Here is a 57671-nt window from a genome sequence, read left to right on the forward strand (position 1 = left end):
CCTGACATTAACACAAGCATATTTTTTAGTAGACGAGTTACAAGTTACGAGTGACGAGTAGGGGCAAAGCCGTACAGCAGTTCGCAAGTTATCTCTTGTAACTCGTAACTGTGCGAAGCACGAAGTAACTGCCCGTAGGGCGAAGTAACTTTTCTTTGAAAAAACTACCCTGAAACCTTGGATTATTCCGAAATATTGACTATATTTCGTGTGTGTGTGTGTGTGTGTGGATATCCAATTTTCCAAATTATCATATTGATAAAACGGAAGTTAGATAAAAATATGGTCGAATTATACCGCATTGTTCCTGTAATTGTATTTTGCAAAGGAACGAAAAAAAAGACAAATAATACAATTTCATTTATATTTTTCAGCCTCAAGCTGATATATTACTGAAAAAAAGACTAAAAATGCTTTTTTCTCCAATACGTTGACCTAAGTCGGGTTATTTTATTAATTTTGCCGATTAAGAAATCTTGCTTAAATCGGCTATGCCTTTATAAGCTATTCTTATCAACGAGCGGATGAGTAATTGGGTAAAAAAAACAGTCAGAACCATCAATAGCAAAAACGGATTTTTTACGTTTTTACGCGCTCAATTCTCTTCGCAGGTATCGAGCCAGGTTGACTTCTTGACCAGTATTCTGTGTGTCAATGTATTCGGGATTTACTATGGTTTGTCTACCTTGCTCGGGAATGTTGCAGGAGGTTTGCTCAATTGCTTTATCAATTATAAGTGGACGTTTAAAGCAAAAGGGTTGTATGTCCCGCATGTGTTGATTAAGTTCATCCTTGTCTGGTTTGGGAGTATTTTTCTCAATACGCAGGGAACGATATTATTCACAGAATTCGTGATGAAGTGGATTCCGCTCGAGAGTATGCCGAATCTCTTTATCGAAAATGTATTTTTAATACCTAAAATTGTAGTTTCTATCATCGTGGGGCTTGTCTGGAATTATAATATGCAGCGAATATTTGTCTATAAAGACATCAATTTCAGGAAATACTTAGCTAAGGTAGGCGTGCATTGGTTCGATAAAGCCGATGGATACCGGAAGTCTGACGACGATGATAATCAAAAAAATATGCAATAAAGTTTAACTGATTGACTATGAGTGATACAAAAAGCAAAAATGAGGAAGCGTTATCAAAGATAACGAAAGACCGTAGCCGGACAAATATCCTTCGGAATTCAGAGCAAAAGACATTGGCCTTTCTTGTTCAGCGCGTTCCCTCGTGGATAAGTTCGGATATGCTTACAGGCATTGGCTTCTTCGGGAGCATTCTCACCTTTGCCAGCTTTGTCTTGGCTGCATATGTTCATCCATACTGTTTGTTGCTTGGGGTTGTGGGATTTGCTGTTAACTGGTTTGGCGATTCGCTCGACGGGCGTGTAGCCTATTACCGCAATACCCCCCGCAAATGGTACGGCTTTTCGCTGGATATCACAGTCGATTGGCTGACGGATATACTGATAGGCCTCGGATTTCTGCTTTATGCCGAAGGCTACTGGCAGTTGGTAGGCTTTGCTTTTGTTACGCTCTACGGGTGGGCGATGATAATTGCTTTGTTACGCTATAAGATTGTAAACAAATATACCATCGATTCCAACCTGTTCGGGCCGACCGAAGTGCGCATATTACTATGCCTGTTTTTGATTGCCGAAGTGCTGTTCAGGGGCAGTTTGATGTATGTCGGTGCAGCCGCCTGTGTTGTATTGCTTATCATTAATATTATAGACTTTACTAAATTGCTGAAGATGGCCGATCAGCGCGACAAGGATGAGCGTGCAGGCAAAGAATCTTTGTGAAGTATCGCTCGCGATGCTATTATTTGACTGTTATTTATGAAAGAAAAATTAGTAAGCAAAGATATGATACGGGGTATACATCCCGTATTCAGAGGCCGTTTCGGCGAGACGCTGATAAAAATGGTCTCCAGTATTTCCGGCATTAACAAAGCCAATAAGATATACGACGATTCGAAGCATCTGACGGGATTACCTTTTGTGACCGATATGCTCGATAGATTAGAGATTGAGCGCAGATATGAAAATATAGAAGTCCTCGACCAGTTCGAAGGCAAACCATTTATCACCACATCCAATCACCCTTACGGGCACATCGACGGAATCATCGAGATAGAAACAATCGCTTCCAAATTCAAGGATTTCAAAGTGATGGTCAACTGGATATTGAGCCAGATAGATACCATGGATGAATTCTTTATCGGGGTGAATCCTTTCCCCAAAGGCAACAAAATGTCAGCAGTCAAATCCAGTGTGGCAGGCGTAAAGCAATGTCTGGATCACTTGTCGCAAGGGCATCCGTTGGGGTTGTTCCCTGCGGGAGGAATTTCGCTTCCGAGCCTTACTGGAAAGGTTGTCGATCGCGAGTGGCAAGCTTCTACGGTGAAGCTTATCAAACGGGCACGTGTTCCTGTTGTTCCTGTCTTCATATCGGGCTGCAATTCGTTGTTGTACCAGATATTGGGATATATCAGCTGGCAGGTGCGCACGGTGCGTCTGGTGCACGAGATAAACAACAAAAAAGGCAAGGTTGTTACCGTTCACTTCGGCGAGCCTATCTCTGTGGAGGAACAGGACCAATACGACGATATAAAGGCATTCGGAGAATTCCTGAAATCGAAGACTTACGCTTTGAGGAAATAAGCTAATATTTCAGATTCTTGAACAAAATGCGGCATTCGCGTGCCTCTTTCAGGTAGTTGATAAGCGAATTGCGGTCTAACGATTCACCTGCTTCATTTTCGTAAATCAGCCGGAAAAGGGATTCCAGTTCGTAGTCGCTCATGCTGTCTAATAATTCGTTGAATTCGGCAGCATTGTCCAGTTCGAAGTAGAGGAGTACCAACCGTTGTTTCGCCGGCAGGCTGTGCGGTTCCATGTCTAACAGTTCCTTGCTGTATTCCAATGCTTTCTCGAAGTCCTCTTTCTTGATGTTGATAATTGCCAGCCGATCGACCGTTTCGGGGTTGTCGGGATTCAATTCATAAGCTTTCAACAGGAATTGTTCGGCCTCGTCGTAGCTTTCCAACCGGTATTTTATCTCGCCCAGCATCAGGTTTACTTCTGCCGAACCGGGATGTTCTTTGTAGGCTTCTTCCATGATGGACAGCGCCTCTTCGTATTGATCCAGTTCGAGGTAGATAGTTGCCTTTTTGGTCAAGGCTTCGAGCATATTGCTGCCTTCGCGCTCCTGAAAATCGTCTAAGTATTTCAACGCTTCGTCGTACATGTCGAGCGTGAAATAGCACTCGGCGAGCAGGAAGTAGAGCGTGGTATCGTCAGGCTCTTTTTCGAGCAACTGCTTAAATATGGGGACAGCTTCTTCGGCTTGCCCGTTCAGCGTGAGGCAATGTGCTTTCAGTTTCCAAACGGTTGTGTCTTCGTCGTTTATCGTCAGTGCGAAGTCGAAGGCATCTATGGCTTTGGCATAGTCCGAATTCATCGAATAGAGGCGCCCCAGATTGATCCATGCGTTGTACGAATACGAGTCTATATCGAGGATGCGGTTGTTGGTCGTTATTGCTTTTTCGAAATTGTCGGTCATTTCGTAAGCATAAGCGAGGTCGCTCAAAACTTCTAAATTCTCGGGCGTGTATTCGAGGCTCCTCTCGAAGTAGAGGATGGCGGCCTCGTAGTTGTCGGTGTCTAAATAGACGAATCCTATTTCGGCGAGCGCATTGTCTAAGAAATCGCTTTCGGATTCTAATATCTCTTTCACCTGTTCGTATGCTTCGGCCGGCAGGTCGAGTTGCAGGAACGATTCCATTTTGAGCAGGTTGGTTTCGAGGTTGTATTCGGTTGCTATCTTGCCCAGCAGTTCCAGCGCTTGTTTGTATTCGCCGTCGTAGACAAAATAGCGTGCCTGTCGGAGCAGTAGCGAATCATTCTCGGGGTGGATACGCAACCCGTCGCTGATTACCTGCTTGACACGTTCGAAGTTTTCGCTCTGGTCGTAGTAATCGGCCAGATCCTCGAACTGGTCGGCATCGAAGTAAATACTTTTCCCCGATGCCAACTGTTCTTCATATTTTTTTACTAAATCTGTAATGTCTTTTTCCAATGCTTAAGAGTGGCTTATTGCTTTTTCTGCTCTTTGCTCCACGAGTCTTTTAGTGCAACGGTGCGGTTGAAAATAAGCTTGTCTGCAGTCGAATCCGTATCGACACAGAAATAGCCTAAACGTTGGAATTGGAATTTGTCCATCGGTTTGGCCTCTTTCAGGTAAGATTCGAGCTTACAGTTTTTCAGCACTTTCAACGAATCGGGGTTCAACAGCTCGCGGAAATCCTTGTCTTTTTCTTCCGACGGGTTTTCTACCGCGAACAGGCGATCGTATACGCGTACTTCGGCATCGATACAATCTTCGGTCGATACCCAGTGTATAGTCCCTTTCACCTTGCGGTTGCTGTCGGGCATTCCGCTGCGGGTGTTGGCATCGTACTCGGCATATACCTCGACAATGTTGCCGTTCTCGTCCTTTTTGCAGCCGGTGCATTTTACGATGTAAGCGTTTTTGAGGCGCACCTCGTTGCCCGGTGTGAGACGGAAGTATTTCTTCGGCGCATCTTCCATGAAATCGTCGCGTTCGATATACAGTTCGCGCGAGAACAGGATATTGTGGCTTCCGGCGTTTTCGTCTTCCGGATTGTTTTGAGCTTCCATTTGTTCGGTCTGCCCTTCGGGATAATTGGTCAGTACCAGCTTTACGGGATCGAGTACGGCCGAGACGCGTGTGACGCGCTTGTTCAGGTCTTCGCGCACGGCAAATTCCAGTAAGCCTATATCGTTTACGCCGTCGTATTTGGTATAGCCGATGCGGTCGATAAAGTTATGAATCGATTCGGGTGTGTAGCCTCTGCGGCGCAATCCGCAAATGGTAGGCATACGCGGATCGTCCCATCCCGACACAAGCCCTTCCTGAACTAATTGCAGTAGCTTACGCTTGCTCATCACGGTATAAGTGAGGTTCAGGCGGTTGAATTCGTACTGATGCGGTCGGTAAGCGTTGGTAGCCAACTGGTCGATAAACCAGTCGTAGAGCGGGCGATGCACCACAAATTCGAGCGTACAAAGCGAGTGTGTAACTCCTTCGAAATAATCGGACTGCCCATGTGCAAAGTCATACATCGGGTAAGCCTTCCACGTGGTGCCTGTGCGGTGGTGAGGATGGTCGATGATACGGTAAATAATCGGGTCGCGCATGTGCATATTCGACGAGGCCATGTCTATCTTTGCCCGCAACACCATCGAGCCTTCGGGGAATGCTCCTTCGTTCATTTTCTTGAACAGGTCGAGGTTTTCTTCCATCGGGCGGTTGCGGAACGGGCTGTCTGTCCCGGCTTGCGTAGGCGTTCCTTTCTGCTGGGCGATGACTTCTGCCGATTGCTCGTCTACATAGGCTTTCCCTTCTTTTATCAATTGCACGGCAAAATCGTACAGCTGAGGGAAGTAGTCGGATGCATAAAACACATTCTCCCATTGATAACCGAGCCATTGGATGTCCTCCATGATGGCGTCTACGTATTCTACATCTTCTTTCGACGGGTTGGTGTCATCGAAACGCAGATTACATAAGCCTCCGTATTGCTGTGCTATGCCGAAGTCCATACAGATAGCTTTGGCATGCCCGATGTGGAGGTAGCCGTTCGGTTCGGGTGGGAAACGCGTCTGTATGCGTCCGTCGTTCAAGCCTTCTTTTATATCGTTTTCTACGATAGCCTCGATAAAATTGAGGCTTCGTTTATTTTCTTCGTTTACAGTATTTTCGTTCATGACAAATTATTGTTGCAGATATAGGGTTATTCTTTAGCTGAAATATATTGTTGATATGCTTCGCGGAAGGGGATGTATTCATCGGTTCCCTGATAGCGGGCATCGATGTTTTTGTATATTTTGTAGTATTCTTCCGCCTTGTCTAATTTGCCTTCGGCAGTGTACGCTATTGATTTCTGCACTGCTTCGGCTGCCTCTTTAGCGTCGCTGTCGACCCGAGAGCATGAAAGCAATAGTGTGGAGCATATAAAAATGATGCATAACGTTATTTTCTTCATGAGAATTAATTAGCAGACAAAGGTATAAAATTTAGTAATAGGGTGAATGGATAGTGTAATATATAATTATAAGTTTATCAATGATGAAATACTTGACGAGTAAACAAGTGTACAAGTTGACGAGTTTGTCATGCCGGCAGCAGGAGGCGTCCCGTTCCGATTATACGAGGAAGAAAGGGTTACACTGAGCTCCACAGAGGAGGCATTGAGGTACACTGAGAAAAAGTAACCTCAACAAAAAACACTCGAAAAAGAGTAGAGAAATGTTACTTTTTTTGTCGCTTCGAACGAAAGTGAGAAGTCTCTTTCCGATAAAGTGACGAGATGCTTCATTTCACTCAGCATGACAAGTTAGAGAGGGTAGGAGTTACCTCCATTTCCATTGCGGATTGTAGATGAACGGGACGTCGTATCTGGCAGCATAGTGCCTTAGCTTGTCCTCTACATAGTCGGGGTCGCTCAATGTTGCTTTGGGAATGATGATGTAGGACGTATTGCCGAGTTTGAGGTATATATACTCTTTCACGTCGCTTATCTCCTCTAAGTCGGCTATCCTGACCTGCTGTCCCAGTCCGCGCTCGTGATAGTCTATCGTCTCTTCGTTTATTATCCTTAAAGAAACGTCGCGGGGAGTACTTTTCCGATAGAGCGCTGCGACGTGGTTTCGCAGGGAGAATTTGTATAGTAGCTTGGCATAGAAAGCGCAAAGGAAGTATGACGGAACTGCACACAACAGCAGGACTATGCCGGAGAATGTATTTCCTCTTATCAGGAAAAATGCCCCCATCACGGCAGCTACTACAGCCACAATGATTTGGGTGTTGCGGCGCTGCTTCCTTACGGCTTTATCCATAGAGGTATGATAGAGCTGAAAGTTGAGATAGTCTTTTTCTGTCAGTTGATAATGTAATTCCATAATGGGCGGTGGGCTTGATATTCCAAATCCACTATGAAGATAGTGATTTTTACCGGATAAGTTCCTCTATATCGATTTTTTCCCAGAAGACGTCTAAGTAATTTTCGTTCTCGATGCCATCGTAATAGCCGAATTCTTCTGCATCATAGACAGGATCTTCCTGATACCATTCGAGGGATATGCCTTCTGCGGCATCGTTGCTGAATACGCGTATGAGGGTGACTAACCCGTCGGGATAGATGCCGAATCCGAATGCTTCGAGGGCAAGTGCCAGTATTTTGGCAACCTTTGTCACGAGAGGTTTTGTCGGGAATCCATTGCTGTTGGCAAGGTAATAGTCGCCTATCTGTTGCTGCAGGGCAAAGAACAATTCCGCCCGTAGGCTATGGTTTTTTGCCAGTTTCTCTTTGATAGCCAGTTTATGTGTTAATTTCTGCAATTCTTTCTTGCTGTCACGGCGAGGGATGCTGCATATCAGGGCTAACAATTCTACGGTGCCGTTTTGGGTTGATAAAGGCCATCTTTCGAGTACTTTTCCGGCTTCTTCCCACAGTTTAGGATATTTCTCGGCTTCTGCCCTGTGCTGCCGTATGCTGTCTATGTAATCGGTGATTTTGTTCTTGTTTTCCACGGCAGCCCGGTAAATACCTCTTTCTTCCTCCACTTTGAGGGCATGAAGGCCGCGCAGGATCTGGGCGATGTATTTCAGCAGTTTCTTGTATTCCTTCAGGTTGTCGACGTCGAGGTGAGCTGTCATATAACCGTCGGCAGATGGGGCATTCACCCCGAAGGAGTAGGAATTGTACAGGGCTTCGTCTATTTGTCCTATCCGTTTTGAGAGGTAGTGTGCCCACCAGAAGTTCTTTTTCCGTTTGGTATATCCGTCTTCGGCTATGCTGTCCTCGATGTATTTCTCCAGCTCCCCGAAAAAGTTGTCATTGGCATGTATCATTACCTCATATTTGAGGTATTTCTCGCCTTTCTTGTTCTCGGTAGGGGCGATGCTTAACACTATCCCCTCGTCGGAAGGCATCCGCCAGTAGTTGTGGTGGTGACCTCTGGTAAAGCCTTGCAGCTTTTGTTCGTTTGTTAGCTTTTCTCTGTTTTCGCTAAGGATAACTTCTTCATAATCTTTGGGGATTATTACTTTTTCGATTTGCAGGTTTTTAAGTGCCATAGATACCGGTTTGGGTTGTGTGCTTAATTATTGAATGATTTTGCGGCTACAAATATAAAAATTATTCTCAGAAACCATAATTATCCGCAAAAATATTGGGGATACGGAATATTAGTGTTATTTTGCAGTCTGAATACTTGCTTTACGTATATTTGAGATATTTATGACAATGACATTCATTGAACAGCTTATCGAGAAAGACAAGGAATTGTTCCTTTGGATAAATGACAAGCACTTGTCATGGTTAGACCCTATTATGCTGTTTATCAGCTCCAGCTATACATGGGCCGTGGTTTGTGTGCTGGTTATCGCTTTCCTTGTCTACAAGAAAGGACGAATAGGTATCTGGGGTTCGGCGTTCCTGGTTCTTTCGTTGGGAATGAACAGTATTGTCAACTACATCGTAAAGGTTATTGTTGCCCGTCCGCGCCCGATCAATAACGAACTGTTCGATGATGTTATTCACGCCATACAGAACCATGAGCATTCTTATAGCTTCTATTCGTCGCACTCATCCAATTCGTTCTGTCTGGTGATATTTACTGCTCTTTTCCTGCGCAATAAGTATTATACGGTGTTGATGTCCTTCTGGGCGGTTGTTGTAGCTTATAGCCGTGTTTATGTAGGTAAGCACTATCCGCTGGATATCCTCGTGGGCACGATTATGGGCTGTGTCTTTGGTTATATCGGCTACCGCATATACAAAGAATTGGATGATAATAAACTGATTCCGAAATTGTAATTAATGCCTGATTATTCGGGTTGTAACTGGTCCTGATTGTATTTTAAAACTGATAGGTATTGTATACGTATCAGTTACATTCTCTCCATTACGAGTTGCCGGAATCCACTTTGGCATTAATTTCGTTACTCTTACGGCTTCAGCGATAAGCAGCCGACTTGGTCCTTCTAATACTTTGATATTTTCTATATTGCCATCTTCTGCTATTGTAAGCAAAATTTTCACAACACCTTGTTCGTCTCTTTTCAAAGCTTCGAGGGGATAACGCATATTTTTGATTATAAACTCATTCATAGCCTTTTCTCCTCCAAAGAAATGAGGTGGTGTATAGTTTGTCGTGTCTGTTAGAAGTTCTGTTGCAGTAATATCTTCTACGCCGAAATTTATTGGTAACTCGTAGAAAGCTGCAGCGTTTTGCTTTCCCCATTTAGCCGGAATCCAATTGGGCATGGATTTTATCAGCCGCTTGACTTCCTTATCATAATCTTTCCCAAGGCTTTTTATGATTTTTATATCCTTGATCTCCCCTTTCTCGGTGATGGTGAAGGATGTCCAAGCAATCCCTTTTACGTCCGACTTCGCTGGATAACGAAGATTTGTCTGTATAAAATCAAGCAAGGCTTGCTCTCCTCCCGGAAATTGAGGATTGCTAAGTGCTGCGAGTCCGTTCTCGGGAACTATTTTTCCTATTCCGAAATTAACAGGAAGGCGGAAGGGAGATGCTATATTCTTTCCATTTCGTTGTGCCGGCTCCCATTCAGGCATACGCCTGATGAGGTTTATAACTTCATCGTCGCATGGTTTGCCAATGCTTTCTTCTATTGTAATATTTTCTATTTTTCCGTCTTCCCTTATTGTGAAAGAGGCTACTACCTTTCCTTGAATACCCGCTTCATGTGCTTTGATAGGGTATACAAGATTATTTCTTATAAACATGTTTAGCTTACTTTCTCCTCCAGGGAATTGTGCTTCTTTATAATTCGCTGTGCTGTCTATTTGGGCTGAAAGAGCCGAAAAACCTAATAAGATAAAAATCAATGATGTTATTATTGTTTTCATAATAGTTATATGTTTAAACTTGACAAAAATGACGCGATACAGTGTTGTTTTTTTTTGAACTTGTCGTTTCGTTTATCAGTCAACATGTTTTAGATATAAATAAAACTTTGATAAAAATATCCTCAGGCTAACAGGCTGGAATATGCCTGAGGATTGGTCTCTTAATCTTTGACCGTCTATTTGTTTTATAATGTCCTATCTCCCAAAAGAGAATAGTTAGTTTTGTCGTTTTCATCTTGGGTAAGTCATTAATGGATGACTATATCTGCAAAAATAGTTAATATTATTACATAATAGCCTTTTTATCCGTTTTTATTTTAAATTTTTGCTAAAAAAATATCAATATAAATGCTTTATTTGAGATATCAAAGAAATATATAGCGAAAGAACAAAGTGTTCAGTAAAATTGAATAATTATTCTATGCGACAAAAAATAAGCTTCGTGTAACCAAATAAAATAAGAATATCGTATCTTCGGCAAAACCTTTTGTCTGTTTCAGACATTATAATAGAGTTATGATAGAGAAGATTACCAACTTTATAAAGAAGATAATCCGTTTCCTGACGCACGATATATGGCGCTTTACGGGAGACGAGCTTTCGGCGCGGAGGATGAGTTTGTATAACATTATCAAGTCATTTGTCCTCGTCATCCGCAATATCGACAGTTCCGAAATCAATACGCGTGCGGCGGCGCTGACCTATAAAACGTTGTTGTCTATTGTGCCTCTTCTGGCGGTGTTGTTTGGCATTGCACGCGGTTTTGGTATCCAGGGAGTGGTAGAAACAGAGTTGAAAAAATACTTCGAAGGGCAGGTCGATATGATTGACCGGGTGATGGGATTTATCGATTCATCCCTCGAATATGCCAAAGGAGGCGTCTTTTTGGGGGTCGGTATCATCATGTTGCTCTATACGGTTGTTTCGTTGCTGGGCTCTATCGAAGACAATTTCAATACGATTTGGCGGATAAAAAAGGGGCGTAGCTATTACCGCCAATTCACCGATTATCTGGCACTGTTTATTATAGCGCCCGTCTTTCTCGTGTGCAATGCTGGGTTGTCTATTGTGTTGAATATGACTACCGAATTCGAATTGGTAGACTTCGTCCTCAGTCCTGTTATCAAGCTGTTGCCTGTTGCTATTACCATTATGCTTTTTACCTTTTTGTATAGCTATATTCCTAATACAAAAGTGAAATTCAGCGCGGCTTTTTTGGCGGGAATTGTTTCGGGACTTGCCTTTCAAGGGTTTCAGTGGCTTTATATCAGCGGGCAGATATGGATTTCGAAGTATAATGCTATCTATGGTAGCTTTGCCGCTTTGCCTCTCTTGTTGCTGTGGATGCAGCTTTCGTGGTTTATCTTCCTCATAGGGGTAGAGCTTTCGTTTGCTTATCAGAATGTCTCCAAGTTCAGTTTCGAACACGAAACGAAAAATATCAGCCGCCGCTACAAGGATTTCATCTTGTTGGCCGTATCCTCCATTATTGTCAAACGCTTTGCTGATGGCGAAAAGGCTATCACTGCCGACGAAATATCGACTACTTATAAGATTCCGACTACGCTGATGAGCGATGTGATATATTATCTTCAGAATATCGGAATTATAATCGAAACGCCGAGCGATGATAACGGCCTCATACCGGCGTATGTACCGGCGTTGGATATTAACAAATTATCCGTAAGCTATTTGATAGAAAAGATGAACCTATATGGTTCCGAAGATTTTGTCATAGATAAAGAAGGGGCTTTGAAAGGGGTATGGAACCAAATGATTAAGATGCAGGATATATTGATGGCTGCCGAAAAAGATACTTTGATAAAAGATTTGTAGAAGTGACGCATAATTAAATGTTAAATTATTGGTCTATTACATTTTAAATCTTACCTTTGTATGCAATTATTTGAAGTAGGTAGTATAAAAACTTGATACAAACAGAAACTGTCACAAGTGATCGATATAAGATACTAAGTTTTTCTATTACTGAAATTTATTTAACAGTTTTAATGATTTCTTGCTCAATATTTGGGTGTAAGGGGTTCTTTGTATAATATTAACATATTCATGATTATGAATTTGGGGCAAAAAAAATGGGTGATAGCCTTCTTGTTAGGGGCTTTAGTTATTACATCAGGATATGCACAAGTAACAATCGGAAGCGGCGACACTCCGCTTCCCGGAGCTATTCTTGATTTGAAAGAGAGTGGTACAACCACCAAAGGCTTAGGTCTTCCGCGCGTAGCACTTTCGGCGGTCGACAAGTTGAAAATGGGTACAGCACCCGAAATTACCAACGCCACGGAGAAGCAGGATCACATCGGGTTGGTAGTCTACAACATCCAGCAAACAGGCGACCTGTGCAAGGGTATGCATGTGTGGACGGGTGACAAATGGGAAGCTTTGGTGCCTCTTAAAACGGCAGAGAAAAGGGCGTTGGCCGACCCGAATTCCAATGCTTTCCTGATAAAGCCTAACCAAAGCATCGACATTCCTGTGCAGAAAGCTTACGACATGTGGGCAAACGAAGCATTGCTCGATAACCTCACGCTGACAGGCCCGGTAACAGCTGAAGTTTATTGGTCTGATACCGAAGATTTAATCGAAGTCACTTTGTCAGGAGGAGACCAAGGCGCTAATTCTGTTATCACGGTATATCCGAAATCTATCTGTTCGTATGAATCGTTCAAGAGTGGTAATGCTGTAGTAGCTGTGCGTGTCAATAGTGTAATTCGTTGGAGTTGGCATATCTGGATGACGGACTACGACCCTGATGGCGGCGGAAAGACATATACCTATAACAATGGAACATACTCAACCACCTTTATGGATCGTAATCTGGGTGCGCTAAGTGCCGACCCTGCCGATGGTATACTTGCTATGGGTAATACCTATCAATGGGGGCGCAAAGATCCATTCCCGCATCCGGCGGATGTGGAAGGAACTGGGCTCATGGGGGCGGCAGCGGAGATACCATTGTATGGAACAGCTTCAGCCATCGTGAACGACCCTCGTAACTCTGGAACAACAACTCATAACCTGAACCTGCAGAGCACAATAACAGATCCGATTGCTTATGGGGGTGGAGTTGCATGGTTTGCCTGGGATTCGCATCTCACTTATTTTAGTCAGGATGCCGACTTCTGGGGAGGCGTGTCCGGCACAAAAGGAGCATATGATCCTTGTCCCGAAGGATGGATGGTGCCTCACGAAACAGTGGCGGGTGTTACCCCTTGGGATGGCATATCTATATCGGATGGGACATATGTGCCTATTACCGGAGATCTGGTTAATGCATACGATTTTTCTTCCACTATCGGGACGTATCCTTTATCCGGCGGCCGCTGGAATATGGAACCTACGTTCCAGGGAAATCAAAGAATAGGTGAACAAGGTAGCTATTGGTCGGCAAAAAATGTGGATATGCATACGGGAATGATTATGACGATTAGGCATGACCCTCTCACTCCAATGATGGCGTCTGGCCAATTTCATAGAAAAGGTTATGCCCTCAGCGTCCGCTGCGTGAAGCAATAATCATACTACTAAATACAACTACTACATAAGAATTATTATGCGACAATTACTGTCTATTATGCTCTTGTTGTTTTGGGCTGTATCGTCACATGCACAAGTAACAATCGGAAGCGGCGAAGCTCCGCTTCCGGGAGCTATTCTCGATTTGAAAGAGAGTGGTTCAACCACCAAAGGTTTAGGTCTTCCGCGCGTAGCTCTTTCGGCGGCTGACAAGTTGAAAATGGGTTCAGCGCCCGAAATGGCTACTGCTGCCGAAAGGGCAGAGCACATTGGGTTGCTCGTGTATAATACTCAAAAAGCAGGAGGGCTATGCAAGGGTATACATGTGTGGTCGGGCGATAGCTGGGAACCATTGATACCTTTGCGGACAGCCGAGGAAAAGGCTTTGACCGACCCTAACTCCAATACTTTCTTGTTGAAGCCTAACCAGCGTATCAGCATCCCTGTACAGAAAGCCTATGATGTGTGGGCAAATGAAGCTTTGCTTGACAACCTCGCACTGATAGGCCCGTTGACAGCCGAAGTCTATTGGTCTGACACCGAAGATTTAGTAGAAGCTTACCTTCAAGGGGGAGATCAGGGGGCTAACTCAATTATCTCCGTGTATCCGGCTGCTATTTGTGCGGGCGAGTCATTCAAGAGCGGCAACGCCGTGGTAGCTGTGCGTGTCAATGGTATTATCCGTTGGAGTTGGCATATCTGGATGACAGACTATGACCCTGATGATAGCGGGGCGACACACACGTATAACAATGGTACATACTCGACTACCTTTATGGATCGCAACTTGGGTGCGTTAAGTGCCGACCCAACCGATGGCTTATTGGCAATGGGCAACACCTATGAATGGGGGCGTAAAGACCCTTTCCCGCATCCGGCAGGAAGAGTAGTTGATGGAGGGGGCTTAGGATATGCGCCCGAGATACCATTGTATGGGGTTAAAACCGCTATTACGCAGCAGGTTACAAATGCCGATCCTAAAGTGAATCTACAGGCGACTATCACAGACCCATTGATGTATGTATCTCGGTCAGGATGGCTTTATGATGGCATAGCACCTTATGCCAATCAAGATGCAGACTTCTGGGGAGGTGTGTCCGGCACAAAAGGCATATACGATCCTTGTCCCGAAGGCTGGAAAGTCCCTCATACGGTAGGAAATGTATCTCCATGGGATGGGCTCACACCCTCTGGTATGATAGCTGTGTCTGTTCCCGGGGATTTGATCAATTCGCTCAACTTTTCAACGACAGTGGGGATGTATCCTTTAGCGGGAGGCCGCTTCAATGGGAGCGGTTCCAGCGGAGGCCGTTATCAAATGAATTTTAATATTGGGCAGAAAGCCGGATATTGGGCTTCTACCAGCCAAAGCTATAATGGAGCAGATGTCTTAGAGATAGCTTTTCCTCCTATTTCTATTCAGACGACAAATACAACAAGGAAGGCTTATGGCCTCAGCGTCCGCTGTGCGAAACAGTAGGCCTGTTTGTTAAAACATACAGAAAAGCCGGAGAACCTTATATTCTCCGGCTTTTATTGTTTTTCAGAAATTCTGACAACTCTGTGTATTATTCATTGCTAAATGAATATGGTGTGTCCGATGCCTGTGTGCCCCTTGTTGTATTAGGGTTTGCCGACATATTGAACTGGATATTCGCACCCTTCATCAGATCGTCATGTGTTAAAAAGGTCTTCGTGTAATTCTTTCCATTCAATCGCATCGAAGATACATAGCGGTTGGCTTTGCTGTTGTTGTTCGAGCGGATAGTGATTGTTTTGCCATTTTCCAGTTTCACCTTGACCGACTTAAACAACGGCGAGCCTAAAGCGTATTGATCCGAACCCGGGCAGACGGTATAGAATCCCATTGCCGAGAATACGTACCAGGCCGACGTTTGCCCATTGTCCTCGTCGCCGCAATAGGCATCCGCATTCGGGTTGTAGAGCTTATCCATGATTTCGCGTGCCCAGTATTGCGTTTTCCACGGCTGCCCCGACCAGTTGTACATGTAAACCATGTGCTGTATCGGCTGGTTTCCGTGCGCATATTGTCCCATATCCATCACCTGCATTTCGCGCATCTCGTGTATCATCGAACGGCTGGTCATTCCCTTATAGCTTGGGATGATAAATACCGAATCCATCATCGTGTTGAACTCTTTTTTGCCGCCCATCAGGTCTATCAGCCCCTGCGGATCGTGGAACACGCAGAAGCTCCAGTGCCAGCTGTTTCCTTCGGTGAAGTCGTTGCTCCAGTCTTCGGGTACGAATTTAGGATTGAAAACACCCTTGTCGTCGCGACCTACCATCAGCTTATGTTTGGGGTCGTAGACGTTTTTATAGTTCATAGCACGCTTCTTGAACACCTCCAATTCGCTTGTCGGTTTTCCGATTGCTTTACCGAACTGGTAAATCGTCCAGTCGTTGTATGCATATTCCAATGTGCGGGCAACGCTCTGGCTGATGCCTACATTGCTCGGGATGTAACCCATGCGATTGTAATAATCGTGTCCTACACGCCCCGACGCCGAACCTTTCAGGTGTTGAGTAGTCGCATTCATCATCGCGCTCCACAGGCTTGCAGTATCGTCTACACGTACCCCTTTGATATATGCGTCGGCTACGACCGAAGCCGAGTTGTTCCCTATCATACAATCGCGATGCCCCGGGCTCGACCATTCGGGCAGGAATCCGCTTTCTTTCGAAGCATTCACGAGCCACTCCTGCATTTTCTCGTTCATAGAAGGATAAACCATGTTGAGGAACGGGAACAGGCAGCGGAAGGTATCCCAGAAACCGGTATCGGCAAACATATATCCCGGCAATACCTGTCCGTTGAACGGGCTATAGTGTACGATTTGCCCATTGGCATCGTATTCGTAGAAAGTACGCGGGAAAAGCACCGAGCGATACAGGCACGAGTAGAACGTGCGCAGGTTGTCGATGTTGTCGTCTTCCACCTCGATGCGTCCGAGGACTTCGTTCCATTCGTTGCGTCCTTCGGTGCTTATCTGGTCGAACGATTTGCTTCCTAATTCCTGCAGATTGCGTTCGGCTTGTTCGTGGCTGATAAACGAAGATGCTACGCGGGCATGCACCACTTCGCCGCGTTTGGTCGCAAAGCCGATGATGGCGCCTGTGTGGTTTTCCTGCACTTCCAGCTCGTTTTTGCGTATTTCGCTGTCGCCTACGGTCGCTTTGTAGGTGAATGGTTTGTCGAATTGTACGACAAAATAATTCTTGAAGTTCTCTGGCACGCCGCCGCTGTTGCGTGTGGTGTAACCGATTATTTTATTCTCTTCGGGGATGATTTTAACAAATGAACCGCGATCGAAAGCATCTACAATAACATACGATTTGTCATTCTCGGGGAAAGTGAACCGGAACATGGCTGCGCGCGATGTAGGTGCAATTTCGGTGGTGATGTCGTAATCGGCCAGATAGACGCGGTAATAATACGGTTTGGCAGTTTCGGATTTGTGCGAGAACCAGCTGGCACGTTTCTCCTGGTCGAATGTTACCTTGCCTGTGATAGGCATAATAGAAAACTGACCGTAATCGTTCATCCATGGGCTGGGTTGATGCGTCTGCTTGAAACCGCGGATTTTGTCGGCGGTATAGGTATACTGCCACCCGTCACCCATCTTGCCGCTCTGTGGTGTCCAGAAATTCATTCCCCACGGACGGGCGATGGCGGGGTAGTTGTTTCCTGTCGATAATTCGTACTTCGATAACGTTCCTGTCAACGGGTTAACATAATCGACAGGCTCTGTTTTGTTCTGGGCTTGCACGGCAAATAACGAACTCATCATGAGCGTAATGATGCCGGCAATCAATAACTTACTTTTAAGCATAATCATTAAAATAATTTATGAGATAGTTTTTAATATATATGAAATCAATGGTATTTCGATTCTTATAGTATACTGAGAGAAAAGGTTAATATCGGTTTGACAAAGATGTCGAAAAAAATCATACAAATCAAATCATTAAGATTTATTAGCGTTTAATAATTCCACTATTCCATTCCTCCCTAAAAAGCCTCTAAAGTGTCGCTTTTCTGTACCACTTTTTGTCCCGTTTTTTCTATGCTAAATTATATTTATATTGCTTAAATCCAATTGTTTAATTTTATTTTCCGGTACAAAAAAATAGCGTTTTTTATCGAATTACTTTTTCTGTTACTTAACCACAGAGTTCGCGAAGCATCTCGTCACAGCGTGCATTGTCCTCAGTGTATCTCAGTGCCTCCTCTGTGTACCTCAGTGTTACCTTTTTCTTCCTCGTATTATCGGAACGAGATGCCTCCTGCTGTCGGCATGACAAACTTGTAACTAAACATTGATAAACTTATGATTATTATTTACATAATTTTCTTATTTTTGCTGCTGATAACTTTACAAAACTTATTGAATCTGATATTATGATACTATTTGGCTGGTACACTTTTCTCATCAAGTCGTATATGTTCGAAGAACTGGGCATACCGACGGAAGATATTCAGGAAAATATGCGTGTAGAAGTGCGGCAGAAATGCTTCCATTTGTTTTGGATTCCATTTTTCAGCATTGGCAAGCTCTATGCGCTTCGCCGGGGCGACGGCAAATTGTATGAACTTCCGGCTGAAATGGAAAACTTTCTTCGCACACAGACTGTACACAAAACACCTTGGTATACCTATATCGGTTTGATGTTGGTTGCAGCGGTTTGTCTCTTCTTTTGGGTAAATGGTAAATATGAAAGCTATCAGAGCAATAAACAATTGGAACAATTTTACGAGAAAAAGCACGAAGTAACTAATAATCCGCAGATAAAAGATGAATACATACTTTGGACTAATACCTTTTCGAATATTTTTGTAGCAGAGGTGGTAGATGTTAAATCAGACTCGGTGCAGATCAGCCTGTTAAAGAAAAAAGGACATGGTGAAGCGTCTGACGTGCTGTACGAACCTCAATGGGTGACCAAAGAAGAAATCGCTAATGCAGTACCAATAAGAGAAATCCACTGCAAAGACAGCCTGCAATTGTATATCCCCGAATTAGGCGGTGTAACCTCTTATTCGATATACAGGATTCTACGAGGAATAGATAAATATTGACAGGTGCTCCGGTTAAATCCGGATATTATCCAATTCTTTCATCCACAAGGCTGCCGAAGCGTCGCTCACCATGCGCCAGTCGCCGCGAGGCGACAGGTTGACCGAGCCCACTTTAGGTCCGTCGGGCAGGCACGAGCGTTTGAACTGCTGCGAGAAGAATCGGCGGAAAAAGGCTTTCAGCCATTTCAGGATGGTTTCCTTATCATATTCGTTGCCGAAAGCATGTTGCGCCAGGAAAAATATTTTTGCCGGACTGAATCCGCAACGCAGCACGTTATATAAAAAGAAGTCGTGCAGGACGTAAGGGCCTACTACATCTTCCGTTTTTTGTGCGATTTCCCCATTCTCATCGGCAGGGAGCAGTTCGGGGCTGACGGGGGTATCTACCACATCGTGCAATATCGTTTTCGACTGTTCGTCCATTTGCGTATCTGCCACCCATTTCACCAAGGTGCGGACTAATGTTTTCGGGATACCCGTATTCACGGCATACATCGACATGTGGTCGCCGTTGTAGGTGCACCACCCGAGTGCCAGTTCCGACAGGTCGCCCGTGCCGATAACCAATCCGTTCACCTTGTTGGCATAATCCATCAATATCTGGGTGCGTTCGCGCGCCTGGCTGTTTTCGTAGGTGATGTCATGCCTATTCGCGTCTTGATCTATATCCTTGAAATGCTGGTTGACGGCATCGACAATAGATATCTCCACCGAAGTGATGCCTAACGATTTCATCAATTGTATGGCATTGCCGTATGTACGGTCGGTAGTCCCGAATCCGGGCATAGTGATGCCGATAATATTTTCGCGCGAAATGCCCAGTTTGTCATACGCTTTCACCATCACCAAGAGGGCGAGAGTAGAATCCAGTCCGCCCGATACGCCTACCACAGCCTTTTGGATGCTGGTATGCAACAGCCGCTTAGCCAATCCGCCGATTTGTATAGCGAATATCTCCTCGCAGCGCTCGTTCAGCAAAGCATCTTCGGTGGGTACAAACGGGGTAGGGTTGATATATCTGTTCAGCTCGATTTTCTTTTCAGGCTGCTCTATACGGATATAGCGGTAGCTGTTTTTCTCCTGCAAGTGGTATTCAGACAAAGAGAACGACTTGTTTTTCAGGCGGTCGTTCCGCAAGCGGTCGACGTCTATGTCGGCTGTTATCATCCGGTTCTCGAAAGAGAAACGTTCACCTTCCGACAGGATAGCGCCATTCTCGGCAATCAGGCTGCTGCCGCCGAAAACAACGTCGGTGGTGGATTCGCCATTGCCTGCCGCCGCATACACATAGCCTGCGATGCAACGTGCCGATTGCTGGCTGACAAGCGATTTGCGGTACAGGTGTTTGCCTGCCGTCTCGTTACTTGCCGAAAGGTTGAAAATAATATCCGCACCGAACAGCGAAGCATAGGATGATGGTGGAATCGGTGTCCATAGGTCTTCGCAGATATCGAGCGCAAAGTTGAACTCCGGCGTTTCGAAGATTAAATCTATCCCCACCGGAATTTCTTTTCCGAAGATTTCGACCGATTTGCGGCTCAATTCGGCAGAAGAAGCAAACCAGCGTTTATCGTAAAACTCGTTATAGTTCGGCAGGAATGTTTTCGGGACAATCCCTCTGATTTCGCCACGATAGATGACTACGCCCGTGTTGTACAGCCTGTTGGCTATCTCGATGGGCGAGCCGGCGACGATGATGATATTCAGGTTCTTTGTTTCCTCACAGATTTGCTTCAACGCAGCCAGAGCCCCGTCGATGAGCGGGCGCTGGTTGAATAAATCGTTGGCAGTGTAAGACGTTATGCCCATTTCGGGGAAAACGGCCGCTGATACGCCCTGCTTGTCGGCGCGGGTCGCCATATCGATTATCTGTCGGGCATTATAGTCGCAATCGGCAACCTTCACGCTCGGTGTTGCTGCTGCAACGCGTACAAATCCGTAATTTATCATCTTCTTATCGAACTACGTTGTTTTTTCATTAGCAAATTAGCTTTTGGGCTAATTAGCCTATTAATTTTTACAAACTTACAAAAAACCTTTCACCGAACTATGAAAAATTGCTTACCTTTGTATAGAACGGTTTTCAATATAACAATCGATTGGAATCATGAGTTTAAGTCTGACCAACATCCTGAGCGCTTTTATGGTACTTTTCGCCCTGATAGATATTCTGGGTTCGGTGCCTATTTTCCTTAATTTTACGCGCGACGGGCGAAAGGTGGAACCGCTGAAAGCAGCCATTTATGCTTTCGTTATTATGACTATTTTTCTCTTCGTGGGCGAATGGGTACTGAAACTGTTCAATGTGGATGTGTCGTCGTTTGCCATTGCCGGGGCGCTGGTCATCTTTATCATTTCCATCGAAATGGTGTTCGGTATCGAGATTTTCCGCAACGACGCGCCGGGAGGTTCGGCTACGCTTGTCCCTATCGTTTTTCCGCTGGTGGCCGGCCCGGGAACGTTTACGGCACTGCTTTCGATGCGTGCCGAGTATTCGTCGCCCGACATAATTATCGCTCTCTTTGCCAATCTGGTTATTGTATATTTCGTGCTGAAATACCTGAAAGTCGTCCAGCGGATTATTGGTATAGGCGGGGTATATGTTTTGCGCAAATTCTTCGGAATAATCCTGATGGCTTTATCCGTAAAGCTGTTTACCTCTAATATATCTGTTCTTTGGGCAAGTCTTACAGGAAGTTAAATTCTGCGGATACATACTATCCCGTAAACTTTGACGTTCAAAGACAAAGGAATATCTTTACCGGATGAATTTCTCTAACAACAAGGCGTTATATAAGTATATCTTTGCGGCGATGGCAATCGTTATCGCATTCGGTTCGCTTATTATATCCAACATGCTGGTAGGAGATTTGTCCGAAGAGGAACGCAATAAAATGACCATCTGGGCAGAAGCAACCAAAGATTTGGCAAGCAATTCCGAGGGGAGCAGCATGGAATTGATTTTTTTGATTCTCAACAGCAACAAGACCATCCCTGTTATCCATTACGACAAAAAGACCGATCACTTCGATTCGGCTAATATAGACCTGCCCGCAGAAGGGCAGCAGGATTTCCTCCGTAAAGAGGCGATGAAATTCAGCAAAAAGCACGAGCCGATTATTATCGAAGCCGAAGATTTCGAGCAGTTTGTCTATTACGACGATTCCTATACGCTCAAGCGCTTACAGGCTTTTCCTTATATTCAGTTAGGCGTGATGTTTGTCTTTGTGGCAACCTCTTTTCTGGCATTGCTTACGACCAAGCGTGCCGAGCAGGATCGCCTGTGGGTGGGGCTGACGAAAGAGACGGCTCACCAGTTGGGGACGCCTATCTCGTCACTCATCGCATGGGTGGAATATTTGCGGATGAAGGAGGTGGATGCGGATATTACCGATAACATGGAGAAGGATATCGATCGCCTGCAGATAATCACCGATCGTTTTTCGAAGGTCGGTTCGGAAGCTACACTGGAAAAGAAAGACATTGCCGACGCTATCCATCGGATAGTCAACTACCTGAGCGTGCGCATATCGAAGAAAGTGACTTTCACCTTCAACTTCCCCGACCAACCGCTATATGCCAACATCAACGAAATCCTGTTCAGCTGGGTGATCGAAAACCTGACGAAGAATGCCGTAGACGCGATGAGCGGTCAGGGCGGTATCTCGTACACTATATTCGAAAAGAACCAGATAATCTATATCGACATCGAAGATTCGGGGAAGGGTATTCCGAAATCGAAATTCAAAGATATCTTTTCGCCGGGCTTCACCACCAAAACACGGGGCTGGGGGCTTGGGCTGTCGCTTGCCAAGCGCATTATCGAGAAATACCACAAAGGCAAAATATACGTCAAATCCTCGGATATAAATGTGGGGACGATTTTCCGCATAGAGTTGAAAAGGACGGAGTAATTTTGCTATATTTAGAGGTGAAGATCATTTAGCACACTGTGATATGGGTTTATATTGCTGTATGTCATTTTTTATAATAAGGGAGAAGCTGATAACCCGATAATAGTAGGCAAAATATTTAAAATAATTATTATGGCACAATTTAGTGTAAAACTCAAAAACAGTTTCAACCATAAAGGAATTCGTTTTGAAAAAGGAATGGGAGTCGAACTATTGTCTAATCAGACAAGTGCACCAAACTTATTGAGTGCGGGAAAACAAGAGATTGTTAATGCGTTTCATAGGAAATATGGAGTTACTTTAGAAAGTATTCATATTTCAAATAACTATCTGGAAGTGGTAAAGCTTTAGTATTGATATGGGCAGGGGAATATTCTCCTGCTTATTTGTTTAGAAATATGGCAAATGAAAACATTAGAAATATTCAAAAATAAATGTAATACAATTTCTAAACAAATTGAGCAGATAGGGTTGGATAACGATAGTTATTTTGTTATTGATGGTATAATCGAACTTGAGAAATATCTTCAAGCACAATATCATATTTTGTAGGTACTGAAGGAGGCAAATTCAGAAATTGACTCGTGGAGTTATTCCGAAAAATTCAAGGATAAAGAATGGCTATATCGTTGCGGAAAAAGTGTCCCGACATTGAGAAGACTAATTTATACAACTTATGGTATTTTGAGAAATTGTGAATGGAGTGAAATTCCAGATGCAAGCAACGAAGCATCTTTTGAACCATTGCAGGAAATTGCAATAATCAACATTAAGAAAATACCCGGAAGTAGTGTTTCTGAAAGCAATGTGATACAACAAGCCTATTATGATAATCAAGGATTGCTGAAGCGACAAATCGAAACATATAACCCGAATATCATAATATTTGGAAACACATTGCAATATTTTCACAAATCAGATTTTGACGGACTGGAAACGGCAGAAAAGCAAAATACAACGTATGGAAATGCTTTTTATGACATTGGAGATAGATTGTATATTCATACTTGGCATCCGGCTATTCGAGGAGCAGGGTTTACAGATGAGAATTATGTTATGGATATTGTAAATATTGTAAGAAACTGGGAGAAAGAGTGAAACTCAATCGACAAAAATAAAAATATAGCTATTACAAAACCTCAAACGTCAAGCGATAATAATAAAAAGGCAATATTTCCAAATGTGACCTCTCTTTACGAGAATCTTCTTATATTTGCTTAATATCATTTACACATCACACCATAAAACTTACACACATGAAAAAGCTGCTATTTATCCTTTGTTTACTTCCTTTATTGTCATTGACATGTTGTGCCCAAAAGGCATCAGCTCCACCTTCACGCGAACTACCTGCGCAGGTCGATTCTGTTGTTTTCGACGGGGGACGGGGATACAAATATGTCGAAAAGCCCCTGTATATCAAAAATAAAACGAATGTTATCTTTCAACATTTCAATACCCGCAAGATATTTTATCCTGACATGAAATCGTTCCGGGTACTCAATCAGGTTGACGATAGCGGCCTTGCCGTCGACAAGAATGGTATCTACTTTCAGGGTACATTTATCAAAGCCGATACGGCAGGAATCAAGATCATAGGGCGCGACAATAACTATTCCAACTATCAATGGCTGTGGAAAAACAAGGAGAAGGTTTTTAAGAATATGAAAGAAGTGCCGGACGTTGATGCCGCAAGCTTCGAAACAATCGAATGCCTCAACGGAATGTATTTCAAGGATAAAAACTATGTCTATTACTTCGACAAGAAGCTGAAAGGCTCCGATGGACCGAGTGTGAGTAAATCGTGCGAAGGTATGTGCTATGACAAGAATCAGGTATATGTCGACGGGAAGATAGCCCAGTATAAAGGCAAAAAGCTGCAACCTGTAAACGATGCCTTGGCAAAGACCGATACGGAAGTTATCAATGTGCCGACAATGAAGCCCGTAGCAGGCATCGACGCTGCTTCGTTGAAAAAACTGTCGCGCCAGTATTCGATGGACAAATACCATGTATATTACGGCACGACAAAACTGCCTGTTCCTACGGCTCGCCTGAAAAATGTAAAGGTGTGGGATCAGGTCAATCGCGCCTATGTGAGCGACGGTGTAAAGGTATATATAACCGATGCCAAGTATCACGACGGAACACTGGAAGATAAGCTCGACGCCAAGAGCTTCGGCATGCTTCCTCATTCCGATTTCTGTTTCGACAAAAACGGAGTATACGAAAGAGAATATATCGAAAAAGAACAGAAAGTTATTCTGAAGAAATTCCCTTTTAAATACACCGTTCCGCTGACGACCGAAAACACTTTTATCACCGACCACAATTATTATATAGTCTATGTCAATCAGGCCTATAACCCGTGGGATGATAAAATATACTTCGACCTGACCGACAAAGAAATAGAGCACGTTAAACAGGGCGGTTTCCTTTCCGATAAAAAGAATGTTGACGTTGATGAAGAAGCGACTTCGCTCGGATATTATTACAGCCGCAAAGGGAATACTGTTTGGTACATGGGGCGATCGGAGCTATCGGGTATCGAAGACGTAGACAGCTTCGAGCCGATAAACTATCACTATTCGAAAGATAAGAAGAATGTTTATTTCCTCGTTCAGGATTATTATGGAGACAACGGTTGGGTATATCAAATGCATCCTATACCCGGCGCAGATCCGGCCACGTTCGAGGTAGGTGTGCTGACATACGACAAAGAGAATGTGTATGTAGGCACCGAAAATCTGACAAATATCAGCAGCAGAGGGATAGAATTTCTGGCGGTATTTAGCGGCTATCGTCCCGGATGCGGTATGGACACGACGCCTTCTTCTAATTATATTTTCCTGCGGAATGAAGATGGTTTTTGGGTTGTTGCAAGTACATATAGGATGAACGAAAAACAGCATATTTACTATCTGGGCAAAACATTCAACCCTAAATGGAACAAGGTGTTCGAGGATTTTGAATTTCCTGCCCGATAAAAGCCCGATTTTGTAGCGAAGCAATATTTTCCTATTTTTGCAGGCAACGAATCTTCCTGTAAACAATTAAACAACCATAATGGCAAAATTTTCAAGAGCTTTCTGGGTTGCCAATTCGGTCGAATTACTCGAGCGGTTGGCTTACTATGCAGTATTTATTTCGCTTACGCTTTACCTATCGGATATATGGAGCTTCAAAGATTCAACGGCTGCTATCATAGCCGGATCATTCTCGGCACTCCTCTATTTTCTCCCTACCTTCTTAGGCGCTTATTCCGATAAGATCGGTTTCCGCAGAGCGATAATGCTGGCATTTACTCTCCTTTCCATCGGTTATTTGGGATTGGCTATTTTGCCTACCATGCTCGAGAGTGCCGGATTGGTGACCTACGGTGCGGCCAATGCTTCGGTGTTGAATCCCGACAGCGTAATGGATCAGATAATAGGGGCATGTAAAGACTTCTTCGTTTCCATCGGCGTAGGAGATTTCGGACGGCATACCCAGTTTACGGGCTTGGAAAGCAGCATACAACGCTGGACAATTGTGCCTGTCTTGTTGTTTATCGTTTTGGGAGGCGCCTTTATCAAGTCCGTTATTTCGGGTACGGTTGCCAAAGAAACAACTGCCGATACCCGTGCGCGTGGCTTTGCTATTTTCTATATGATGGTCAATATCGGAGCTTTCACGGGGAAAACATTCGTCGATCCCTTGCGTAAAGCTTTGGGCGATCAGGGGATGATTTATCTGAATTACTGCTCGGCAACTGCTACCATATTAGCCCTTGTATTGGTGTTTTTCTTTTATAAATCGGCAAAGACGGACGGACAAGGAAAATCTTTCTCCGAGATATGGACAGCTTTCCTCAAAGTATGCAGCAACGGACGCCTTATCGCGCTCATCCTCATAACGAGTGGTTTCTGGATGGTGCAACAGCAGATGTACGCTTCGATGCCAAAATATGTTATTCGTATGGTAGGCCCGGATGCTTCGCCCGGATGGATTGCCAATGTGAATCCTTTAGTGGTTTTCCTGCTGGTGAATCTGGTGACAAGTATTATGAAAAAACGTTCGGCTCTGTCGTCTATCATGGTGGGGATGTTTATTATACCCATTTCGGCACTTATCATGGCAGGAGGTAACCTGTTGCCCGCGGGAGATATACTGGGGCTTCACCCTGTTACCTTTATGATGATTGTGGGGATTGCCTTTCAGGCAATTGCCGAATGTTTTATTTCGCCACGTTTCCTCGAATACTTTTCGTTGCAGTCGCCGAAAGGAGAAGAGGGGCTTTATCTCGGATTCAGCCACCTGCACTCATTCTTTTCATCTATTATAGGATTCTTTATTTCGGGATTCCTGCTCGAAGCCTTTTGTCCCGATCCGAAAACGCTTCCTCCGGGAACGGATTATGCGGCCGCTACGGCACATGCACACTATCTCTGGTTAGTCTTCTTCGGTATCGGATTGGTCTCAGCTATCGCGCTGATTATCTATGGGCGCGTCGTGAAAGGAATAGACAAAAGAAAGGGGCTGATAAAATCATAATTGCTCCAGATACCTGTCCACTAAACGCGATATAGCATACTTTTCCAAGTCGGCAGTTTTTACTTGTAGGTAATCACCTTGTAATTCATTCTCTATTTCGATGGAGTAGAAGGTCGCATATATTGTTTGATGCGAAAGGATATGCTTCGCCTGAAAAGCCGGTTTTATAGTGACCTTTCCCGCTCGAGCAAATATTTCACGAAAGCGGCTATCCTGTTGCAGTTCGTCGATGGAAAGCTGATTTTCCGATTCAACCAAACCCAATTCGTACAGGTTGTGCCAGATATCTTTCGCCGTTCGTTTGTGCAGGTATATATAATCTTTGTATCGTATATCCAGATAATTGAAGTAGCGGTTTCTGGTCTTTACCTTACCTGCTTTCTTCGGATATTCTCCTATTTTCTGCTCGGCATAAGCCATACACATATCCGAAAGGGGGCATCGCCCGCAATCGGGGTTGGCAGGCGTACATTGCAAAGCGCCGAACTCCATTATCGCCTGATTGTATGTCCCGGGATTCTTCCGGTCTAATAGTTCATCTGCCAATTCAGCGAATTCGCGCTTGCCCTGTGGTGTATCTATCGGTGTAGCTATACCAAAGATACGCGAAAGCACTCGGTACACATTTCCGTCCACTACGGCATAAGGCATATTATAGGCAAACGATGTAATGGCTGCCGCCGTATATTCGCCCACCCCTTTGAGCGAGAGCACATCTTTATATTCCGTCGGGAAAACACCTTTGTATTGCTCGGCAACGATTCGGGCGGTAGCGTGCAGATTGCGCGCACGGCTGTAGTAACCCAATCCCTGCCACAATTTCAATACTTCATCTTCGCTGGCAGCCGCCAAATCTGTTATCGTGGGGTAGTGCTGCACAAACCTGACAAAATAACTATATCCCTGATCGACGCGCGTTTGCTGCAAAATGATCTCCGACAGCCAGATAAGATATGGATCGGCAGTATCGCGCCACGGAAGGTCGCGCTTATGATCTTCGTACCACGAAATAAGCGTAGAAGCAAAACGATTATGGATATAGTTGCTCATGAAGTCCTATAAGGTAGTTAGTTGACGATGTCAAAGGTAGTGAAAATAGTTTTACGAGATTGTTAAGCGGGTGCGTCTTGGTAATTTGTAGCGGGAGAAACAGTCGGAAAAACCTCTTTCGGGCAGCTGCATAGCCTTGTAAAGCAATAATTACAAAGATTTTAAGTAAAAAAATGAACATTTGTTTCCGAAGTGAATAAAAAAGCTATATATTTGCAGTCCAAAAAATTAATTAAACAGAACTTAAAAAAATAGAAACAAAATGACAAAAGCGGATATCGTTAATGAGATCTCGAAAACAACGGGCATAGACAAGGCCACAGTATTGAGAACAGTTGAAACTTTTATGGATGTCGTAAAAGATTCTTTGAGCAAAAATGAAAATGTATACCTTAGAGGATTCGGTAGCTTTATCGTGAAAACTCGCGCACAAAAGACTGCACGCAACATCTCTAAAAATACAACTATCATCATTCCGGCTCACAATATCCCGGCATTCAAACCGGCTAAAACTTTCGTTACTCAAGTAAGAAAGTAATTGACTGTTTTTAACGGATCCAATCGATTTTAAACAATATAAATCAAAATATTATGCCAAGCGGAAAAAAAAGAAAAAGACATAAAATGTCTACACATAAACGTAAGAAAAGACTTAGAAAAAATAGACACAAAAAGAAAAAATAAGTAACGTCTGTTTTTTCCGGGAATGAAAAAGTATGAGAACAAACTTATAAAATTTCTTTTTTTGATATTTTAGGGTTTGTTCTTACTGTTTTTTGGAAGGAAAGGATATTTATTTATCCTTTGCCACAATGCTCTTTGAAAAATTTATTTAATACATAATGTTATGAATAGCGAACTAATTGTCAATGTTCAGCCCGACGAAGTGTCGATAGCTGTGCTTGCCGACCGCAAACTAGTCGAATTGCAACGCGAAGGCCGGGACGTTTCGTACGCGGTGGGCAACATTTATGCCGGTAAGGTCAAAAAACTGATGCCGGGACTGAATGCTGCATTCGTAGACATAGGATACAAAAAGGACGCATTTCTTCATTATTTGGATCTCGGACCACAATACAAGTCGGTAGACAAATTTTACAAACAAGCCTTAGCCGACAAAAAGAAGTTTCCGAATATCTCCAAAATGGCGCTCGAACCCGATATCGAAAAGAATGGTTCGATCAGCGACGTACTCAAAGTGGGGCAGGAGATATTGGTGCAGGTAGCTAAAGAGCCTATTTCGACCAAAGGGCCGCGCCTGACATCCGAACTTTCTTTTGCCGGACGATTTCTTGTACTTATTCCATTTAACGACAAAGTATCGGTATCACAAAAAATTAAATCCAGAGAAGAACGTATCAGGCTGAAACAGCTGATACAGAGTATTAAACCTAAAAACTTCGGCGTGATTGTACGTACTGTTGCCGAAGGAAAAAAGGTGATAGAACTGGATACTGAACTGAAAGCCTTAGTGAAACGATGGGATGATAATATGCCCAAGATACAAAAGGTGAACAAGCTTCCAACGCTTGTGTATGAAGAGACAGGAAGGGTGGTAGCCCTGCTGAGGGATATATTCAGTCCTTCGTTTCAAGCGATACACGTCAACGATAAGGAGACGATGGAACAGATCAAAGATTACATTACCATCATCGCGCCGGAGAAGCGGAATGTTGTGAAACTCTACAGCGGTGATATTTCTATCTTTGATAATTTCGGAATAACCAAACAGACGAAAGCACTCTTCGGAAGAACAGTAACTTTCCGTAATGGGGCTTACCTTATCATTGAACACACCGAGGCTTTGCATGTAATTGATGTGAATAGTGGAAACCGTTCGAAAAATCCCGAAGCAGGACAGGAAAACAATGCCTTCGAGGTGAATTGTGCTGCTGCCGACGAGATTGCCCGCCAGCTAAGATTGAGAGATATGGGGGGGATTATTGTTATCGACTTTATCGACATGACCAAAAACGAGCATCGCGCCGCCCTGCTGACCAAAATGCAGGAGGCAATGACCGAAGACCGGGCAAAACATAATATTTTGCCGCTGAGTAAATTCGGATTGATGCAGATTACGCGTCAACGTGTCCGTCCCGAAATGGAAATCTCGACAACGGAAACTTGTCCGACATGCTTTGGCAAGGGAGAAATGAGACCATCTATTTTGTTTACCGATTCCTTACGGTCGAAGATAAGCTATCTGGTAAACGATCTGAAAGTGAAGAAATTTACATTGCGCGTGCATCCTTATGTAGCAGCGTTTATCAATCAGGGAATCTTTTCGCTCAAATTTAAATGGAGATGGCGTTATGGCCGTGGGGTAAAAATTGTCCCCGATCAAGGCTTGGCTTATCTCGAATATCATTTTTATGATGAGCAGGGAGAGGAACTGGATATGAAACAAAAATACGAAGTGAAATAATGAAAGCGGGAAATCTGAAAGGGTTTCCCGCTTTTGTTTTTTTATGGTGGTGATATGCAATATCAAGATATATTATCTTTGTAGCTCTTGATAATATCTCATTCTTTCAGTAATCTTAAGTATACTATCATTTTTGGCAATTACACTTATACTATCTAAGCATAATATAGAGGGTTCTCCACTTGGCATTTCAAATTGCAAAGAGTTAGATGTGTCATCTATCTCAATTAAAAAACTGCCCGTGTTACCGGTAGATTTGATATCCGGATTTGAGTGATGGTAGTTCAATAGATATTTCTTTATTTCCATATATAATGAATCATCTATAAATGCTATATTTTGAGGTCTGTAACCAATGCCATTTACAAAAAGAGCATATATTGAAAAAAGCTCATAATCTTTATATTTCAGATAGGTTGTATCATTATTGGTTGCAATAATAAAAGGGTCGATTGGTTTATCCTGTTCCCCAATATGTAAAAAAACAATATGCCCAGCGCATTCTTCATCCGAGATAGCAGTATTATGACCACCACAAGAGGATAAAAAGAACAGGATAATAATTACAGGTATCAGTGCTTTCATCTTTTTATTTTTTATCTACCGCCAGCAATTTCAGATTCTTATCCAATACGATAGAGAGGTTGAATTTTACAGTCTCTTGTTTCTTTTTGCGGTCTTTGTAAACGATTTTCTTGCTTACGGCGATGTCTATAGCGTAAGCTCCGCTGCTGTCTTTGGTCACTTTCGCCGAAGCAGTCTGAGGCGTATACGTTACCGTCTTGATGCCGTTCTTGTTGATAGTATTTCTCAAATCTTCGGTAACGAACATCGGGGTTTTATCCTTTTGTCCCAGATAGTCGACTTTGGCGTTCATCAACGTCCGCGATTTGGTATATTGGTATGTCGACAGCAATTTTGCCAGCTCGTTGATGCGCGACCGTACCCGGGTTAACTCATTGCCCGATACGGTTTTTATCTTCTCTGCCTTCTTCGATTCTTCGAGCGCCTTTTCTTCGAGTGCTTTGTTGGCAGCCACTTGGGCTAATGAGTCCAGACGGGCAGCTTCCTGTTCGGCAAGAGTTTTTAGTTCCACCATCTTGTCGGAGGCATTTTTAGCGTATAATCCCTGTGGGTATTCTTCCAGATATTTGACATACACATCCTGCGTATTTGTTTCGGCGCAGAGATTCCAGAAAGCCGTTTCTGCCTTCTTCCTTTCCCCAAGGCTCTTCTCCCGCTCCCAGAACATTCCCCCTGTAAATCCTGCAACAGCCAGCAATAGTGCCAGCAACGAAAAACAGACGTATAGCTTCTTATTCGACTTGGTTGGCGGAGTATCGAGGTATTCCTCATCGGAATCTTCTTTTTCCTCTGTTTCTTCTTCCGTAAGGCTTGTTGGCAAAGGCTCATCCTTTTCGGCTTCGGGCGAAGGGGTAGGCTCTTCTTCTTCGGGGGGCAATATCGGTTCGGACTGGCTTTCCGGCCGGGCTTCGTCATTGAAAAACAGTTGGTCATTTGCCAGTTGCCGGCAATCTCCACAGAATGTTTCGTCGTCTTTCAGGCTCTTACCGCAAAGCGGGCAAATTCTTGTCATATCCATATTGTTAAAACCCCTTTTTACAAAGATAGTTCTTTTAGGCAAAGAAAAAAACTGTATTAATTTTCATGCACTTATGCTACGTATTTCGATAAATTTTACTAAACTTGTAGAAACCTATTTTTACAGGTCACGATTAGACAGAAGATTCAAGTTATGAAAAAATCCGTATTATTTACCTCCATCTTGTTATGTTCGTTTTTGTTTTTCACACATTGCTCGACAAAATCTGCTGACCAGCAGTTGCTCGAAGCTATGCAGCGGGAAGCCGCTACCGTGAATGCGCAATGCCCTGTGGTAGACGGAAGCCTGATTCTCGACAGCTGTTCGGTATCGTCAGACAAAGCGTTCAATTACCACTATACGATGACAGATACTTCGATAGCTTCCGACACGGCCGCAATAGCATCCGAAAACAAAAAGATTATGCTGGGCGTCATCAACAACAATCCGGCAATGAACGAATACAAGCAATTGGGTGTTTCTTTTGTATACCGTTTCGGCGACAAGGCAGGAAATAATGTTTATAGTTTCCGCATAACTCCCGAAGATTATCAATAATTTTTTTAATCGTACTCAATAACAGATGTTATGATAATAGACAGCTTAAAAAATACAAAACCATACGAACATATTCATCCGCTCATCAAGAAAGCGTTTGACTATATCAAATCCGTAGATTTTTCTATTACTCCCGTCGGGCGTATCGAACTCGAAGGCGACCGCTTGTATATCATGGTGAGCGACAGCGACCTGAAAACGGAAACGGAAGCCAAACTCGAAGTGCACAACGAATATATCGACATCCAGATACCGGTGAGCAAGCCCGAACGTTTCGGGTGGTCTTCGCGGGCAGCGTTGACCGAGCCGATAGGCGCATTCGATACGAATAAGGATATTCTCTTTTTCGAGGATAAGCCCGAAAGCTATATTACCGTATCTCCGGGGAAATTCCTCATCTTCTTTACAGGCGATGCACACGCGCCCTGTATCGGTACGGGCAGCATCCGCAAGGCTGTTGTCAAAATAAAATTATAAACATTAACACCTTAATATCTCATGCTGAAACTGATAAAAAACGATCCCTGGCTCAAACCTTATGCCGAGGCAATAGAAGGACGACACAATTACGTGCTGAAAAAAGAAAACGATTTGACCGGGGACGGGAAAATCTCTCTCTCCGACTTTGCCGGCGGACACCTATACTTCGGGCTGCATAAGACGGCTAAGAACTGGGTTTTCCGCGAGTGGGCGCCTAATGCAACCGAGATATACCTGATTGGCGACTTCAACGGTTGGCAGCGCGACGAGAAGTTCCTGCTGAAACGTATCGAAAACGGACAATGGGAATTGAAACTTCCGCTGAAAGCCATTAAGCATGGCGACCTGTTCAAGATGTACGTCCGTTGGGATGGTGGCGAAGGCGAACGCATTCCGGCATGGGCAACCCGTGTGGTGCAGGACGATCAGACAAAGATATTCAGCGCGCAGGTATGGGATCCGGCAGAACCGTACCAATTCAAGAAAAGCAAATTCAAACCGAATGTAGATCCCCTGCTCATTTATGAGTGCCATATCGGTATGGCGACGGAAGAATACCGCGTGGGGACATATAACGAATTCCGGCAGAACGTTCTGCCCCGCATCAAAGAGGACGGCTACAATGCCATTCAGATTATGGCGATACAAGAGCACCCGTATTACGGATCGTTCGGGTATCACGTATCCAGTTTCTTTGCGCCCTCTTCCCGCTATGGTACGCCCGACGAGCTGAAACAGCTTATCGATGAGGCTCACCAGCTGGGAATAGCCGTGATAATGGATATTGTACATTCGCATGCCGTGAAAAACGAAGTCGAAGGACTTGGACGTTTAGATGGTTCGTACGACCTCTACTTCCATGGCGGCGAACGTCGCGAACATAAACTGTGGGATTCGCTCACATTCAACTATGGCAAAAATGAAGTAGTGCATTTCCTGCTCTCTAACTGTAAATATTGGATGGAAGAATTCCGCTTCGACGGATTCCGCTTCGACGGGGTAACTTCTATGCTCTATTACAGCCACGGTTTAGGGGATAATTTCACCGGCTACGACGACTATTACAACGGAAACGAAGACGACGATGCCATTGCCTATCTCACACTGGCTAACAAGCTGATTCACGAAGTCAATCCGCATGCCATCACCATTGCCGAGGAAGTAAGCGGCATGCCCGGACTGGCGGCTAAGATAAAAGACGGAGGCTATGGTTTCGACTACCGCATGGCCATGAATGTCCCCGATTATTGGATAAAGCTGATAAAGGAACGCAAAGACGAAGACTGGCATCCGACTGGCATTTTCTGGGAGCTGACCAACCGCCGCGAAGACGAAAAAACAATCTCTTATGCCGAGAGCCACGATCAGGCATTGGTAGGAGATAAGACGATTATTTTCCGCTTGATAGACGCCGATATGTATTGGTTTATGTCACGTTTGGGCGAAAGCTCCTATTCGGTGGATAGAGGTATCGCTTTGCACAAAATGATTCGCTTGATTACGCTGACAACGATAAACGGCGGCTATCTGAACTTTATGGGAAATGAATTCGGGCATCCCGAATGGATTGATTTTCCGCGCGAAGGAAATGGCTGGTCGTACCAATATGCACGCCGCCAGTGGAATCTGGCCGATGACGAGAACCTTAAATACAAATATCTGGGCGATTTTGATAAGGCGATGATAAACCTTGTCAGCCATGTCCGAAAATTTCAGAAAACACCCGTTATACGCCTGTGGGATAAGGACGAAGATCAGGTCTTGTCTTATATGCGGGGCGATTACATCTTCGTATTCAATTTCAATCCGTGGCAATCGTTCTTCGACTACGGCTTCCTCGCCCCCGAAGGGAAGTATGAAGTGGTGTTGAATACCGATAACAGTGCCTTCGGAGGAAATAGCCTGTCGGACGATAGCATCCCGCATTTTACCCATTACGACGGATTGTACCACAAAGATGGCAAAGGCTGGCTCAAATTGTACCTTCCTGCCCGCACGGCTTTTGTGTTGAAGAAAGTGGAGTAAAAAGATGAAGTATATTTTCTTTTTGCCGATCATTATTTTGATTGTCTACCCTTTAATCGGGCTATGGCTTGTCAACTTAACTGAGCGTAAACCGAAGGCAAAAAAAAGATTACTTGTTGTGCTGTTTTCAGTCTCTTTTTTTGGTATAGCAGGTTTTCTGACGGGTATTTCTACAATATCACTTTTGGTTGACCTTTTATTCCTTTCGGCTTTATATATGGTCATTCCCGTATTATTGTGGAAAATATCATATTCCAAAAAGAAGTGGCTGGGGATATTGGGCATTCTAAGCTTTGTCGGGTTCTATATCGTTTCTTTCTTTGTCGGCTTTGTCGCCCTTATTGCAATGGTAGCAGGGAATTATATTCCCGACCTGGACAGAAAAATAAATGGTGGGTATTCATATAAAGAAACTCATTTAGGAGCAGCCGTTTCCAATTATCGGGGCAGGCGTATAGAGATTTATAAGACAATCCCCTTTCTGCCATTTCTGGAGAGAAAGGTTGCAGAGAAAGAATATTATACTAATTCTTCTTTTTCAGATAGTTTTCCTTTGTCTGAAGATATGATAATAGAATATGATGCCCGGAGAGAAGAATTTCATCTATCGGTATCTCCGGAAGATAAAGAATCGGAATATTCGAACTGGAAGGATACGATTCCTTTACATAAATAGTATTTGACCTTTTCAGGGACATCAAAATAAATAGAAATATGTCGGAAGTCGGCACTATATGGTGGTTTGTTGTATTGCTTTTTTATCCTTTGTTGGGGATATTTCTGGCTAAGATAATGCAATCGAAACCCGTAATACGGAAGATTGTTCCGGTTGTCTTAGCTGCCTTGTCTGTTCTGGGTATTCTGGGATGTCTGACCGGTATCACGACGACTTCTCTTTTGCTGGATTTCTTTATCCTGTCGTCTCCGTACCTGCTTGTCTTTTGTCTTCTTTGGTGGACGTTTTTTACCAAACGAAACTATGCAAGATGGTTGAGCCTGATAAGCGTGGTTGCTATATCGCTTATCGGCATTGTGTGCGATGTTTTTTTGTATGCCGCGGCAGCAATGGGCGAAAGCATTATGAAAACGACAGACAAGGAAATAAACCCTCCATATTCGTATAAAGAAACGTTTTATATAAAGAACAATATGGGAGGCTCACCTCCCGACTACAGATACCGGATTGAGATATACAAAACAATTCCACATCTGCCTATCCTCGAAAAGAAGATAGCGGAAAGGAATTATAGCGATACACTCCTTTTCAAGAAAAAGAACGAGGTGAAAGTCGAATATAAGCCGGATAAGGAAGTGTTTTATTTATCTGTGCCTCCCGGTGGGCACGATGGCTGGTCAGATGTGATAGTTATTGAAATGTCCTCTTAATTAGATGTCGATTCGATAGTGAATGAATTGTTATAAAAATAGGACTGCTAAATGAATAACAGCCCCATTTTATTATTTAGAATCTTCTCTTTTTTTTACAAAAAATATAATAGCGAATATAATACCAATTATTACGAAATATATTCCAGATGAAATAAGACTGTCATATAATTGTTCTCCAGTGAGTATGTTGATAAGGAAATAGAGTATTGGAGAAAGTATTAAAAAAAATATAAAGAACTTTTTCATATCTCAATTAGAAATATCTATCCCAAATATTATCAAGCATAGCACCAACAGATCCTGCGCAGCCACCAATTAATGCGCCTCCTATTGCCCCAGGTACTGCGCCTACACCACCTACTAATATTCCGCCTAATCCTCCCGCAATTCCGCCTGTTATAGCTCCAGTTACATCACATTTGACTAATCCGTCCATAATCCAATGATCATAAGGATTAGTTGATTTAGTTATGTTTTCCTCTCCTGTTATCGTTTGATACCATAAAGACGCATTTTCACTCCAGTATTTGTGTGATGCACAAGCTACTGATGTCCCAGATAAGAATATGATAAGGTCATTATCAGTTAGCACTTCGAATGCTTCTTCTTCTAATTCTTTAATTTTACTATTAAATTCCGATTCTGGTAATGTATATTGCCCACAAACTTCAAATAATTTTAGAACTAATATATTCAGTTCTTCAGATATATGAAATTCTTCAATAGCTTTTTGTCTATTGTTTGTAAATAGATGGCCAAAGTTCTTATCCACAGAAAAGAAATCTTTAAGAGTATATGAATTAGTCGCAGATTTTAAGATGTTAGATTCTTCTTCTATATTTAAGACTGTACAAGTTTTTGAATATGCAATATCTTTTACATTGTCTTTATTAAAAGAATATTTAGCGTCTTTTAGGCTTTCTAATATTTTGTCCATATTCTCATTGTGCTCTTTTCCAACAATGGCAGTTTTTTCTAAGAAAGCGGTCTTTTCTTCAATTGTTCTTTTGGGTGGAGATGATGGCTCATTCTCAGTGCTACAAGATTGATTGAAAATAAATAAAATAGAAATAATTGTTGATAAGGTAATGAATGCGAAAAGTTTGAAAGTTTTCATAATTGTGTCTTCTTAATATTAATAATTGTGCAAATATATGATTTTTTAAAAAAAAATAGCTGCAAAAGAAAAAAATATAGATTCTGTTTTTGTTTAGGCTTAAATAGGTCTAATTTATCATATATAAAAAATAAGTATCTTTGTTATCTCAAGAAACCAATTTAAATACAAAATCAGATGAAATTATATCCGCTAAAATTTGAACCCATCCTCAAGTCTATTATCTGGGGAGGCGATGAAATATGCCAGTTCAAGGGCATAACACCCGAGCAAAAAGGTATCGGCGAGAGTTGGGAAGTATCAGGTGTCGAAGGCAATATCTCGGTGGTAGCCAATGGCGAACTCAAAGGGCAGCCGCTCGACAAACTGATCGAAGAATATAAAGGGCAGTTGGTCGGTAAGCGTGTCTTTGATGCATTCGGCGCTACTTTTCCGTTGCTGATTAAGTTTATCGATGCCCGCGACGACTTGTCTATTCAGGTGCACCCCGATGACGAACTTGCCAAAAAACGCCATAACTCGTTCGGTAAAACGGAAATGTGGTATGTCGTGAATGCCAGTCAGGGAGCAACCCTTTATTCGGGTTTTGCCAAACAAATGACGCCTGATAGCTATGTGAAAAGCATCGGGGATAATACCTTTATGGATTATCTGAAAAAATATGAGGTGAAGAAAGGCGACGTATTTTTCCTGCCTGCCGGACGTGTACATGCTATCGGCGCGGGAACATTTGTAGCCGAAATTCAGCAGACATCGAATATCACTTATCGCATCTACGATTACAACCGTTTGGGTGTAGACGGCAAACCGCGCGAACTGCACACCGAGGAGGCGAAAGATGCTATCGACTATACGATGCATGACGATTACCGTACGCATTACGAAAAGAAAGAAAACCTGCCGGTAGAACTTGTCGAGTGTAAATACTTCACGACAGATTTACTGGAACTGACCAAAAATCTTTCGCGCGATTATTCGGCAATAGATTCGTTCGTTATCTTTATCTGTATGGGTGGCGCTTGTACGATACGGGACAACAAAGGCAACGAACTGAGCGTTAAACAAGGAGAATCAGTTTTGATTCCTGCCGATACGGAAAATGTAACTATCGAGCCTCAGGGCAATGTGCTTCTACTCGAAACGCATGCCTGATACGCTTATCGGTCAACAGTTATCAGTCAATATTACTCTTTGTTACCCAAGGGGGGATTGCTTTATTCTGAAGTATAAATGATTGCGAAAAACGATGCAAGGAATATTACTGGTAAATACGGGCAGCCCCCGAAGTAAGCATCGCAAAGATGTAGCGGCGTTTGTCACCGCTATGCTTTCCGATCCCTTGCTGATGACTGTGCCCGACTGGTTTCGTCCTATTCTGGTCAAAGGGCTGATTGTCCCTTTCCGCCAGTTTGCATCTGCCCGGAAATATTCGTTAATTTGGGACGAGGAGCATCATGCAGCCCCTTTGCTCTATCATATGCAACAGCTTGCCGCTAAATTGGAGAAGCGGACGGAGATGCCCGTGCGGGTAGCCATGCGCTATGGCGAACCGGATATAGCTTCGGCATTGAAGTCGTTCGAAGAAGCCGGAAGCGATATTCACGAGGTGATTGTTGTGCCGCTGTTTCCTCAATATGCCGAATCGTCGTACCAGACAACGGTGGATGAGATAGGGCGGATTTTTATGGATAAGCCTTATCCTTTCCGCTTGAATTTTATAAAGCCTTATTATAGTCATCCTGCCTATATCGAAGCCCTTTGCAGTAGTTTATCGCCTTTCTTGCAAAAGCGATACGATATGCTTTTGTTCAACTATCACAGCCTCCCGCTTAGCCATGTGGAAAAAGGCTGGAAGAAAGGCAAGGAGTTCGATTATGTGTACCAGTTGAAAGAGACGGTTATGCTCGTGCAGAAGCAGTTGGGGTTGGATATGTTGCATAACAGGATTGTTTTTTCTTCGGCTGTCGGAAGCAAATGGCTGCAACCCTTTCTGGACGAGACGATGAAAGAAATCGCCTCCGAAGGGGTGAAGGATATTCTGATAGTCAGCCCCGGATTTGCCTGCGACAATCTGGAAACACTCTACGATATAAAGATTGCTGCCCGCGAGATTTTTCTCCGCAACGGAGGCAAATCGCTCACCTATGTGCCTTGCCTCAATAGCGAGGATTATTGGATAGACGGGCTAATCAAGATAATAACCCAATAAACTATACAGCCGATGAAGCGGATACTGATATTCAACGATAGCCTCGAGATGGGAGGAACTGAAAAACTCCTTGTCGATTTATTGAATCATCTGGTAGCTAAGGGATGCGAAGTTACGCTTCTTCTGCCACAGCAATCGGAGAAAAATGTCCTTCTTTCGCAGGTCGGTTCAGCCGTGAAAATCCGCTATATATACGCATCTGCCTCTTCGCGGATGAAGCGGAAAATAGGCGAGACTTTGATGGTCTTTTATCCGCGGCTATTCAATTGGCTGAAAGGTATCAAAGCGAGCGATTACGACCATGTTATTTGTTTTAAGGAGACTTTTTATGCCCGCATTTTCAGTAAGATGAAAGTGCCTAAATTGCTCTGGATACACAATATCCTCTATCGCAGGCAGTATGAAATCCGTTCGTTAAAAGAGCGTCTGGCAGTCTGGCTGAATAAGTGGCAATTGCGGACGGTGCAACGTTCGTATGACCGTTTCGATACGGTCGTTTGTGTCTCGCAGGCTGCTCTCAATGCTTATTTGGATGTGTTGCACGACGGCAAAATGCCTAAGCAGGATATCCGTATCATATACAATGCGATAGACCTGTCGCAGATAACGGAAAAGGCGAAAGAGCCGATAGTGCCTCTGCCGCAAAGCCGGACTAATTTTATCCTGATTACGCGCCTTTCACCCGAAAAACGTACCGACCGCCTGTTGCGTGCTGCTGACCGCCTGAAACAGGATGGTTATGATTTTCATGTGTACATCTTGGGGGAAGGATTGGATAGTCCCGAAATGAAGCAAACATTGCAACAGCAAGGTTTGGGCGAGACTGTCTCTTTGCTTGGGCGGGTAGATAATCCGTTTCCTTATATCTTGCAGAGTAACTGGCTGTTGTGCGTCTCGGAACGCGAAAGCTTTTCGCTGACGCTGCTCGAGGCAATGGCTTTGAAAACGCCTGTTATTGCGACCGATTGTGGAGGCCCTGCCGATATTGTGGATGGTGGCAAGTATGGAATTTTGGTTGCCAATAGTGGCGAAGGGGTGTATGAAGGAATGAAATCGGTGCTCGTCGACCCTACGTTGAGCGTCCGTTATAGTGCCCACTTGGATGAGGCGGTCGTCCGTTTCGATTATTCGGGTTGGCATCGGAAAATAGATGAATTATTATCTATTGAGTGAAAAGGTTCTGTTTTTTATTTTGTCGATTCGAAAGAATATAGTTACATTTGCGGTGTTATCACTTCATTATAAGATTGATGAAAGCATTAGAATTATATGCTACTTTTTTAGTCAACTTGCTTTCTACCAGTATGCTTGCTGGTAGCGAAATTCCAACACACACACACACACACACACACGTAATATAACGTTTTCGTGGGATTTATCCAAATTTCCAGATAAGAATTTTTTTAGAAAAAGTTACTTCGCCCTTCGGGCAGTTACTTCGTGCTTTGCACAGTTACGAGTTACAAGGGATAGCTTGCGAACTGCTGCATGGCTTTGCCTCTACTCGTCACTCGTAACTTGTAACTCGTCTACTGAAAAATATGCTTGTGTTAATGTCAGGGGTATTTCCGGCTGCGACAGCCATACCTACCTCCCCCCAGCCCCCTCCACAAGAGGGGGAGCGAGGGGCTGTCTTTCAGTCAGCAGTTATCAGTCAACAGTGAACAAAATTAATGTAGGGGCGAAACATCGTTCGGCGAAGCGTAGGCGAGCCAATAAATATTCGCCCGTGAAAACAGAATATATGCCTGCTCAAGCGGGTATATACGGGGCAATATTTATTGCCCCCTACAAAGCTATAACGAGCTCCCTCGCCTTCGCTCGGGATGACAAAGTTAACAGCAAGCAGTCGACGGATAACAGTCTAATGTTGCCACGTCTTTTAAGGCGTGGGTATAGAGCATATGCCCTAACTATGACTTTAGTCAAAAGGGATTTGGCTAAAGCCCTTTGTATCCTGCTCTTCTTGTCCCTCCACTTAAAAGTGAAGGCAATTAAAAAGGATATACATGTATGTGTGCGCTCGCAAACCGATATATCGGGCGGACACACAGGTCTGCCCCTACACAAAAAACGAAAGAGCTCCCTCGTATCCACTCGGGATGACAATAACCAGCCCCCTTTATCCCCCAGAGGGGGAAATGGGTTTGCACCACCATTCAATAAAAAACGAAAATATATCCTTCCCTTAGCCTCCCCCACGGGGAGGTTTGGTGGGGCTCAATCAAACTTATTATTCACTTCATCTTTTTCTGTTACCCCCTCTATAGGAGGGGGCAGGGGGAGGTGGTTAATTCTTTATATAACATGAAACAGAAAATCTTGACACAGGCTATCATTCTGTTAGCCTTATTCACAACAGCAACCGCCCTGCAAGCGCAGGTGACGATCGGGAGCAGTACACCTCCTCGTGTCGGCGCATTATTAGACCTCACGGAAGGAGCAACGACCACTCACGGATTGAATATGCCACGGGTGGAGTTAATTAAACTGAAGCCCACCAATGGAGCGGAACTGGCGGCATCCATCGGCGGAACAGGCAACTGGATACTGGCTGATCATACGGCACTGGCCGTATACAATACCAAGGCTGACAAATGCGCCATGCCTGAACCTATCTACAAAGGCCTCTATGTTTTCGATGGTGCGGAATGGCAATACTTGGGCAAGAAGCCTGAGCCTTCTCCGGAAGTACATACCTTCACCGACCCACGCGACAACAATACCTACCGTTACCGCAACTTCGGCGCAATAGCCGGCGACTGGATGTTGGAGAACCTGCGCTATATTCCCAAAGCAGCTGATGGCTTCACTGGGTTTACGCATACAGCCGTAGCAGCTCCCGCTCCTTACACTGCTAAATACTGGTGCTACCCATGGAAGGGCGACGGCTCCGCAAACCCACCCTACAATGCTCTGCAAGCAGAAGCCGACTGGGAGCCTCGCATAGGTATCGCCTACAACTGGCCTGCCGCGACTAATGGAGAGAACACTTCGACAGTCGATCAGGGGCAAGTATCGGGTAGCACACCCGGTGCAAATGAGGTGGAAACTGTGAAAGAATCGTCGCTGAACGCAAAAGATGGAAAAATCCGGGGTATTTGCCCTGTCAACTGGCATGTCCCTTCGGATAGAGAATGGAACGAATTGGAAAAAGAACTCTACAACAATGCACACCTGTACAGCCAGTACAAAGACGATGGTAGCGACGATTTCGCACCAACCATCTGGCAGAGCAGTTGGGAGACAATTCCCAGCTGGCGAGGTTCTACCAGCGCTAAAGGCCACGGTGTAGTGATGAAAAGCGAATGCGCTCCCCCTGGCAGTACTCTCGGTTCCCCTGGCGGAAAAAGTCTTTCTGCGGCGCAAGGGGGATTTGATGCTCTGCTTGTAGGCGCCAATGGCTCGGCCGGCACGTTTGGTGAGATTGCACCTTTCTGGTCAGCAAGTGCCGGCGACAACACTCATGGTTGGTGCCGAAGCACCGCGCCCATCTCCATCTCCAGTCTGATCATGCAGGTCGGCCGGATTAAGGCAGGGAAAGTTCCCCTCTACCCAGTTCGCTGCAAGAAAGACTAACCCACCTCCCCCTGCCCCCTCCCATAAGAGGGGGTGAAATAAAAAGTAAATAACTTTATCTATATAATAGCCTCCCCTTGTGGGGGAGGTTGGAGGGGGTGGTGATACAGTTAACAGAGAGCAGTTATCAGTCAACAACATAGACGACACGAGATGCTTCGCCAAAGGCTCAGCATGACAAAAATGCTATGGTAAGAAAATAAAAAGTAACCACAGTAAAAAAATGCTATTTTGCATGTATACCTTTTTCTTTAATTGGTTCATAATGAATCTGATTCCGGGGTACAAAGGTGACAGTAGGGTAACACGAAAGTAACACGAATGTTTCCTTTATTATTTTTTATAAAAACTTGGAGTTAAAAGAATTAAACTGTATATTTGCACCCCGAAAAATAGAAGGGAGGTTTAATGATCTTTTGAACAATACATAGGATATAATTTGTCAGATGTCGCTCACGTAGCGGTGTTCAGGAGATTTCATTTAAACAGTTAACTTGTGATTTTTGTGGAGTATCCACACGGTTTTTTTTAATTTAGAAAATAAGTAAAACAAAATAAAAATACATTTAAACTATGATTATTGTACCTTTGAAAGAGGGCGAAAATATCGAAAAAGCCCTAAAAAAATTTAAAAGAAAATACGAAAAAACAGGTGTTGTAAAAGAATTGCGTCGTCGTCAGGCATTCGAAAAGCCTTCGGTAACAAACCGTAAGAAAAGATTGCATGCTATTTACGTTCAACAAATGCACCGTTCGGAAGAACAATAAATTTATTGCGCATTTAGAATTTATTCCTTAACTTCGTCAGAGGGCTATTAATCATAGAGACGCGATGACGCAGTTAATAGAAAAATATCTCAGATATCTCCGTTATGAGAGGAATTACTCCCCCCGTACGGAGATTTCTTATTCAGAAGACCTGCGCCAGTTTTCGGTCTTTGTCGAGTCCGAACTCGGGCAGTCCGATGTGGCTGCTGTCGATGGCGACATTGTCCGCCGTTGGATTGTCTCGCTGATGGAGGCGGGTTTATCCGCCCGTTCTGTCAACCGGAAGCTTAGCGCGCTGAAATCCTTTATCCGCTATCTGCTGCGCATAGGGGAGTTGAAAGCCAACCCTTTGCGGAAAGTAGTAGGCCCTAAGGCTAAAAAGCCTATCCCTTCCTTTGTCAACGACGGGGATATGGAACACTTGCTGGACGAAGAAGATGCGGAAAATACCTTCGAGTCTATCCGCAACCGCCTGATGATGGAGCTTTTCTATGACACAGGTATGCGGCGGGCCGAATTGATAGGCTTGCAGGATGTAGATGTCGACTTCTCGGCGCGAATGCTGAAAGTCACAGGAAAGCGGAACAAGCAGCGGCTGATTCCGATGAGTGATAAGCTTGTAGCCCAGATAATGGAATATATGCAGGTGCGCGACAGCGAAGTAGAAAACCTTTCGGGTTATCTCTTTGTTAGGACTAATGGCGGGCAACTCTATCCGATGCTTGTGCACAGAATAGTGACAGGTGTACTGGAGTCGGTTCCGACCTTGTCGAAAACAAGCCCGCACGTGTTGCGGCACTCGTTTGCTACGGGTATGCTGAATAACGGGGCGGATATTAATGCAGTAAAAGAATTGCTCGGTCATTCGAGCTTAGCCTCGACGGAGGTTTATACACATACATCATTCGAAGAACTAAAGAAAATATATAAACAGGCTCATCCACGAGCCAAAAAATGAAAAAGGAGGACCAAACTATGAACATTCAGATTCAGTCAGTGCACTTTGAAGCTGCATCACATTTGAAGGAGTTTATTGAAAAGAAGGTAAACAAGCTCGGTAAATATTCGGATTCTATCTTGGATGCCGAAGTTATCTTGAAAGTCGTAAAGCCCGAAGTGGCTAATAACAAAGATGCTTCGGTGAAGCTGAATATTAAAAACGGAGAACTGTTTGCCAATAAAGTGGCCGACACCTTCGAAGAAGCTATCACCCATTGCGTCGAAGCATTGGAAAAACAGGTTGTAAAAGCAAAAGAAAAAGAGCGGAACTGATTACCGCTTAACCATATAGTTTAGTGCTTACGGATTCTGTGTATATCGGAATCCGTTTGCATTTGCAACAGATAATACTCTTAAAAGTTCGGGATGGACAAAAATAAATACCTAAAGTGTTGTGATTGTAAAAAATAATTCCTAATTTTGTCGCCGTTTCGCTCCGTAAAAAAGCGTAATAACGACAGAATTAGGAGTTTATGCCTCTTTAGCTCAGCTGGCCAGAGCACGTGATTTGTAATCTCGGGGTCGTTGGTTCGAATCCGACAAGAGGCTCAGAAAGTAGCGAAACAAGCCAATGTAGCTCAGGGGTAGAGCACTTCCTTGGTAAGGAAGAGGTCACGGGTTCAAATCCCGTCATGGGCTCTATTTTTGATTAAAAAGAATTTATTAAACATATTCTAACTAAATAATAAAAAGTAATTATGGCAAAAGAACATTTTAACCGGTCGAAACCACACGTAAATATCGGTACAATCGGTCACGTTGACCACGGTAAAACTACTTTGACTGCAGCTATTACTAAAGTATTGGCAGACAAAGGTCTTTCTGAAGCAAGATCATTTGATCAAATCGATAACGCTCCGGAAGAAAAGGAACGTGGTATCACAATCAACACTTCACACGTAGAATATGAGACAGCTAACCGTCACTACGCACACGTTGACTGTCCGGGACACGCCGACTATGTGAAAAACATGGTTACCGGTGCTGCTCAAATGGACGGTGCTATCATCGTTGTTGCAGCTACAGATGGTCCGATGCCTCAAACTCGTGAGCACATCCTTCTTGCACGTCAGGTAAACGTACCTCGTCTGGTTGTGTTTATGAACAAATGCGATATCGTTGAAGACGAAGAAATGTTGGAATTGGTAGAAATGGAAATGCGTGAGCTTCTTTCATTCTACGATTTCGATGGCGACAATACTCCTGTTATCCGCGGTTCTGCTCTTGGAGCATTGAACGGTGTTGAACAATGGGTTGAGCAAGTAATGGAATTGATGAACAATGTTGATACTTGGATTCCACTTCCACAACGCGACGTTGACAAACCATTCCTTATGCCGGTTGAAGACGTGTTCTCTATCACAGGTCGTGGTACAGTAGCAACAGGTCGTATCGAAACAGGTATCATCAAAACTGGTGAAGAAGTTGCTATCATCGGTCTTGGAGCAGAAAATAAAAAATCAGTTGTTACAGGAGTAGAAATGTTCCGTAAAATCCTTGACGAAGGTCAGGCTGGTGACAACGTAGGTCTTTTGCTTCGTGGTATCGACAAAGAAGAAATCAAACGTGGTATGGTAATCACTCACCCAGGAAAAGTAACTCCTCACACTAAAGTGAAAGCTGAGGTTTATATCCTGAAAAAAGAAGAAGGTGGACGTCACACTCCATTCCACAACAAATACCGTCCTCAGTTCTACCTCCGTACATTGGACGTGACTGGTGAAATCACTTTGCCGGAAGGAACTGACATGGTAATGCCAGGTGATAACTTGACTATCACAGTTGAGCTTATCTACCCTGTAGCATGTAACGTAGGTCTCCGTTTCGCTATCCGCGAAGGTGGACGTACAGTAGGTGCTGGTCAGATTACAGAAATTCTTGACTAATACTCAATGTCAAAAGCCGGTTCGGTAAAACAAACCGGCTTTATTTACGGGCGTAGTTCAGTGGTAGAGCGTTGGTCTCCAAAACCAAATGTCGGGAGTTCGAATCTCTCCGCCCGTGCAATAAATCTCAATGACTGAATATCAGAAACAGAGTCAATGAAAAAAATAATTAATTACGTAAAAGATTCTTATAACGAACTTGTATATAAGGTAACTTGGCCTTCCAGGGCCGAACTCACCAATAGCGCGGTTCTTGTCCTGATTGCTTCCATCATTATGGCATTAATCGTTTGGGGAGTCGATTCTGCATTTGAGGCTATTCTGAAATTTTTCTACGGGCTTCTGCAAACCAAAAACTAAGTTATGTCTGAAATCGAAAAAAAATGGTATGTTTTGCGTGCTGTTAGCGGCAAAGAAACCAAGGTGAAGGAATATCTTGAAATGGAGATGCGGAAATCCGAACTGGGAAAATATATTTCTCAAGTTCTTATTCCGACAGAGAAAACTTATACCATGCGTAACGGAAAGAAAGTGCTCAAAGAGCGTGCTTACCTTCCCGGTTACATATTGATAGAAGCTGCTCTGACGGGAGACGTCATTCATGAACTCCGCAACATCAACTTTGTTGCCGGATTTTTGCCTGATACACAAAACCCGCAACCGCTACGCCAGTCGGAAGTGAACCGTATCCTCGGTACTATGGACGAATTGGACGAGCAAGATGCCGAAATGGACATCGAGTACATTGTGGGCGAAAATGTGAAGGTGACCAACGGTCCTTTCTCGGGATTCTCGGGTATCATTGAAGAGGTGAACGCAGAGAAGAAGAAACTCAAAGTAATGGTAAAGATATTCGGACGGAAAACTCCGCTCGAATTGAATTACATGCAGGTCGAAAAAGAACAATAATAACTGGTTACGCGGTTAGGTTGTTCATCGTTTAAAATTTTTAAACTCAAAAATTAGAAACAAAATGGCTAAAGAAATTGCTGGACAATTAAAATTACAAATTAAAGGCGGTGCAGCAAATCCATCACCTCCCGTAGGACCTGCATTGGGTTCGAAAGGAATCAACATCATGGATTTCTGCAAGCAATTCAATGCCAGAACTCAAGACAAAGCAGGTAAAGTATTGCCAGTGGTGATTACTTACTATGCTGATAAGTCTTTCGATTTTATCGTAAAACAATCGCCAGTTCCGGTGATGTTGCTCGAAGCTTCTAAAGTTAAAGGCGGTTCGGCAGAACCTAACCGTAAAAAAGTAGCTGAGATAACATGGGATCAGGTGAAAGCAATTGCCGAAGAAAAAATGTCGGATTTGAACTGCTTTACGATGGAATCAGCTATGAAAATGGTTGCTGGTACAGCAAGGAGTATGGGTGTCGCCGTGAAAGGTGAATTTCCTGATGTTAAATAATTAAACTTCAATTGAGACAATGGGTAAACTTACAAAAAATCAGAAGTTAGCATTCAGCAAGATTGAAGCAGGGAAGCAATATACTCTAAGCGAAGCTGCTGCGTTGGTAAAAGAGATTACGACAACCAAATTCGACGCATCTGTCGATATTGATGTTCGTCTCGGTGTAGACCCGCGCAAAGCTAACCAGATGGTGAGAGGTGTAGTATCACTTCCTCACGGAACAGGAAAGCAAGTAAGAGTTTTGGTATTATGTTCCCCTGACGCCGAAGCGGCAGCTAAAGAAGCTGGAGCTGACTACGTTGGATTGGATGAATATATTGAAAAGATCAAAAGCGGTTGGACTGATATCGATGTTATCATCACTCAGCCTGCTATCATGGGTAAAGTAGGTGCTCTTGGACGTGTATTAGGACCTCGTGGCCTGATGCCTAACCCTAAGAGTGGTACTGTAACTGTGGATGTAGCAAAAGCTGTACAGGAAGTAAAATCAGGTAAGATTGACTTCAAAGTTGACAAAGCTGGTATCGTTCACACTTCAATAGGTAAAATATCTTTCACTCCGGAGCAGTTAAAAGATAACGCGAAAGAGTTTATAGCAACACTTATGAAGTTGAAACCGTCTTCTGCAAAAGGAACTTATGTTAAGAGCATCGCCCTTTCGAGTACTATGAGTCCGGGTATTAAAATCGACCCTAAATCAGTTGAAAACTAATTAAGAATTGGAATTATGAGAAAGGAAGAAAAAGGCGCTATTATAGAAACTATTGCAGAAACTATCAAGCAATACGACAACTTTTATCTGACAAATATCGAATCGCTTAATGCAGTGAAAACAAGCGACCTCAGACGCGAATGCGCTAAGCAGGAAGTGCAACTGATGGTAGTGAAGAATACACTGCTCAAAAAAGCCTTGGAATCGCTCGAAGGAGACTATTCGGAACTATATACAGCACTGAAAGGTAATACTGCTATCATGTTTTCGAATGTCGCTAATGCACCTGCCAAAATCATCAAGCAGTTTGCAGGAAAAGACGCTGAAATTCCGGCTTTGAAAGCGGCATATGTTCAGGAAAGTTTCTATGTAGGAAAAGAACAACTACCGGCATTGGTAAATATCAAGAGCAAGACAGAACTCCTCGGAGAAGTTATCGGATTGCTTCAATCGCCAATCAAGAACGTTGTTTCGGCTCTACAATCGGGTGGAAATACCATCCATGGAGTTTTGGAAACTCTATCTAAAAAATAATCAAGTAAAAATAAATTCAATAACATTTTAAATTATAAAAAAATGGCAGATATCAAAGCTATTGCAGAACAACTAGTAAACTTGACAGTAAAAGAGGTAAGCGAACTTGCTGAAGTTCTTAAGACTGAATACGGTATCGAACCAGCAGCGGCAGCAGTTGCAGTTGCAGGACCAGCAGCTGGTGGTGCAGCAGAAGCGGCAGAAGAAAAATCTTCATTCGATGTAGTATTGAAGTCAGCTGGTGCTAACAAATTGGCTGTTGTAAAAGCAGTTAAAGAAGCAGCAGGACTTGGTTTGAAAGAAGCTAAAGATCTAGTAGATGCAGCTCCGGGTGAAATCAAAAAAGGAGTGAGCAAAGACGAGGCTGAAGCATTGAAAAAATCATTGGAAGAAGCAGGAGCTGAAGTTGAACTTAAGTAAGCAAAGTCCTCTAAACTAGGATACTATGGTTAAGAATCTTCCTCAACGAGGATTCTTAACCTTTTCGCGTCAAATATCATTAGGTTCAATAAAATTGGTTTTTCCATGTCTTCAACAAAAACAAATCAAAGAGTTAATTTTGCCTCAATCAAGAATCCGCTTCCTTATCCGGATTTCCTTGAAGTGCAGTTAAAGTCGTTCAGAGACTTTTTACAACTTGATACTCCACCAGAAAAAAGAAAAAAGGAAGGACTATATGAAGTTTTCGCCGAAAACTTCCCAATTGCCGATACACGAAACAACTTCGTGCTCGAGTTCTTGGATTACTTTATAGACCCCCCACGTTATACAATAGAAGAATGTCTCGAAAGAGGATTGACATATAGTGTTCCGTTAAAAGCGAAACTAAAACTGTATTGTACCGACCCTGACCACGAAGACTTCGACACCGTTATACAGGATGTGTATTTAGGATTGATTCCGTACATGACCGAAAAAGGTACGTTTGTGATAAACGGAGCCGAGCGTGTCGTAGTATCGCAATTGCACCGTTCGCCCGGTGTATTCTTCGGTCAGACGATGCATGCCAATGGTACCAAGCTTTATTCGGCACGTATAATACCTTTCAAAGGGTCATGGATCGAATTCGCAACCGACATCAACAATGTGATGTATGCTTATATCGACCGTAAAAAGAAATTACCTGTAACAACGCTTCTCCGTGCCATCGGTTACGAGAGCGACAGGGATATATTGGAGATTTTCGATTTAGCCGAAGAATTCAAGGTTACTAAACAAAGTATCAAGAAGGCTGAAAACCGGAAACTTGCTGCGCGTATTCTGCGCACGTGGATGGAAGACTTTGTTGACGAAGATACCGGCGAGGTAACGTCTATTGAACGTAATGAGGTTATTCTCGAACGCGAAACTGTGTTATCGAAAGACCATTTCGATTTGATTCTCGAATCGGGTGTTTCTACTATATTATTGCACAAAGAAGCTCAGAACCAATCGGATTTTGCGATTATCTACAATACATTGCAAAAAGACCCGAGCAACTCTGAGATTGATGCAGTGCGCCATATCTACCGTCAGCTTCGCAGCGCCGAACCTGCCGACGATACCAGTGCACGCGAGGTGATAAACAATCTCTTCTTCTCCGAAAAACGTTACGATTTGGGAGAAGTAGGACGTTATCGCCTGAACAAAAAACTGAGTTTGTCTACACCGGATGACATCCGCGTATTGACAAAAGAAGATATCATCGAAATCATCAAATACCTTATCGAGTTGATTAACTCGAAAGCGATTGTCGACGATATCGACCACTTGAGCAACCGTCGTGTGCGTACCGTAGGTGAGCAATTGTACAACCAGTTTGGTGTAGGATTGAACCGTATGGCACGTATCATCCGCGAACGTATGAACGTGCGTGATAACGAGGTGTTTACGCCAATAGACTTGATTAATGCAAAAACAATATCTTCGGTTGTAAATACATTCTTCGGTACGAATGCGCTTTCTCAATTCATGGATCAAACCAATCCACTGGCTGAGATTACGCACAAACGCCGTATGTCGGCACTCGGACCGGGCGGTCTTTCGCGCGAAAGAGCAGGTTTCGAGGTGCGTGACGTTCACTATACACACTATGGTCGTCTTTGTCCGATTGAAACGCCGGAAGGTCCGAATATCGGTCTGATTTCGTCTCTTTGCGTGTATGCGAAAATAAATGACCTCGGATTTATCGAAACACCTTACCGTAAGGTTGCTAACAAAAAAGTTGACCTCTCGGAAAATGGTATCGTTTATCTGGCTGCCGAAGAAGAAGAAGACAAGATCATAGCACAAGGTAATGCGCCGTTGAACGATAACGGAACATTTATCAATTCGCGTGTAAAAGCCCGTCAGGATGCAGACTATCCGGTTGTATCGCCTGACGAAGTAGAATTGATGGACGTATCGCCTACACAGATTGCATCCATTGCCGCTTCGTTGATTCCATTCCTGGAACATGACGATGCCAACCGTGCATTGATGGGATCGAATATGATGCGTCAGGCAGTTCCTTTGTTGCGTACCGAAGCGCCTATCGTAGGTACAGGTATCGAAGGACAGCTGATCCGCGACTCGCGCACACAAATCGTGTCCGAAGGAGCAGGAGAAGTTGTGTATGTAGATGCAAGTACAATCAAAATCAAATATGATCGTACGGATGATGAAGAATTTGTAAGCTTCGACGATGCTGTCAAGACTTATGAAATCCCTAAATTCCGTAAGACGAACCAGAATACAACAATTGACCTTCGCCCTGTTTGCGCCAAAGGCGACAGAGTAGTGGCAGGTCAAATCCTTACCGAAGGTTATTCGACAGAAGACGGAGAATTGGCCATCGGTAAGAACCTGAAAGTAGCCTTCATGCCTTGGAAAGGATACAACTTCGAGGATGCGATTGTGCTGAATGAGCGCATCGTTCGCGAAGATATCTTTACTTCGGTACACGTCGAAGAGTTCTCGCTCGAAGTACGTGATACGAAGCGTGGGGTAGAGGAATTGACTTCCGACATCCCGAACGTGAGCGAAGAAGCTACAAAAGATTTGGACGAAAGAGGAATTATCCGCATCGGTGCGCGTGTTGCTCCGGGCGATATCCTTATCGGTAAGATTACACCTAAAGGAGAATCTGATCCGTCGCCGGAAGAAAAATTGCTTCGTGCAATCTTCGGTGATAAAGCAGGGGATGTGAAAGACGCTTCGTTGAAAGCCTCTCCATCGCTCAAAGGGGTAGTAATCGGAACAAATCTCTTCTCTAAAGCCAATAAGAAAGGTAAAACAAAACTTTCGAGCAAAGCATTGCTTCCTAAATTGGACGAAGAGTACGATGAGAAGTTTGCAGCAGTGAAAACCGTATTGGTTGACAAGCTGTTGAAACTGACCGAAGGTAAAACTTCGCAAGGTGTAAAAGACTATCTCAATGTAGACATCATACCGAAAGGTTCGAAATTTGCCAAAGGAGCGTTGGAAAACATCGACTACGAAACAATCCAAGTGAGCGGCTGGACAACAGACGAGCACAAAAACGGTTTGATTCGCGATGTGATCGTAAACTTCCTGCGCAAATATAAAGAACTCGATGCCGAGTTGAAACGTAAACGTTTCGACCTGACTATCGGAGACGAATTGCCATCAGGTATCGTACAGATTGCCAAAGTATATATCGCTAAGAAACGTAAGATACAGGTAGGTGATAAAATGGCAGGACGTCACGGTAACAAAGGTATCGTTTCGCGTATCGTCCGTCAGGAAGATATGCCGTTCTTACCGGACGGAACACCTGTCGACATCGTGTTGAACCCACTCGGGGTGCCTTCGCGTATGAACCTTGGTCAGATTTTCGAAACCGTATTGGGATGGGCAGGTAAAGAACTTGGAGTGAAGTTTGCAACCCCTATCTTCGACGGAGCAAGCCTCGACGATTTGAATGCCTGGACAGACAAAGCCAACGTTCCGCGTTACGGTAAAGTTCGTTTATTCGACGGTGGCTCGGGCGACCAGTTCGACCAGCACGCAACAGTAGGTATTATCTACATGCTGAAACTCGGTCACATGGTCGAAGACAAGATGCACGCACGTTCTATCGGTCCTTACTCGCTCATTACGCAACAACCTCTTGGAGGTAAGGCGCAATTCGGGGGACAACGTTTCGGAGAGATGGAGGTTTGGGCACTCGAAGCATTCGGTGCGGCCAATATCCTTCGCGAGATATTGACTATCAAATCCGACGACGTGAACGGACGTTCGAAAGCATACGAAGCAATCGTGAAAGGCGAGCCTATGCCACAGCCGGGTATCCCTGAATCGTTGAACGTGTTGCTCCACGAAATGCGTGGTCTCTGCTTGAGCGTAACACTCGACTAAAATAATGAGTTAATATGAAAATGTGCCAATGTGCTAATGGCATTACAGAAATTAGCACATTAGCATATTAGCTCATCAGCACATTAAAATAAAATAACTCTTTATACAACAAAATATAAGATGGCTTTTAGAAAAGATAATAAAGTAAAGAGTAGCTTTTCAAAATTGACAATCAGTCTGGCATCTCCCGAAGAAATTCTGGAGGCATCCAGCGGTGAAGTTTTGAAGCCCGAAACAATCAACTACCGTACATACAAGCCTGAGCGCGACGGTCTTTTCTGCGAACGCATTTTCGGTCCTGTAAAGGATTACGAATGCCATTGTGGTAAATACAAAAGAATCCGTTACAAAGGCATTGTCTGCGACCGATGCGGTGTTGAAGTAACAGAAAAGAAAGTACGCCGCGAGCGTACAGGACACATCCATTTGGTTGTTCCTGTGGCTCACATCTGGTACTTCCGTTCGTTACCGAACAAAATCGGTTATCTGTTGGGTATCCCGACTAAAAAACTCGATTCAATTATTTATTACGAGCGTTATGTCGTTATCCAGGCAGGTATCATGGCTGAAGAAGGAGTTGCTGAAAAAGACCTCCTGACCGAAGATGAATACCTGAACATCTTGGATAAACTGCCGAAGGAAAACCAATTATTAGACGATGCAGACCCTAACAAGTTCATCGCTAAAATGGGTGCCGAAGGTGTTTACGAACTATTGTCCCGTATTAATCTGGATAAACTGGCTAATAACTTGCGCCACAAAGCAAGTACCGATACATCTCAACAACGCAAGAACGAAGCGTTGAAACAACTTCAGGTTGTAGAAGCGTTCCGCGGTGCAAAAGGAAAGAATAAACCGGAATGGATGATCGTTAAGATTGTTCCTGTTATTCCGCCTGAATTGCGCCCGTTGGTTCCACTCGATGGAGGACGTTTCGCCACTTCGGACTTGAATGACCTGTATCGCCGTGTGATTATCCGTAACAACCGTCTGAAAAGACTAATCGACATCAAAGCGCCGGAAGTAATCTTGCGTAACGAAAAACGTATGCTTCAGGAAGCTGTCGATTCATTATTCGATAACTCGCGTAAATCGAGCGCTGTTAAGACAGATGCTAACCGTCCGTTGAAATCACTTTCGGATAGTTTGAAAGGTAAACAAGGACGTTTCCGTCAGAACTTGCTCGGTAAACGTGTCGACTATTCGGCTCGTTCGGTAATTGTCGTTGGCCCTGAGTTGAAGATGCACGAATGTGGTATCCCTCAGGATATGGCAGCCGAACTTTACAAACCGTTTATCATCCGTAAGTTGATAGAACGCGGTATTGTTAAGACCGTAAAATCGGCGAAGAAAATAGTAGACCGCAAGGAGCCTGTAGTATGGGATATCCTCGAGCATGTGATGAAAGGACACCCTGTATTGCTCAACCGTGCCCCTACGCTTCACCGTTTGGGTATTCAGGCGTTCCAGCCTAAGATGATCGGCGGTAAAGCCATCCAGTTGCACCCGTTAGCATGTACGGCCTTCAATGCCGACTTCGACGGTGACCAGATGGCGGTACACTTGCCATTGGGTAACGAGGCTATCCTCGAAGCTCAGATTCTGATGCTCGGATCGCATAATATCCTGAACCCTGCCAATGGTGCGCCTATTACAGTGCCATCTCAGGACATGGTTCTCGGATTATATTATATCACTAAAATCCGTAAAGGAGCTAAGGGCGAAGGTTTGACATTCTACGGGCCGGAAGAAGCGATTATCGCTTACAACGAAGGCCAGTTGGATATCCATGCCCTTATCAAAGTATATGTTCGCGACCTGAATGAGAATGGCGAAGCTGTGAAAGTGATGAAAGAAACCACAGTGGGACGTCTCATGGTGAACGAATTTACACCGGAAGAAGTAGGTTATATCAACGAAGTGCTTTCTAAGAAATCGCTCCGCGACATTATCGGAATGGTTATCAAAGAAGCCGGAGTTGCTAAAACCGCTCAATATCTGGATGCAATCAAGGATTTGGGTTATACTATGGCCTTCAAGGGAGGTCTGTCGTTTAACCTCGAAGATGTGATTATTCCGGAGCAAAAAGATGAATTGGTGAAAGAAGGTTATGACGAAGTAGAACAAATCATGGCCAACTACAACATGGGATTCATCACTTACAACGAGCGTTACAACCAGATTATCGATACATGGACGCACGTTAACTCGCGTTTGTCTAACATCCTGATGAAACAATTATCGGAAGACAACGACGGATTCAACTCGGTATATATGATGTTGGATTCGGGAGCCCGTGGTTCGAAAGAACAGATTCGCCAGTTGTCGGGTATGCGTGGTTTGATGGCTAAACCGCAGAAAAGTGGTGCCGAAGGTGGACAAATTATCGAGAATCCGATCCTTTCCAACTTTAAGGAAGGACTGTCGGTACTCGAATACTTTATCTCTACCCACGGTGCGCGTAAAGGTCTTGCCGATACCGCCTTGAAGACAGCCGATGCCGGATACTTGACTCGTCGTCTGGTAGACGTTTCGCAAGATGTTATCATCAACGAAGAAGACTGTGGAACACTCCGCGGATTGGTTTGTACAGAGCTGAAAAACAACGAAGAAGTTGTTGCATCGCTCTACGAACGTATCCTGGGACGTGTTTCGGTACACGATATTCAACACCCGCTTACAGGAGAAATCATTGTGAATGCAGGGGAAGAAATCACTGAAAAAGAAGCTGAAGCTATCCAGAAATCACCTATCGAGCGCGTTGAAATCCGTTCGGTACTGACTTGCGAATCGAAGAAAGGTGTTTGTGCTAAATGTTACGGACGTAACCTTGCATCGGCACGCATGGTACAGAGAGGTGAGGCAGTGGGTGTTATCGCAGCACAGTCTATCGGTGAGCCGGGTACACAGTTGACACTCCGTACGTTCCACGTTGGGGGTATCGCTTCCAACATTGCTACCGAAAACAGCATTGTGGCGAAGTATGACGGTATTCTCGAAATAGACGACCTACGTGTAGTAGATACGACCGACGAAGCAGGCAAGAAAGTAATGATTGTTGTCAGCCGTTTGGTTGAGCTTCGCTTAGTTGATCCGAATACGAAGATTGTTCTTCAAACGCATAATATACCTTACGGTTCTAAGCTTTACTTCAAAGACGGAGCTAAAGTGAAGAAAGATGACCGTGTGTGTGAGTGGGATCCATTCAACGCCGTTATCATCTCCGAGGCGACAGGTAAGATCCGTTTCGTGAATGTTATTGAAAACGTAACATTCAAAGTGGAGTCAGACGAACAAACAGGTTTGAAAGAGAAAATCATTATCGAATCGCGTGATAAGACAAAAGCTCCTGAGGCTGAAGTCTTGGACGAAAAAGGTAATGTAATCAAGACATACAGTTTGCCGTTGGGCGCACACATCGTGAAAGACGAGAACGACACCATCAAGGCGGGAGATATCCTCGTGAAAATCCCTCGTGCTGTAGGTAAGGCCGGTGACATCACTGGAGGTCTTCCGCGTGTG

Annotated in this window: 50 protein-coding genes and 3 tRNA genes (1 of these 53 only partly in view); 41 read left to right on the plus strand and 12 right to left on the minus strand. The window is 43.9% G+C overall.

The window, feature by feature from the left end; genetic code table 11:
* Window positions 1-524: 524 nt before the first annotated feature.
* Genes D0T66_RS09055 through D0T66_RS09065 form a run of 3 tightly spaced genes read left to right on the plus strand, consistent with a single transcriptional unit; the run spans window position 525 to window position 2671 of the window.
* Complete coding sequence (locus D0T66_RS09055) at window positions 525-1094, plus strand: GtrA family protein (protein WP_163356965.1); 570 nt, start codon at window positions 525-527, stop codon at window positions 1092-1094.
* A gap of 17 nt (window positions 1095-1111) precedes the next feature.
* Entirely contained in the window at window positions 1112-1810 is a 699-nt protein-coding gene (locus tag D0T66_RS09060; RefSeq protein WP_163356966.1) for a CDP-alcohol phosphatidyltransferase family protein, read from the plus strand.
* A gap of 36 nt (window positions 1811-1846) precedes the next feature.
* The gene (locus D0T66_RS09065; RefSeq protein WP_163356967.1) at window positions 1847-2671 is read left to right on the plus strand and encodes a lysophospholipid acyltransferase family protein; all 825 of its coding nucleotides are present in this window, start codon (window positions 1847-1849) and stop codon (window positions 2669-2671) included.
* 1 nt (window position 2672) lies between these two features.
* Here the strand turns inward: D0T66_RS09065 and D0T66_RS09070 are convergent, their stop codons facing one another.
* The 5 genes from D0T66_RS09070 to D0T66_RS09090 form a co-directional block, all read right to left on the minus strand.
* Window positions 2673-4088 carry a tetratricopeptide repeat protein gene (locus D0T66_RS09070; RefSeq protein WP_163356968.1) on the minus strand — a complete coding sequence of 472 codons (1416 nt, stop codon included), beginning with the start codon at window positions 4086-4088 and terminating at the stop codon, window positions 2673-2675.
* A 14-nt stretch (window positions 4089-4102) separates the two neighbouring features.
* Entirely contained in the window at window positions 4103-5800 is a 1698-nt protein-coding gene (locus D0T66_RS09075; protein WP_163356969.1) for a glutamine--tRNA ligase/YqeY domain fusion protein, read from the minus strand.
* A gap of 26 nt (window positions 5801-5826) precedes the next feature.
* Window positions 5827-6078: a hypothetical protein gene (locus tag D0T66_RS09080; RefSeq protein ID WP_163356970.1), complete on the minus strand. Its 252-nt coding sequence runs from the start codon at window positions 6076-6078 to the stop codon at window positions 5827-5829.
* Window positions 6079-6445: 367 nt separating this feature from the next.
* Window positions 6446-6994 carry a YcxB family protein gene (locus D0T66_RS09085; protein WP_163356971.1) on the minus strand — a complete coding sequence of 183 codons (549 nt, stop codon included), beginning with the start codon at window positions 6992-6994 and terminating at the stop codon, window positions 6446-6448.
* Between the two features lie 49 nt (window positions 6995-7043).
* Window positions 7044-8171 carry a hypothetical protein gene (locus D0T66_RS09090; protein WP_163356972.1) on the minus strand — a complete coding sequence of 376 codons (1128 nt, stop codon included), beginning with the start codon at window positions 8169-8171 and terminating at the stop codon, window positions 7044-7046.
* 163 nt (window positions 8172-8334) lie between these two features.
* Between D0T66_RS09090 and D0T66_RS09095 the strand changes: the two genes are divergently transcribed.
* Window positions 8335-8913 (plus strand): phosphatase PAP2 family protein, encoded by a 579-nt coding sequence (locus D0T66_RS09095; RefSeq protein WP_163356973.1) that lies wholly within the window; start codon window positions 8335-8337, stop codon window positions 8911-8913.
* Here the strand turns inward: D0T66_RS09095 and D0T66_RS09100 are convergent, their stop codons facing one another.
* On the minus strand, window positions 8914-9972 hold the full coding sequence (locus D0T66_RS09100; protein ID WP_163356974.1) for a TonB family protein: 1059 nt from the start codon (window positions 9970-9972) through the stop codon (window positions 8914-8916).
* Between the two features lie 516 nt (window positions 9973-10488).
* On the opposite strand from D0T66_RS09100, the gene D0T66_RS09105 reads away from it, so the two are divergent.
* The 3 genes from D0T66_RS09105 (at window position 10489) to D0T66_RS09115 (ending at window position 14989) form a co-directional block, all read left to right on the plus strand.
* Entirely contained in the window at window positions 10489-11808 is a 1320-nt protein-coding gene (locus D0T66_RS09105; RefSeq protein WP_163356975.1) for a YihY/virulence factor BrkB family protein, read from the plus strand.
* A 237-nt stretch (window positions 11809-12045) separates the two neighbouring features.
* Window positions 12046-13509 carry a hypothetical protein gene (locus tag D0T66_RS09110; protein ID WP_163356976.1) on the plus strand — a complete coding sequence of 488 codons (1464 nt, stop codon included), beginning with the start codon at window positions 12046-12048 and terminating at the stop codon, window positions 13507-13509.
* Between the two features lie 37 nt (window positions 13510-13546).
* Window positions 13547-14989: a hypothetical protein gene (locus D0T66_RS09115; RefSeq protein ID WP_163356977.1), complete on the plus strand. Its 1443-nt coding sequence runs from the start codon at window positions 13547-13549 to the stop codon at window positions 14987-14989.
* Window positions 14990-15077: 88 nt separating this feature from the next.
* Here the strand turns inward: D0T66_RS09115 and D0T66_RS09120 are convergent, their stop codons facing one another.
* Window positions 15078-17363 carry a GH92 family glycosyl hydrolase gene (locus D0T66_RS09120; RefSeq protein WP_163356978.1) on the minus strand — a complete coding sequence of 762 codons (2286 nt, stop codon included), beginning with the start codon at window positions 17361-17363 and terminating at the stop codon, window positions 15078-15080.
* Window positions 17364-17932: 569 nt separating this feature from the next.
* Between D0T66_RS09120 and D0T66_RS09125 the strand changes: the two genes are divergently transcribed.
* Window positions 17933-18610, plus strand: coding sequence for a hypothetical protein (locus tag D0T66_RS09125; RefSeq protein WP_163356979.1), 678 nt, complete (start codon window positions 17933-17935; stop codon window positions 18608-18610).
* Between the two features lie 12 nt (window positions 18611-18622).
* Here D0T66_RS09125 and D0T66_RS09130 read toward each other — a convergent pair whose 3' ends face one another.
* A complete protein-coding gene (locus tag D0T66_RS09130; protein ID WP_185154832.1) occupies window positions 18623-20557 on the minus strand; it encodes an NAD(+) synthase in 1935 nt (644 codons plus the stop codon).
* Window positions 20558-20717: 160 nt separating this feature from the next.
* On the opposite strand from D0T66_RS09130, the gene D0T66_RS09135 reads away from it, so the two are divergent.
* From D0T66_RS09135 to D0T66_RS09165, 7 genes are all read left to right on the plus strand, one after another.
* Entirely contained in the window at window positions 20718-21311 is a 594-nt protein-coding gene (locus D0T66_RS09135) for a MarC family protein (protein WP_163356981.1), read from the plus strand.
* Between the two features lie 64 nt (window positions 21312-21375).
* Entirely contained in the window at window positions 21376-22524 is a 1149-nt protein-coding gene (locus D0T66_RS09140; RefSeq protein WP_255489781.1) for a HAMP domain-containing sensor histidine kinase, read from the plus strand.
* Between the two features lie 132 nt (window positions 22525-22656).
* Window positions 22657-22875 carry a DUF6140 family protein gene (locus D0T66_RS09145; protein WP_163356982.1) on the plus strand — a complete coding sequence of 73 codons (219 nt, stop codon included), beginning with the start codon at window positions 22657-22659 and terminating at the stop codon, window positions 22873-22875.
* A 54-nt stretch (window positions 22876-22929) separates the two neighbouring features.
* Complete coding sequence (locus tag D0T66_RS09150; protein ID WP_163356983.1) at window positions 22930-23076, plus strand: hypothetical protein; 147 nt, start codon at window positions 22930-22932, stop codon at window positions 23074-23076.
* A gap of 99 nt (window positions 23077-23175) precedes the next feature.
* Window positions 23176-23622 carry a hypothetical protein gene (locus D0T66_RS09155; protein ID WP_163356984.1) on the plus strand — a complete coding sequence of 149 codons (447 nt, stop codon included), beginning with the start codon at window positions 23176-23178 and terminating at the stop codon, window positions 23620-23622.
* A gap of 158 nt (window positions 23623-23780) precedes the next feature.
* Window positions 23781-25511, plus strand: coding sequence for a DKNYY domain-containing protein (locus D0T66_RS09160; RefSeq protein WP_163356985.1), 1731 nt, complete (start codon window positions 23781-23783; stop codon window positions 25509-25511).
* A gap of 79 nt (window positions 25512-25590) precedes the next feature.
* On the plus strand, window positions 25591-27057 hold the full coding sequence (locus tag D0T66_RS09165) for a peptide MFS transporter (protein ID WP_163356986.1): 1467 nt from the start codon (window positions 25591-25593) through the stop codon (window positions 27055-27057).
* Here the strand turns inward: D0T66_RS09165 and mutY are convergent.
* On the minus strand, window positions 27052-28107 hold the full coding sequence (gene mutY / locus D0T66_RS09170; protein WP_163356987.1) for an A/G-specific adenine glycosylase: 1056 nt from the start codon (window positions 28105-28107) through the stop codon (window positions 27052-27054). The genes D0T66_RS09165 and mutY overlap by 6 nt on opposite strands.
* A gap of 262 nt (window positions 28108-28369) precedes the next feature.
* Here mutY and D0T66_RS09175 point away from each other — a divergent pair, with 262 nt between their 5' ends.
* Window positions 28370-28645 (plus strand): HU family DNA-binding protein, encoded by a 276-nt coding sequence (locus tag D0T66_RS09175; RefSeq protein WP_163356988.1) that lies wholly within the window; start codon window positions 28370-28372, stop codon window positions 28643-28645.
* A 309-nt stretch (window positions 28646-28954) separates the two neighbouring features.
* A complete protein-coding gene (locus tag D0T66_RS09180; protein WP_163356989.1) occupies window positions 28955-30532 on the plus strand; it encodes an Rne/Rng family ribonuclease in 1578 nt (525 codons plus the stop codon).
* Between the two features lie 72 nt (window positions 30533-30604).
* Here the strand turns inward: D0T66_RS09180 and D0T66_RS09185 are convergent, their stop codons facing one another.
* The gene (locus tag D0T66_RS09185) at window positions 30605-31117 is read right to left on the minus strand and encodes a hypothetical protein (RefSeq protein ID WP_163356990.1); all 513 of its coding nucleotides are present in this window, start codon (window positions 31115-31117) and stop codon (window positions 30605-30607) included.
* A 4-nt stretch (window positions 31118-31121) separates the two neighbouring features.
* Window positions 31122-32129, minus strand: coding sequence for a hypothetical protein (locus D0T66_RS09190; protein ID WP_163356991.1), 1008 nt, complete (start codon window positions 32127-32129; stop codon window positions 31122-31124).
* Between the two features lie 159 nt (window positions 32130-32288).
* On the opposite strand from D0T66_RS09190, the gene D0T66_RS09195 reads away from it, so the two are divergent.
* The 5 genes from D0T66_RS09195 to D0T66_RS09215 are packed head-to-tail and all read left to right on the plus strand — an operon-like array spanning window position 32289 to window position 36584.
* Window positions 32289-32693, plus strand: coding sequence for a hypothetical protein (locus tag D0T66_RS09195; RefSeq protein ID WP_163356992.1), 405 nt, complete (start codon window positions 32289-32291; stop codon window positions 32691-32693).
* Window positions 32694-32723: 30 nt separating this feature from the next.
* Entirely contained in the window at window positions 32724-33170 is a 447-nt protein-coding gene (locus tag D0T66_RS09200) for a YhcH/YjgK/YiaL family protein (protein ID WP_163356993.1), read from the plus strand.
* A gap of 21 nt (window positions 33171-33191) precedes the next feature.
* Window positions 33192-35198 carry an alpha-amylase family glycosyl hydrolase gene (locus tag D0T66_RS09205; protein WP_163356994.1) on the plus strand — a complete coding sequence of 669 codons (2007 nt, stop codon included), beginning with the start codon at window positions 33192-33194 and terminating at the stop codon, window positions 35196-35198.
* 4 nt (window positions 35199-35202) lie between these two features.
* A complete protein-coding gene (locus D0T66_RS09210) occupies window positions 35203-35874 on the plus strand; it encodes a hypothetical protein (RefSeq protein ID WP_163356995.1) in 672 nt (223 codons plus the stop codon).
* A 38-nt stretch (window positions 35875-35912) separates the two neighbouring features.
* A complete protein-coding gene (locus D0T66_RS09215) occupies window positions 35913-36584 on the plus strand; it encodes a hypothetical protein (RefSeq protein WP_163356996.1) in 672 nt (223 codons plus the stop codon).
* 256 nt (window positions 36585-36840) lie between these two features.
* Here D0T66_RS09215 and D0T66_RS09220 read toward each other — a convergent pair whose 3' ends face one another.
* On the minus strand, window positions 36841-37704 hold the full coding sequence (locus D0T66_RS09220) for a hypothetical protein (RefSeq protein WP_163356997.1): 864 nt from the start codon (window positions 37702-37704) through the stop codon (window positions 36841-36843).
* A 177-nt stretch (window positions 37705-37881) separates the two neighbouring features.
* On the opposite strand from D0T66_RS09220, the gene D0T66_RS09225 reads away from it, so the two are divergent.
* The 19 genes from D0T66_RS09225 to rpoC all read left to right on the plus strand — a co-directional run.
* A complete protein-coding gene (locus D0T66_RS09225) occupies window positions 37882-38856 on the plus strand; it encodes a type I phosphomannose isomerase catalytic subunit (RefSeq protein ID WP_163356998.1) in 975 nt (324 codons plus the stop codon).
* 94 nt (window positions 38857-38950) lie between these two features.
* Window positions 38951-39913, plus strand: coding sequence for a ferrochelatase (gene hemH, locus D0T66_RS09230; RefSeq protein WP_163356999.1), 963 nt, complete (start codon window positions 38951-38953; stop codon window positions 39911-39913).
* A gap of 12 nt (window positions 39914-39925) precedes the next feature.
* Window positions 39926-41086 (plus strand): glycosyltransferase, encoded by a 1161-nt coding sequence (locus D0T66_RS09235; RefSeq protein WP_163357000.1) that lies wholly within the window; start codon window positions 39926-39928, stop codon window positions 41084-41086.
* Window positions 41087-42220: 1134 nt separating this feature from the next.
* Entirely contained in the window at window positions 42221-43492 is a 1272-nt protein-coding gene (locus D0T66_RS09240; RefSeq protein WP_163357001.1) for an FISUMP domain-containing protein, read from the plus strand.
* A gap of 573 nt (window positions 43493-44065) precedes the next feature.
* The gene (rpsU, locus tag D0T66_RS09245) at window positions 44066-44260 is read left to right on the plus strand and encodes a 30S ribosomal protein S21 (RefSeq protein WP_163357002.1); all 195 of its coding nucleotides are present in this window, start codon (window positions 44066-44068) and stop codon (window positions 44258-44260) included.
* A gap of 64 nt (window positions 44261-44324) precedes the next feature.
* Window positions 44325-45218, plus strand: a complete 894-nt coding sequence (xerC, locus tag D0T66_RS09250) for a tyrosine recombinase XerC (RefSeq protein WP_163357003.1) — start codon at window positions 44325-44327, stop codon at window positions 45216-45218.
* 17 nt (window positions 45219-45235) lie between these two features.
* Window positions 45236-45532 (plus strand): ribosome hibernation-promoting factor, HPF/YfiA family, encoded by a 297-nt coding sequence (gene hpf / locus D0T66_RS09255; protein WP_163357004.1) that lies wholly within the window; start codon window positions 45236-45238, stop codon window positions 45530-45532.
* 202 nt (window positions 45533-45734) lie between these two features.
* Window positions 45735-45808, plus strand: a tRNA-Thr gene (locus D0T66_RS09260).
* 18 nt (window positions 45809-45826) lie between these two features.
* Window positions 45827-45898 (plus strand) — tRNA-Thr (locus D0T66_RS09265).
* Between the two features lie 59 nt (window positions 45899-45957).
* Window positions 45958-47145 (plus strand): elongation factor Tu, encoded by a 1188-nt coding sequence (gene tuf / locus D0T66_RS09270; protein ID WP_163357005.1) that lies wholly within the window; start codon window positions 45958-45960, stop codon window positions 47143-47145.
* 46 nt (window positions 47146-47191) lie between these two features.
* Window positions 47192-47263: transfer RNA gene (locus tag D0T66_RS09275), tRNA-Trp, on the plus strand.
* Between the two features lie 38 nt (window positions 47264-47301).
* Window positions 47302-47505, plus strand: coding sequence for a preprotein translocase subunit SecE (gene secE / locus D0T66_RS09280; RefSeq protein WP_163357006.1), 204 nt, complete (start codon window positions 47302-47304; stop codon window positions 47503-47505).
* A gap of 3 nt (window positions 47506-47508) precedes the next feature.
* Window positions 47509-48054, plus strand: a complete 546-nt coding sequence (gene nusG / locus D0T66_RS09285) for a transcription termination/antitermination protein NusG (RefSeq protein WP_163357007.1) — start codon at window positions 47509-47511, stop codon at window positions 48052-48054.
* A gap of 64 nt (window positions 48055-48118) precedes the next feature.
* Entirely contained in the window at window positions 48119-48562 is a 444-nt protein-coding gene (gene rplK, locus D0T66_RS09290) for a 50S ribosomal protein L11 (protein WP_163357008.1), read from the plus strand.
* Window positions 48563-48581: 19 nt separating this feature from the next.
* Window positions 48582-49277 (plus strand): 50S ribosomal protein L1, encoded by a 696-nt coding sequence (gene rplA, locus D0T66_RS09295; protein WP_163357009.1) that lies wholly within the window; start codon window positions 48582-48584, stop codon window positions 49275-49277.
* A gap of 15 nt (window positions 49278-49292) precedes the next feature.
* Window positions 49293-49811, plus strand: a complete 519-nt coding sequence (gene rplJ, locus D0T66_RS09300; protein WP_163357010.1) for a 50S ribosomal protein L10 — start codon at window positions 49293-49295, stop codon at window positions 49809-49811.
* A gap of 42 nt (window positions 49812-49853) precedes the next feature.
* Window positions 49854-50231 (plus strand): 50S ribosomal protein L7/L12, encoded by a 378-nt coding sequence (gene rplL / locus D0T66_RS09305; RefSeq protein ID WP_163357011.1) that lies wholly within the window; start codon window positions 49854-49856, stop codon window positions 50229-50231.
* A gap of 105 nt (window positions 50232-50336) precedes the next feature.
* A complete protein-coding gene (rpoB, locus tag D0T66_RS09310) occupies window positions 50337-54149 on the plus strand; it encodes a DNA-directed RNA polymerase subunit beta (protein ID WP_163357012.1) in 3813 nt (1270 codons plus the stop codon).
* 120 nt (window positions 54150-54269) lie between these two features.
* Window positions 54270-57671, plus strand: partial view of a DNA-directed RNA polymerase subunit beta' gene (gene rpoC, locus D0T66_RS09315; RefSeq protein WP_163357013.1) — the 5' portion only. It continues 882 nt past the right edge of the window; only the first 3402 of its 4284 coding nucleotides appear in the window; its start codon is at window positions 54270-54272; its stop codon lies beyond the right edge, outside the window.

The organism is Dysgonomonas sp. 25 (assembly GCF_010501075.1).
GTDB lineage: Bacteria > Bacteroidota > Bacteroidia > Bacteroidales > Dysgonomonadaceae > Dysgonomonas.

Excerpts from the sequence above, each read along its gene's own strand:
- D0T66_RS09055 (WP_163356965.1), top strand. The coding sequence starts at position 525 with ATGAGTAATTGGGTAAAAAAAACAGTCAGAACCATCAATAGCAAAAAC.
- D0T66_RS09060 (WP_163356966.1), top strand. The coding sequence starts at position 1,112 with ATGAGTGATACAAAAAGCAAAAATGAGGAAGCGTTATCAAAGATAACG.
- D0T66_RS09065 (WP_163356967.1), top strand. The coding sequence starts at position 1,847 with ATGAAAGAAAAATTAGTAAGCAAAGATATGATACGGGGTATACATCCC.
- D0T66_RS09075 (WP_163356969.1), bottom strand. The coding sequence starts at position 5,800 with ATGAACGAAAATACTGTAAACGAAGAAAATAAACGAAGCCTCAATTTT.
- D0T66_RS09080 (WP_163356970.1), bottom strand. The coding sequence starts at position 6,078 with ATGAAGAAAATAACGTTATGCATCATTTTTATATGCTCCACACTATTG.
- D0T66_RS09085 (WP_163356971.1), bottom strand. The coding sequence starts at position 6,994 with ATGGAATTACATTATCAACTGACAGAAAAAGACTATCTCAACTTTCAG.
- D0T66_RS09090 (WP_163356972.1), bottom strand. The coding sequence starts at position 8,171 with ATGGCACTTAAAAACCTGCAAATCGAAAAAGTAATAATCCCCAAAGAT.
- D0T66_RS09095 (WP_163356973.1), top strand. The coding sequence starts at position 8,335 with ATGACAATGACATTCATTGAACAGCTTATCGAGAAAGACAAGGAATTG.
- D0T66_RS09100 (WP_163356974.1), bottom strand. The coding sequence starts at position 9,972 with ATGAAAACAATAATAACATCATTGATTTTTATCTTATTAGGTTTTTCG.
- D0T66_RS09105 (WP_163356975.1), top strand. The coding sequence starts at position 10,489 with ATGATAGAGAAGATTACCAACTTTATAAAGAAGATAATCCGTTTCCTG.
- D0T66_RS09110 (WP_163356976.1), top strand. The coding sequence starts at position 12,046 with ATGAATTTGGGGCAAAAAAAATGGGTGATAGCCTTCTTGTTAGGGGCT.
- D0T66_RS09115 (WP_163356977.1), top strand. The coding sequence starts at position 13,547 with ATGCGACAATTACTGTCTATTATGCTCTTGTTGTTTTGGGCTGTATCG.
- D0T66_RS09120 (WP_163356978.1), bottom strand. The coding sequence starts at position 17,363 with ATGCTTAAAAGTAAGTTATTGATTGCCGGCATCATTACGCTCATGATG.
- D0T66_RS09125 (WP_163356979.1), top strand. The coding sequence starts at position 17,933 with ATGATACTATTTGGCTGGTACACTTTTCTCATCAAGTCGTATATGTTC.
- D0T66_RS09135 (WP_163356981.1), top strand. The coding sequence starts at position 20,718 with ATGAGTTTAAGTCTGACCAACATCCTGAGCGCTTTTATGGTACTTTTC.
- D0T66_RS09140 (WP_255489781.1), top strand. The coding sequence starts at position 21,376 with ATGAATTTCTCTAACAACAAGGCGTTATATAAGTATATCTTTGCGGCG.
- D0T66_RS09145 (WP_163356982.1), top strand. The coding sequence starts at position 22,657 with ATGGCACAATTTAGTGTAAAACTCAAAAACAGTTTCAACCATAAAGGA.
- D0T66_RS09150 (WP_163356983.1), top strand. The coding sequence starts at position 22,930 with ATGAAAACATTAGAAATATTCAAAAATAAATGTAATACAATTTCTAAA.
- D0T66_RS09160 (WP_163356985.1), top strand. The coding sequence starts at position 23,781 with ATGAAAAAGCTGCTATTTATCCTTTGTTTACTTCCTTTATTGTCATTG.
- D0T66_RS09165 (WP_163356986.1), top strand. The coding sequence starts at position 25,591 with ATGGCAAAATTTTCAAGAGCTTTCTGGGTTGCCAATTCGGTCGAATTA.
- mutY (WP_163356987.1), bottom strand. The coding sequence starts at position 28,107 with ATGAGCAACTATATCCATAATCGTTTTGCTTCTACGCTTATTTCGTGG.
- D0T66_RS09175 (WP_163356988.1), top strand. The coding sequence starts at position 28,370 with ATGACAAAAGCGGATATCGTTAATGAGATCTCGAAAACAACGGGCATA.
- D0T66_RS09180 (WP_163356989.1), top strand. The coding sequence starts at position 28,955 with ATGAATAGCGAACTAATTGTCAATGTTCAGCCCGACGAAGTGTCGATA.
- D0T66_RS09185 (WP_163356990.1), bottom strand. The coding sequence starts at position 31,117 with ATGAAAGCACTGATACCTGTAATTATTATCCTGTTCTTTTTATCCTCT.
- D0T66_RS09190 (WP_163356991.1), bottom strand. The coding sequence starts at position 32,129 with ATGACAAGAATTTGCCCGCTTTGCGGTAAGAGCCTGAAAGACGACGAA.
- D0T66_RS09195 (WP_163356992.1), top strand. The coding sequence starts at position 32,289 with ATGAAAAAATCCGTATTATTTACCTCCATCTTGTTATGTTCGTTTTTG.
- D0T66_RS09200 (WP_163356993.1), top strand. The coding sequence starts at position 32,724 with ATGATAATAGACAGCTTAAAAAATACAAAACCATACGAACATATTCAT.
- D0T66_RS09205 (WP_163356994.1), top strand. The coding sequence starts at position 33,192 with ATGCTGAAACTGATAAAAAACGATCCCTGGCTCAAACCTTATGCCGAG.
- D0T66_RS09210 (WP_163356995.1), top strand. The coding sequence starts at position 35,203 with ATGAAGTATATTTTCTTTTTGCCGATCATTATTTTGATTGTCTACCCT.
- D0T66_RS09215 (WP_163356996.1), top strand. The coding sequence starts at position 35,913 with ATGTCGGAAGTCGGCACTATATGGTGGTTTGTTGTATTGCTTTTTTAT.
- D0T66_RS09220 (WP_163356997.1), bottom strand. The coding sequence starts at position 37,704 with ATGAAAACTTTCAAACTTTTCGCATTCATTACCTTATCAACAATTATT.
- D0T66_RS09225 (WP_163356998.1), top strand. The coding sequence starts at position 37,882 with ATGAAATTATATCCGCTAAAATTTGAACCCATCCTCAAGTCTATTATC.
- hemH (WP_163356999.1), top strand. The coding sequence starts at position 38,951 with ATGCAAGGAATATTACTGGTAAATACGGGCAGCCCCCGAAGTAAGCAT.
- D0T66_RS09235 (WP_163357000.1), top strand. The coding sequence starts at position 39,926 with ATGAAGCGGATACTGATATTCAACGATAGCCTCGAGATGGGAGGAACT.
- D0T66_RS09240 (WP_163357001.1), top strand. The coding sequence starts at position 42,221 with ATGAAACAGAAAATCTTGACACAGGCTATCATTCTGTTAGCCTTATTC.
- rpsU (WP_163357002.1), top strand. The coding sequence starts at position 44,066 with ATGATTATTGTACCTTTGAAAGAGGGCGAAAATATCGAAAAAGCCCTA.
- xerC (WP_163357003.1), top strand. The coding sequence starts at position 44,325 with ATGACGCAGTTAATAGAAAAATATCTCAGATATCTCCGTTATGAGAGG.
- hpf (WP_163357004.1), top strand. The coding sequence starts at position 45,236 with ATGAACATTCAGATTCAGTCAGTGCACTTTGAAGCTGCATCACATTTG.
- tuf (WP_163357005.1), top strand. The coding sequence starts at position 45,958 with ATGGCAAAAGAACATTTTAACCGGTCGAAACCACACGTAAATATCGGT.
- secE (WP_163357006.1), top strand. The coding sequence starts at position 47,302 with ATGAAAAAAATAATTAATTACGTAAAAGATTCTTATAACGAACTTGTA.
- nusG (WP_163357007.1), top strand. The coding sequence starts at position 47,509 with ATGTCTGAAATCGAAAAAAAATGGTATGTTTTGCGTGCTGTTAGCGGC.
- rplK (WP_163357008.1), top strand. The coding sequence starts at position 48,119 with ATGGCTAAAGAAATTGCTGGACAATTAAAATTACAAATTAAAGGCGGT.
- rplA (WP_163357009.1), top strand. The coding sequence starts at position 48,582 with ATGGGTAAACTTACAAAAAATCAGAAGTTAGCATTCAGCAAGATTGAA.
- rplJ (WP_163357010.1), top strand. The coding sequence starts at position 49,293 with ATGAGAAAGGAAGAAAAAGGCGCTATTATAGAAACTATTGCAGAAACT.
- rplL (WP_163357011.1), top strand. The coding sequence starts at position 49,854 with ATGGCAGATATCAAAGCTATTGCAGAACAACTAGTAAACTTGACAGTA.
- rpoB (WP_163357012.1), top strand. The coding sequence starts at position 50,337 with ATGTCTTCAACAAAAACAAATCAAAGAGTTAATTTTGCCTCAATCAAG.